The sequence below is a fragment of the Acinetobacter sp. ANC 4973 genome (genome assembly GCF_002135275.1).
In the GTDB taxonomy this organism is placed as follows: domain Bacteria; phylum Pseudomonadota; class Gammaproteobacteria; order Pseudomonadales; family Moraxellaceae; genus Acinetobacter; species Acinetobacter kyonggiensis.
The window spans coordinates 57672-115342 of record NZ_NEGM01000001.1; the positions used below are offsets into that span (position 1 = coordinate 57672).

Here is a 57671-nt window from a genome sequence, read left to right on the forward strand (position 1 = left end):
CTCTAAAATTTAACCCGTCAAATTATGAAATACTCTTTTTCCACTTAAGGATAGGCAACAAACACATCAGCGCCAACAAGGTTATAAAGGCTAAATAATCGGCATAACCCCATAGATCACCGAATATACCACTCAGGCTATACAGTCCCCCACTCACCGTTGCAAGCAGTGCCACCTGAAAAGTAAAATCTGTGCCGGCCAAATGTTTACGGCTATATTGCATCACTAAAGTCAGCATAATGACCAATAACATGGCTGAAATCATATCTTCGAAGGCATTAATCAAATAAATGATCCACGTCTCGATTTGACGTTTTGCTTCATACTGAAAAGCTAACCATGTGTAGGCAGCCAAACTCAAAATTTTTAGTACAGAAAAACTCAAGAGCGCATTTGCACGAGACATATATTTCAGGCTAATACCTGCAATACCTGCCCCAATGAGTGCAGCCAATGCGCCCAGCATGGTCACATAAATGCCAATTTGTGAAAATGTCAGCCCCAGATCAATCATTAACGGTTTCAGTAAAGGGCCAGACAAACCATCGGCTATTTTAAAGGTCATCAGTACCATCAGCCATAAAAAAAGATGACGGGTTTGATGAAAATAAGACACATAATCTTTAACTTTGCTCCAGCTAAATAGCGCTTGATCGGTCACAGGCTGAGAAGTTTTGAAGCGCGTCGGTTCTTTAAAACATAGAATGGGCAAAGTATTTAACAGCACAAGTCCTGCCAAAACTAAAAAAGTATTTTGCCAATCCAACCCATCCAACGCCCATAAAATAGCACCACCACCGACAATAAAACCTAAGCGTGAACCCACCACTTGAAAGGTATTGCCCCAATGTTGCTGTTCATTTTTAAGCAGATTCACCGCTAAGCCATCGGTGGCAATATCTTGTGTTGCACCCACCACATTCATACTGAGCAAAGCCACAAAAAAAGCCAACAAATACGCGGGTTGATTTAAAGCCTGTATGGGTAAAAAGGATAAAGCGATCAGCACGATCACACTCAAAAGCTGAGTCGGAATAATCCAGCTCCGATAATGTCCAAAGGCTGAATAGCCAAAATGATCGACCAATGGTGCCCAAAAAATTTTAATTGACCACGGCAACATCAACAGTCCAAAACCACCAATATGTGCCAATGACACGCCTTGCGCACGTAAAATGACAGGTAAAGCATGCGTCATAAAACCGACAGGTAAGCCTTGTGCCCAATATAAAGAGAACAACAACAAATAAATGTGACGTGTAGTTGGCATAGTCTGGCCTTATGATCAAACCGAGATGATGATTGTTATCAAGCCAGCAGAAGTATGCTTTACATTTTGACAATGAATCTTATTTTACAAAAGCTTAACATATTTAAAATGCGATACAGTTTTGTCAAGAAGAAGAAAAAGACTATGGACAAATATTTTCCAACCTTACCCGATCAGGTTCCTGCTCGCGGTAACTGCTTAAGCCGAAATATTTTTAAAAACCTATTTCTTGCCCAAGGCTGGAATTTTAAAGGTGAATTTCCAAATCTGCCTAAAGCAGTCGCCATTATTTCTCCGCATACCTCAAATATTGATGCGTGGTATGGGTTTACCGCATTGCTCGGACTGGGCATTAAAATTACCATTTTTGGCAAGCATACTTTATTTAAAACACCTTTGAAGCCATTACTCAACTGGATTGGCGTTATTCCTGTACAACGCAATGCACAGCAAGGCTTAACCCAGCAAATTATTGACTTCATCAATACTCAAGCGCAAATTTGGGTTGGCATGGCACCTGAAGGAACACGTAAACGGGCGGAGACCATTAAAAGTGGCTTTTATCGTATTGCTGTCGGTGCGCAGATTCCCATTGTGATGTTTTCTTTTGATTATGCGCACAAGACCATTCATTGCTTAGGTGTGTTTCAACCCACTGGTGATTATGAATCCGATTTAGAACAGATCTTAAATCTGTATATTGGTAAATTTTCCCCAAAAAACCCGAATTGGTTAGCCAGACCGTTACAAAATCGTATAAAAAAATAGCTAGTTAAAATGATCATTATCTGATCTCATACGCGCAACTTTTTGTCTATTTGATATCCAATCCCAACTATGAAATTTGTGTCCTATGCTTTAATTGGTCTACTTGGACTCAGCCTGATGGGCTGCGATAAAGCTGTAAAAACCCAACCACAAACGACCAGCTTAAAAGCACGTGAACCTGTGATTGCTATTGCGCTGGGTGGCGGTGGTGCCAAGGGTTTTGCCCATATTGGGGTACTGAAAGTTTTAGAGTCACATGGCATTAAACCTAAAATTGTCACAGGTACTAGTGCGGGTAGTTTTGTCGGCAGTATTTATGCCAGTGGTAAAACACCGTTCCAGTTACAACAAATTGCCCTGAACTTAAAAGAAGCCGATATTCGTGATTTAACCTTAAACAGCCAAGGCATTGTACAAGGTCAAAAGTTGCAAAACTATGTCAACAAGCACATTGCCAACAAACCAATTGAACAATTCCCCATTCGCTTTGCAGCGGTGGCAACCCGTTTAGACAATGGGCGTAAAGCTGAGTTTATTAAAGGCAATGCTGGTCAAGCCGTTCGTGCATCATGCAGTATCCCGAATGTATTCGTCCCTGCCACGATTGGTGGAACCAAATATGTGGATGGCGGTTTGGTCAGCCCAATTCCAGTCAAAACGGCGAAAGCAATGGGCGCTGATATTGTCATTGCAGTCGATATTTCTGCACGTCCCGTTGGGGATAAGCCACTGAATATGTGGGGCTTACTGGATCAAACCATTAATATTATGGGTCAACAAAGCATTAATGAAGAGCTGAGTCAGGCCAATATTGTCATTCAACCGAAAGTGGGACATTTAGGCACTTTGGACTTAAAAGCCAGCAATCAGTCCATCCTTGAAGGTGAAAAAGCAGCACAACTGAAAATTCGTGCCATTGAAAAGGCAATTACTGACTTCAAAAAATCTCCAGCCGCATTCAAACCTGCACCAAAAGCTAAAATATAAAAAAGATCCTTTTTTAATATTCAAAGACTTATTCATCTGCTAAATTGATATAGACACTTAAGTTATCTATATCAATTTTTACAATACACGAGTAGATGTATGGAATTTGCTTTCGAACCTTGGCATTGGTTTGTATTGGGTGTTGCACTGATGCTCTCTGAATTGGTACTGCCCGCTTTTGCTGCACTATGGTTTGGCATTGCAGCCATCATGGTGGGTGTTTTATTCTGGATGTTCCCGATGATGGGCTTCACCACCCAACTCGTCACTTGGATTATCTTATCCATCCTTTGCACTTTACTTTGGTTTAAATTTATTAAGCCCCTTTCAACCGATAAAACCAAAGCCGGTTTATCGCGTGAAGCGACCATCGGTCAAGTCGGCATGGTCATTCAAACCCATATGGAACACGATTTAATTACGGTACGTTTCCCCATGCCTGTTTTAGGCTCTGACGAATGGAACTGCCGTGCTTTAGCACCCGTTCAGGTGGGTGATCGTGTACGCGTGGTCGATATTCTCGGCAATGATCTCGTGGTTAAACCACACAATTCACACAATGAAAATATATAAAGTGAGGAAATAACATGTCTGGTGGATCTATTATTGTTTTAGCCATCTTGGTTTTTGCAGGTGTCACCATTTTTAAAGGTGTGCGCATTGTTCCCCAAGGTTATAAATGGATTGTACAACGTCTAGGTAAATACCATACTACCCTGACGCCGGGTCTCAATTTTGTCATTCCTTATGTGGATGAAGTGGCTTATAAAGTCACCACCAAAGACATCGTGATGGATATTCCCTCTCAAGAAGTGATCACCCGTGATAACGCCGTTTTACTGATGAATGCCATGGCATATATCAATATTACCACACCAGAAAAAGCGGTTTACGGCATTGAAAATTATACTTGGGCCATTCAAAACCTAGTACAAACTTCACTGCGTTCTATTGTCGGTGAAATGGATTTAGATGATGCTTTGTCATCCCGTGATCATATTAAAGCAAAATTAAAAGCGGCTATTTCTGATGACATTTCAGATTGGGGCATTACACTCAAAACCGTTGAAATTCAAGATATTCAACCATCAAGCACCATGCAATCCGCGATGGAAGCGCAAGCTGCGGCTGAACGTCAGCGCCGTGCCACGGTAACCAAAGCAGATGGTGAAAAACAAGCGGCAATTTTAGAAGCCGATGGTCGTTTAGAGGCTTCACGTCGTGATGCAGAAGCGCAAGTGGTCTTGGCTGAGTCATCGCAACGTGCTATTGAAATGATCACTTCAGCGGTCGGTGATAAAGAAGTTCCCGTTGCTTACTTGCTCGGTGAACAATATGTGAAAGCCATGCAAGAAATGGCCAAATCCAACAATGCTAAAACGGTGGTATTGCCTGCCGATATCATGAATACCATTCGTGGTGTGATGGGGCGTAATCCATAATACTTCCCAATTTTTCTAACCAATAGACAGCATCCGCTGTCTATTTTTATTTCAGTTGCGAAAAACTCTGCAATCATTGTGAAATTATGATTAAATTTCGCGTTATTTTTTTGAAATTATTTGTGCTTTTTATTTAAAAGCCTGTATTTCGATCTGCTGTCCACCGTGTAAATGGATACCGTATGAGCTCCCTAAATCCGACCTTAATTACCTTTCTTTTTTATATTGTCGCCATGATTGTGATTGGCCTCATGGCTTATCGCGCGACAAGCAACTTCTCTGATTACATTTTGGGGGGTCGACGTTTAGGTAGTTTCGTCACAGCGCTCTCTGCGGGTGCTTCAGATATGAGTGGTTGGTTACTCATGGGACTGCCGGGTGCAATTTATCTTTCAGGTTTATCTGAAATATGGATTGCCATTGGCTTAATTATTGGTGCATGGCTGAACTGGCTACTGGTTGCTGGACGTTTGCGTGTTCATACCGAAGTGCAACACAATGCCTTGACCTTGCCCGATTATTTTTCCAATCGTTTTAACGATCAAAAGAAAATTTTACGTATTGCTTCTGCTTTCATTATTTTGATTTTCTTTGCAATTTACTGTGCTTCAGGCATGGTTGCAGGCGCACGTTTATTTGAAAGCATGTTTGATCTTTCTTACAGTACGGCACTGTGGATTAGTGCCATTGCCACCATCAGTTATGTATTTATTGGCGGTTTCTTGGCGGTCAGTTGGACGGATACCATTCAAGCTGGCCTAATGATTTTTGCTTTGTTGCTCACCCCTGTCGTTGTGGTGTTAAGCTTTGCCGATATCAATCAAATGACTTTGGCACTTGAAGCCGCACGCCCACAAGCCATGAATGTCATGGGTGATTTAAGCTTTGTGGCCATTATTTCATTATTGGCTTGGGGTTTAGGCTACTTTGGTCAACCGCATATTCTGGTGCGTTTTATGGCGGCAGATTCGGTCAAATCGATTCCGAATGCACGCCGTATTGGTATGACGTGGATGATCCTTTGTTTGGGCGGCGCGGTTGCTGCGGGCTTCTTTGGGATCGCTTACTTCCAACAACACCCTGAACTTGCAGGTGCAGTAACAGCAAATCCAGAAACCGTATTTATGGAACTGACCAAAATCCTGTTTAATCCATGGATTGCAGGCATTGTATTGGCCGCGATTTTAGCTGCGGTGATGAGTACCCTCAGTTGCCAGTTATTGGTCTGTTCAAGTACATTAACCGAAGATTTTTACAAATCATTTTTACGCAAAAATGCCTCACAAAAAGAACTGGTCTGGATTGGTCGATTAATGGTGTTACTGATTGCACTACTGGCAATTTGGATGGCAGGAAACCCTGAATCTAAAGTTTTAGGCTTGGTTTCTTATGCTTGGGCTGGTTTTGGCGCTGCATTTGGCCCACTGATTATTCTTTCCTTATTCTGGCGTCGCATGACTTTAAATGGTGCACTGACAGGCATGCTGGTCGGTGCTGTTGTGGTTATTTTATGGAAGAATATGTTCAGTGACACAGGTCTTTATGAAATTATTCCAGGCTTTATTTGCTCAATTATTACGATTGTCGTGGTGAGCTTATTGGGTAAAGCACCATCTGAAGAAATCACGACGCGTTTCGACCAAGGTGAGCGCTTATACAAAGATGCTCAATAGTTTGACCTCAAAATAAGCCCATAAAAAAGAGGACTTGATGTCCTCTTTTTTTATTCATTAGTTTTATACTTACATGCTTTTTTAGCTTTTGCGTGACAATAAAAATTGTGAAATTTGATTCAGTTCTACTGCATTGTCACCAAAAATAGCCAAAGCATTCAATGCCTGATCATGCAACTCTTTGGCATAGGCTTGTGCATTGTCTAAACCCATTAATGCAGGATAAGTCGATTTATCAACTTGTTGATCTTTGCCTGCGGTTTTACCCAGTACGGCTGTATCGGAAATAATATCCAAAATGTCATCTTGTACTTGGAAGGCCAATCCAATCGCTTGAGCATATTCACGTAACTTAGGAATGGCTTGATCTGTTCCCTCAAATACAGTGACAGCAGCCATCATCACCGCAGCAGAAATAAGTGCGCCAGTTTTATTACGATGAATATTTTCCAGAGCCTGTTGATTGACATGCTGCCCTTCAGCTTGTAAATCAAGCACCTGACCACAGACCATTTTCGAACTGGCCGTTGCCAAAATTTGCATCTGTTTTAACACAATTGCAGAATTAACTGCCGGCCCTTGATCAAACAAACGACTGCCCAATATTTCAAATGCCATCGACTGTAAAATATCGCCAGCAAGTAAAGCCGTATCTTCACCAAAAGCCACATGACAGGTCGGTTGACCACGACGCAGTAAATCATTATCCATGCAGGGTAAATCATCGTGTGCCAGTGAATAGCAATGGATCATTTCAATGGCAACTGCCGCACGACGCACCGCAGCAGAATGAGCATTTGGCTTGATGGCAGCCGTTGCATAACAAAGCGCTGGGCGTATGCGTTTACCACCGAGCATCACGGTATGATGCACCGCGCCTTTGAGTGGTTCTGGAATAGAAAATGCGTCTAATGCCGTCAATAAATCTTGTTGAATACGTTGCTGTGCTTGGGTTAGTACATGTGCATGTACGTCAGTTAAAGATGACACATTCGCCTCGAATACTTTGCTTTGGTGAGTAAATCTAAACCAACAGAAATACTGCTAGATCTAGCTTAAGCTAATATACAGCGCTCTTGTCATCACGAACAGAGAACTTGCGATTGATCATACACAAGAGAACTGACTTGTCATTGTATTAAGCACCTCGTTTGGCAGCTCAATTTCACAATCACAAAGCGTCATCATACTGCTTTATCGCAAGATTCTCTATCTTGTTTACGACTTCAAACTATCTTCTGGAATACGAACCCAACCTTCCATCAACACTCGTGCACTACGGCTCATCACCGCCTTTTTCACCACCCATTGTCCAGATTCCTGAACGGCGTGTGCGCCAACACGCAATGTGCCCGAAGGATGACCAAAACGTACCGCTTCACGTGCCCCACCACCGGCAGCTAAATTCACCAAAGTACCGGGAATGGCCGCAGCCGTACCAATGGCAACCGCAGCAGTTCCCATCATGGCATGGTGTAATTTCCCCATCGACAAGGCACGTACCAGTAAATCGACATCTCCCGTTTGAATGTCTTTACCACTCGATGAGGTATAAGCTTTGGGTTGAGAGACAAAAGCAATTTTAGGCGTATGTTGACGTTTTTCAGCTTCGGAAACGTCTTGGATTAAACCCATCTGTTTTGCGCCATAAGCACGGATGGTTTCAAAACGTGCCAGTGCTTGAGCATCTGCATTAATCGCTTCTTGTAATTCGGTTCCTTCATAACCAATATCTTCTGCATTTAAGAAAATGGTTGGAATACCAGCATTAATAAAAGTGGCTTGGAAAGTCCCGATATTGGGTACTTCAAAAGTATCGACCACATTTCCTGTCGGAAACATTGCGCTGCCATCTTCACCATCATCGGCAGGGTCTAAAAATTCAATCTGTACTTCTGCTGCGGGGAATGTCACACCATCGAGTTCAAAATCACCGGTTTCTTGAACTTTCCCATGGGTAATCGGCACATGCGCAATAATGGTTTTTTCAATATTGACTTGCCAAATACGCACCGTACAGATGCCATTTTCAGGAATACGCTCTGCACTGACCAAGCCATTGGAAATGGCAAATGAACCGACCGCAGCAGTTAAATTGCCACAATTGCCACTCCAATCCACAAAAGGTTGATCAATAGCCACCTGACCAAACAAATAATCCACATCATGATCGGGTTGTGAACTTTTCGCCAAGATCACAGTTTTACTGGTACTTGAACTTGCTCCCCCCATACCATCAATTTGCTTGCCATATGGATCTGGACTACCAATCACACGTAACAATAATTGATCACGGATGTGTCCAGCTTTCTGCGCAGCTTCGGGTAAGTCATCGACTTTAAAGAAAACACCTTTACTGGTACCACCACGCATATAAGTTGCTGGAATTTTTATTTGAGGAGCAAAACTCATTTTTATTGAATCCTTCATATTTATCATTGTGTTAAGTCAAACAGTCTGATTTAACTAAGGCTCATCATACCTTTTTTCTATATCTATACGTGAAATACAGGACTTAAGTCTAAAAAAACACCATTTGTGAACGTCCAGTTTTCAAATAGAGCCTACAGTTCGATAATTTAAATAAAATTAATATATTGATTCATATATTTTTTATTTGTTATTTTGTAAACATTATTTTTTATACAAATAATAACTTTTTTTCATGAATCTTGAGCTACTATGCGATTTCTTCCCGATCTATTACAATCGGAAACACTTATCCATTGTCGGGCTGAAATAACTTGAATAAAGAGTCGTCTCAACTTCAGCGTGGCTTAAAGAACCGTCACATCCAACTCATCGCCATGGGCGGAGCTATTGGTACAGGCTTATTCTTAGGTTCCGCACAGGTGATTCAATCTGCAGGTCCTTCCATCATTTTGGGTTATGCCATTGGTGGTTTGATTGCATTTTTAATCATGCGTCAACTGGGTGAAATGATCGTACATGAGCCTGTAGCAGGATCATTTAGCCATTTTGCCTTTAAATATTGGGGGAAATTCCCCGGCTTTCTAGCGGGTTGGAATTATTGGATCTTATATATTTTAGTCGCCATGACCGAACTGACGGCTGTTGCAAAATATATTAATTACTGGTGGCCTTTTATTCCTGCATGGGCTTCAGTACTGTTCTTTTTCATCGTCATTACTTTGGTCAATCTCGGCAATGTAAAATTTTATGGTGAATCAGAGTTTTGGCTTTCCATCATCAAGGTCACTGCAATTGTATCGATGATCATTTTCGGTTTGTATTTACTGCTCACCGCTGATGCTGGTTCAACCTCTTCATTTTCTAATCTTTGGACACATGGTGGATTTTTCCCGAATGGTTTTGAAGGTTTATTCTATATGCTTGCCTTCCTCATGTTCGCCTTTGGTGGTATTGAGCTGATTGGTATGGCGGCTGCGGAAGCTAAAGACCCTGAAAAAACCATTCCCAAAGCCATTAACCAAGTGGTTTTCCGTATTCTACTGTTCTACATTGGTTCACTAACGATCCTTTTAGCATTAGTGCCATGGGATCAGCTTGACTTAGGTGGTCTGGATAAAAGTCCATTTGTGATGATTTTCAGTCAACTGGGTATAGGCTGGGCAGCGCATTTATTGAATTTCATTATTTTAACTGCCGCACTTTCTGTTTATAACAGTGGGATGTATGCCAATAGTCGTATGCTTTATGGCTTAGCACAACAAGGCAATGCACCTAAAATCTTTAATCGTGTGAATAAACAAGGTGTACCTATTCCTGCTGTTTTATTCTCGGCTTTGTTAATTTTTGGCTGCGTATTGTTAAACTACTTTGTTCCAGAAGATGCCTTAAGTCACTTGATGTATGTTGTGGTTGGTGCATTAGTACTGAACTGGGCCATGATTACCTTGACTCACTTGAAATTTAGACAAGCGATTAAACAAGCATCCATTCAAACCAAGTTCCCTGCACTTTGGGCACCTATCAGTAATTATATAGTACTGATTTTTATTGCAACCGTACTTTATATTATGTGGATGCAAGGCTTTAAAGAATCCGTACTGATGATTCCGATCTGGATTGTGGTGATGTTCGGCTTATTTAAAGTAATGAAGCTGAATAAATCTTAAGCAAAACGATAAAGATCTGTCTTTTAAAAAGTTATTGTTTCGACAATAACTTTTTTTTTATGTCTATTTGCGCTAAATTAGCTGCGCATTGTGCCCTTAGCTTAACTGGATAGAGCAGTTGCCTCCTAAGTGACCGACGCGGGTTCGACTCCCGCAGGGCGCACCATTTTATGGTTTATATTTAACTTTTCCGATCCACACTACAAATAAATAATATTAAAATCAACAGATTAAAAACACATCCATTCTAAATAAGCCGATAAAGCCCCCCCCCCTGAGAAAGCTTAAAAATTTTCTGATGGTAAAAGCTTAGTTTTAATCACCTCTAAGACTGGTGATAAAAGCTGAAGATTTGATTACTCACGCCCTTATACCAGTGAACAAGCATATGGACATGATTTTCGTGCCTCAGCAGGTACAATTTTAGAAGATTTTTTGGAGTTTCCAATTGAGCTAATTAAGCAGCAGCTTGCTCATAAGATAAAAGATATGCATGGTCGTACTTACAACAGAACCAAGCATTTAGAGAAAAGAAAAGTGATGATGCAGAAATGGGCGGATTACTGTGATGGATTAAAGATCTGTTTCTAAAAATTATATAAATACTGATTACCCTCGCGAAATTTTCGAGCATATTCTTGTTGTTATATTTACTCTTTTAACCGTCCGAGCTTGCTTACTAGAAAGCTGGGAAAGAAGCGTTCGGTATCCGGTAAGTTCAGCACAGTCTTTAATAAAATTATTTATTAAGTCACCGCAATTTGTATTAGCTAATCTTAACTAAAAAAAAGACTATGCTAAAGCATGGTCTTTTTTAAGGAAATAAAACAAATCAGACATTTATTTTATTGAGTAATATTCAATAGTTAAGATATTTTTTAGCATTCGAGATCATCTTACAACTTAAATCAAGTAAAGCTAATTTAAAGAATCAGTTATATGTTATTTTTAGATACTTTAAAGACTACGTTGATTGACACGTTTTGAAAGTTCTTCGGCAGACTCTTTTCGCTCAGAATAACGATCTGTGAGGTACTGACTTTGCCCACGGGTCAGTAAGGTGAATTTATATAATTCTTCCATCACATCGACAATTCGATCGTAGAAAGCTGAAGGCTTCATCCTGCCATCTTCTTCAAACTCTAGAAATGCTTTTGGAATTGAGGATTGATTCGGGATGGTGATCATCCGCATCCAGCGACCTAAAATACGCATTTGATTCACGCTGTTAAAAGACTGTGATCCACCACTGACTTGCATCAGAGCCAATGTTTTCCCCTGAGTTGCACGAATCGCACCACCAGCCAGCGGAATCCAATCGATTTGAGATTTAAAAATAGAACTCATGGAGCCATGACGTTCAGGTGAGCACCAGACCATGCCCTCTGACCATGCCAATAACTCATGCAATTCTTTCACTTTAGGATGTTCAGTATCTGCATCTTCAGGTAAAGGCAGTCCTTTAGGATGAAAGATTTTTACTTCGGCACCAAAATACTCCAAGATACGGCCTGCTTCCATCACGGCTAAACGACTGTATGAACGCTCTCGATTTGATCCATACAGCAGCAAAATACGCGGTGAATGAGCAAGTTCTTTTGCTTGAACTTTTTCAAAGGTCGGTGGCTCAAGAAGATCTAGATCTACGTTTGGGAGATTCATAGCATTAGGCCTCTTTAAAGTATTTTTTTCTAAGCCAGAGTGAAATACTCACTAAGGCAATCAACACAGGAACTTCAACCAATGGACCAATGACCGTGGTAAAAGCAACAGGTGAAGCTAAACCAAAAGTTGCAATTGCAACAGCAAGTGCTAATTCAAAGTTGTTTCCAGCCGCAGTAAACGAGATTGCTGCTGTTTTAGGATAATCATTGCCCATCCATTTGCTCATAAAAAAGCTAATGAAGAACATCAAGACAAAGTAAATCGTTAAAGGAATCGCGATTCGTAAAACATCCATTGGTAGACTTACAACATCACCACCTTTTAGGCTAAACATGGCCAAAATCGTGAACAGCAATGCAATCAAACTCAGAGGACTGATTTTTGGAATGAACTTGGTTTGATACCATTCCACGCCTTTTTGTTTCACCAAAATTAATCGCGTTAAGAAACCCAATAAAAACGGAATACCGAGATAAACCAGAACAGCATGGGTAATGGTCCAAAAATCGACATTGATGACTTGCCCTGCAATCCCAAAGTAGGGTGGTAAGAAAGTCAAGAATAGCCAAGCATAAGTACTAAAGAATAAAATTTGAAAAATACTATTAAAAGCGACCAGCGCCGCAACGTATTGATTATCACCACAGGCCAACCCATTCCAAACCAGAACCATCGCAATGCATCGCGCTAAGCCAATCAGGATTACGCCCGTCATGTATTCTGGATAACTATGCAAAAATATGATTGCCAATACAAACATGAGCACGGGAGCGATCAGCCAGTTTTGTACTAAGGATAGAGTTAGTGTTTTCTTGTCCTTAAAGACTTGCGGCAACGTCGCATAGTCCACTTTTGCCAGTGGCGGATACATCATTAGAATAAGACCAATCGCAATTGGAATATTCACCGAATCAATACTTAATTTATTGAGTGCGTCAGAGGCTTGAGGGAAAAAGTTTCCTATTGCAATACCTAACGCCATGGCAATAAAAATCCATAGTGTCAGATTACGATCTAAAAAAGACAAGCGTTTTTCAGACATTTCACTTACTCAATATTCGAAATTTGATTAATTGCTGCAATCAATTCTGAGCGAGATAATTCATCTATATTTAGTTTAAATAAAGCAGCTAAACGACGATTGATATGCTCGACTGTAACTTGAAATGCTTTTAATTTTTCTTCTTTCGGCAAATCTAAATGTGAAGGATCAGCTAACCCCCAATGTGCCTTAATCGCACCCCCCAAATAAAGCGGACATGCCTCTTGAGCAGCCGAATCACATACGGTAATCACCACATCTGGTTGATATTGTTCGCAGTCATCGATGGTTTTACTCCACAAACCCTCAGTTGAAAGACCTAAGTTTTCTAGAGTTTCAATGGTGAGTGGATGCACTTGTCCAGATGGTTTACTGCCTGCACTATAAGCTTTCCAACCTTCAGGTGCGCGACTATTAAAAAGCACTTCTGATAAAATACTGCGACAGCTATTTCCAGTACATAAAAAAAGAAATTTCATATTGTTCTACTCGCAATAACTATTGATTTGCTGAAAAGGTATTTCAACATTTGGCTGTAATTCAGCATTCTTAAGGGTGTTGAGTACTTCTAGACACCAAGCAGGTAAATTTGGATTAATGCTGTAATAAACCCATTGTCCCTGACGTCGGTCTTGCAATAAGCCCAAAGTACGTAATAATGCTAAATGACGAGAAATTTTGGGCTGACTGAGCTGTAATTTTTCAGTTAAGTCACAGACACACTGCTCATTATTTCCAACAACCAACATGACAATGTTGAATCGAGTTTCATCAGCCAAACATTTAAAAAAATTGATTTGATCCATATTTTCACTCACTCAAACATATGGATATATTAATATTCACATATATCCATTAAATTTTTATTTCAATCGCTGCCCATTTGCATCAATCACCTGCTCACCATCTTCTTTGGTAAAAGCATTCTTTTGAGCTAATGGTAAAATATCTAAAACCACTTCTGATGGACGACTTAAGCGAGTGCCTAATTCAGTGACGACGAATGGACGATTAATTAAAATGGGATACAACTGCATAAAATCTAGAAGTTGTTCATCTGACCAACGTTCTTGATCAAGTTCAAGTTCCGAATATGGTGCAACGTTCTTACGAATCGCCTCTCTTACCATTAAACCTGCATCAGCAATCAGTTGAGTCAGTTCAGCTTTAGATGGAGGGTTAACTAAATATTCAATCACTTCAGGTTCAATATTGGCATTGCGGATTAAAGCAAGTGTATTACGTGATGTACCACAATCAGGATTGTGATACATCTTAACCTTAGAAGTAGCAGTCATTTGCTCAAACTCAACAAAATATTTATATATATTTATATACGAATAATCATATATATGCAAATCCATATTTCCTGATTTAATAAAATTTTATCTCGATAAAATAATTCTTAAGACTGAAAAGCCAATGATCAAAAAATACGACACGATGAATGGACTAAATTTGTCTAGGCGAGTGGTAACAGTCCAAGCTTCATATTGAAAAAATCATCGTACTCTTAGCCCGCGCCTTTTATTCAAAGACAGCAGGCTATAGCAATTCTGTTAAAATCTGCGCTGTGAATCCAAATGATCCAGCTTATTATACTGCTGTTGCATATCATTAAATGCGTCAGAAAAACCAATTAATGAAACTTCATTTACAACAGGTTTAGCCGTATTAAATGCATTAAACTCTGTTTTCACTTCGAAGCCTCGCTTGAACTGATCTATAATTGTTTGAGCATCGCGGTATAGACCCTCGCGCGTCTGCCAAATACTATTATTATCAACTTTAAGCAGTGTAATCGAGTTTTTTTCATGCTTCATGCCAACACTTAAGCTGTAATTATCATTCATACGCATTACCGTAATATGATTTTTACGCATTGTGCAAATTTTAGTACCTTCACTGCTTTTTACCCAGCATTGAATATTCCAACTTGCACGCCCTAATAATTGATTTTCAGATTTTTCAAGAGAATCATTTGTACGCTGATAATCTACCCGCTGTATTAAATAGCTCAACCGATCGTTATTCATGCTTGTAGTTGCAGCCCCCGCTACATTTGCAATCGTTAAACCTAAAATCACCCCAAAAAAAATATAAGTATTATTTAACATTAGTTTATATAAAAAGCCAAATTAAGCACACTATAACAAACTTTTAATTTTTCATACCTTATACAATGATTTTATTTACTAAACCCCAAATACATGATTCATTACTCTGTTGAATATAAAAAAGTGTCTTTCCTATAATGACTTTTTCATTGAAAACATAATTGAAGGTTCCTTCCCCTATTAACTGCTGGCTGTATAAATCAATAAAAGTATTTATTTACCATCATGAATTTTCCTCTAACCTTAAGAACGACATGGGTAAAGTTAAGTACTCAAGCCTGATTATATCTGCTACTCAGGATCAGGTTCGCTCAACTAAGAAAGCAACCGAGCTGTATAATCAAATTCTAAATACTCGTTTAGAAACAATAGAAAATATAGGTCATATAATTCCAATTGAATAACCTAGAGTATTAGCATCTCAAATTTTAAATTGCTTGGAAGATCAAAATTTACAATAAAAAATAGGAAATTAAATAAATGGGAACTACATATATTTTTACTTAATTTGCATCTGAATTTAACATCACCAAAAATAAGCAATAAAAAAACCCCGACATCCTGTCGGGGTTTTTCGTATTAGGTGCTTTGGTATGACTCCTGTCTTACCTACATTCCTTGTCGCTTATTTTTTTATTGTTATTTGGAGCATCCTGCTCTCTATGTCCCCATGATAGTAAATTGAGTTGAAGTCGCATAGCCGCAAAAGACCTGAATTTGTGTGCGCTTAGGCGTACACAAATGCTTAAATCCCCCCCCAAGATTTATCCACATAAATTTGGGGATGGTTTGGGCAATCGATGGATAATGCACAACAGAGTGTTATATTGATTATTTATTGGTAAAAGATATCAAATTGGGATAAAAAAAGCCGACTTGTTTCCAAGCCAGCTTTTTTCTATTTTTGAGGTCGATCTAAATTTTTAACAAAATAAAAAACAAAGCTATTTTAGGTCGCGTTTCATATAGCACCATTATATTCAATGGGTAAAATTAATACTGAAAATAAAGTTCGATTTTTATGCAAAGACTTAGAAATCAGGTTTGTTTTTTCCGAACCAGTTATACATAGCAGTCCCCCAAACCAACCCCATAATAATACTAATAAAAACCAATCCCCCTCCTGATCCAAAAGGAATAGTTTCTTCTTTAATATGGACTTGCCATATATAAGAAATTAGGGCAAAACTTAGCCAAAAACAGAGTCCACCTTTAACTAGAATCCATTTAAGCTTTTCATTCATTTTAGATTTCTCAACTTTAAAACAAGATATCTCTGCCAAAAAAGTAAAGCCCCAGCAAAAATACATATATATGTTTTGTTTTCAATTGATAGGGCTAGAAATGTAAAAGCCACAGCAAATAAGAAAGAAAGGATCAAATGAGTTGTCTTACTAAATTTAGAAACTATTGCCAATTCGAGTTCAAGTAACTTATCTAATATTTTCATCATAAAAAGTATAAATAATTATTATTATCAATTATATCAGAAATGAATTTTCAAAATTATCTAAAATTAACATAATAAAACTTATACGAAATGCTTAAACTTTCCTTTAGCATCATCACTTTAGCTTAAGCCGTGACAGTAATGATTGTATTGTCATGGTTTTTATCTGACTTTTACTGTTCCACACCTAATATTGAAAAGCTACTTTAAAGCACTTTGTTTAAATCAGTGCTATTGATAATAGTTTTGTTTAACTTATAGATAGACAACATTTAAATAAATTAAATCTTATTTTGAATAAAAAATATTTAACCACAAACAGTCAATAACTCTCAGAAATCATAAATTTATGTGAAATTTACACGGTTATCAATCCCTTTTTGATCTGTAAAGGTTTTACGTTCACCATACATATATTCAACACCTAAATTAATCGGTTTCACTGGGTTATAGAACATATTAATCCAACCTTCTTTTAACTCTTTATTTTAAGTTAAAAGAAGGTTCGATTAAATCAGCAAAATGATTGCCAGTATTTGCTCGCATCGGTTGTAAAGTTCTGAATCCCTGAAGTCGTTACGGTTTCAGCTTTAGAGTCTTCTAAGCTAAAAACCAGATTCATATTTTTATCCACAGCATAACTATATTTAACTTGTGGAACACGTGTTAAAGCCCCCCTCTAAAAAGTGATGCATCTACCGTTTCAGGGAAATATTCAACTGCATTAAAGTTTGACCATGTTTGCCCAACTAACCATTGGTCATAGGTTAAATATGCATGACGAATACGGAATGTGTCACGACCAGCACCACCCAAAAAGTCCATTTCAACTTTACCGCCAACGCTGTGATCACCATTTTTTGGAGTTTTAAAATTGAAACCAAATCACGTTGCATTCAAGGTACTTTGAAATTTATCAGAATTATTTCCTTCATTTACAATACCTTCTAAAGGTACAGCACTAATATAGTTATACATGGTGCTTGGCCCTTTAAATTGATAGCTCGCATCTGTACGCATATTTTCGTATAGCTCAATTCAGCACCGCCTTTCGTCACTAGCTGCTTGAGATCAGTTTTTAGCGCTGATTTTTCTTTCAATATTGGCAGCTCTACAGGAATTTTTTCACTGGTCTATTTTTGCTGTTGCATTAAACTCTGCAACTCCTGAACTTGCTGCTGTAAATGTGTGACTTGTTGCTCTAAAGTCATTACTGCATCGCTTGCAGATGGTGTCAGTTAAAGCATTGAAATGATAAATTTATGGCTAATTATTAAAAAATTAATTTTCTGACTGCTCGCTAATGATTTTAAAAATATTTGTGTAGGCAAAATCTTGTTCTATCCCTAGCCCAATTTAAATTTCAGCGGTCGCTGAACGCGATCCGCTGGAATGAAGGATGATGTCATTTGGTAATATATCAGACCGTACCAAATCATGACTGCGACTCGATCAGCCATAAATAGGCTCTGGGTGTTCTCACCATTGAATCAGGTGAAGATCCCCCATATCAATGTCACTTGACCGGAATCATTAAGTGTTGGTAAGGCGTTCCTGGCCACATCACGTAAGGGATAGCAGTGTCTGGCTGAGCACTCTTTGGGTACATGTCGTAGAAGCTGGATTCTGCACCAACTATCATGACATGAGGGCCTGTCTTGATCCAATGGTTACCAGCAGTGGGGTTCTTGGCATAAGGATCCATATTACTGGCATCGGTGCCACCTGCCAGCATATACATAAAACCAACCTTACCCACCGTCGGTGTTTTATGGCCAATCCAAGCTTCAGCCCACTCCAGAGCGGCCTTGTCCATGCACATCGGATCGGGGCCAGGAGTAGCCGGGTTATCGGGCATACAGGTAAAGGCATTATTGCCTTTTCGCAAGGTGCGCATCTGTCCATCGGCACCCATAGCCACAACGGTGGCCGCTGCGCCCACTTTTTTCGGTGCTGCACTTATTGCACTAGCGATGGCTTGCTTATCAGCCCCACCTTTGACCCTCATTTGATCGGCGGCGAAAGCTGTGGATGTAGACAGTGCAATCCATCCAGCCACCATCAACACTTTAGGGAAATTCATAGCACGTTCTCCTTGCATCATGAGTGAAAATACCTAGAAGACGGCTGGATTAGACCCACCAATCGAGCGAGCAACACGCTTTTGCTCTATATGGTTGTCAGCACAGAACGATAAAAAGCTGGCATATACTAGAGGTCAGCGTAGCATCACTGTCATGCAATACCCGTGTGAAGCACATGTCCTTCACGACAAAATCAGATCTGACGTTTCAATTATGTACTGCAATGGCTGTATGCTCACCTAGAACTGTTGTTACTAAACAGGAAATAGGTACAGGAATGCCTTAAACCCAGCAACAAGAATAGCTAAACTAAATACTATAAGGACGCGTGCTGTAGCATTTACACAGGTTGTTCGAAACAAAAAATCACGTTTGTGAGATCTAATTAAAGTTAAACAACACATTTCTCATCTACTTAAAACTAAAATGAAGCATAACCATTCTTGTGTAGATTAATTTTTAATCATATTTAATTGTTACGTCAACATGATGTACCACAATGCACAGATTCCATAACAAATAAGATCATTACAACAAAATAGCTTACAAAGCGAGTAAAGCTGCATCGTTAAAAATTTAAATGATATTTAACTGAATATGCTCATAATTTAGTATATCGACCACACAAAAATAGTCACTTAACGCATTCATTGCAATTGAGATGCAATCAATACAACCTTCTTTACTAAAAGTTTAGATACCCATCAAACTGTGTAATTTGTATGTATTTTAATCATACTACATTTCATTTTTTACATCTAACTTAGAGTTTGAACCGTTATTACTTCTTGAGACTCATATGTTAAAAAGTAACCCGAAGATCTTATTGCCCAATAGATTTATCATTCGAATGCAATTGAAGCGATGACCTTAACGCTCTAACTCAAAAGGTGATACGACGATAAGGTCTATACGTCGGTTTCCAGTATTGGATTTCTTCGTATACCTTTAAGGCATTACGAACCTCTTGCACTTTTTTGAGCGAAGCAATAAAGACCACTCCCATCAAGTTCACGATACTCTTTTATATCTGCTTTAAGATTGGCAATTACAATATCAGACAAAGGACGGCATTTTATTTCTGATCTTTTCATTTAACCGTGTATCCCTTCTTGAGTTCAATTTTTATTAAAGGATACATAGAAAGCAACACTATATGCTTTTATGTTTGGTTATGATTAGGCATAAAAAAAGGCTTAACCCCTTTAGGATTAAGCCTTTCAGTTCCAAAACTTGGCATATTTTGCCATGTTTGGGAAGGTATTTGGTGGGGTGGCGTCAATTGAACTCAAATCCCAACCCATTCATTCCAAAGCTATTTTATTGAATAAAAAACTTCATTGACCCAATTTTGACCCACATCAGATTTAGTGTATTGAATCACTTAGAAATCTTGTTCAAATCCGAATTCAGGATTTGAAATGGTGTACGGCATTATAGCAGAAAATTATACTCAAAATAATTGTAATATTATAACATTACAACAAACTCATTATGATATTAATAATCACCTTAACCTAATTATAGTTCAATTTTTTAATTTGTACTTTTGTTTAGGACTCTTAGGATTATCAGGAAAGGTGCGTTCAATCACACCTGCTTCTATTGCATCTAAAATCATCTGCAAAATAAACTCAATAAAAGGTGCAGAATCTGAACGATCTGTGCTCGCTTACAATGCATCGTAATAAGCTTTTTGATTTTGATAAATCAAGCTTTTTACAGGGATATTGAGAAAAATTTGATTCCACTGGTTTAAGATTAAAGTTTGCCATAAACGCCCCATACGCCCATTGCCATCAGCAAATGGGTGTATAAACTCAAACTCATAATGAAATACCAAACTTCGAACGAATTAGCGAATGCTCTGAGCCTTCAGCTAATCACTGCAACAACTCACCCATTAAATAATAGACTTGATTTGTTCTGTACTGAGTGGACTACCACCACTATCCTATTTCTAAAACTATAAACACTTTTTTTGACTGTTTAAATTATCGAATATATTTTTTCATTGCTGCATCTTTAGAAAGGGCAAAATTAATAATTACCTCTGACTGAAACTCTTTTTTTATATATTTCAGACTTAATGGATTACAATGTAGTGCATATTTCAAAATTTTCTCTGAATATTCTTTTAAAAACTGGATCACATAAGCTCGCTGCTCTACTGCTTTCATCCATAAGTCTTCATAGTACACATCAATATATTGAATTGCATAAGGTCGAAGCTTTACAGCATACTCACATAAATCCTTACTTGGATTATCAATAAATTGAATAGACATAGGATTATTTTCAATAGCCATCAGGCACATTGAAGAAGTGGGATTTAGAATATCCCGAATTGCCATGCCATCCTTACGCAATGCCATACAGCAAAGAGCTTCCGTTTGTTTCTTCACATATTTAATTGCTTGAGGATGGGATTGAACCGCAACTTGACAAATTTGTTCTGTTTGCTGCCGGACATATCTAAGTGCAAATCCATTTTGAATGACTGCTGCTAAACATATTTCTACATTTTGAAATAATACATATTGCAGTGCCAGCCCTTCATTCCTGACAGCTGTCAAAATGATTTTATGGTTTAGCTCATGAATAAGCTGTAAAGCATCACCATTTTTCTGGACAGAGATTAAACATAAATCTTCAGTCTGGTTTTTGACATACTGAATTGCTCGTGAATTTTGCTTAATTGCCTCATAACACAAGCTGTGATCTTGTTTTTCTATATATTTTAAATATAAACCATTCTCTTTTACTGCATTTAAGTCAGCATCATAACTTGGGTAATACATTGTTTTATATTGAATCATTTCAACAACTTCTTCAATCAAGTGGAATGATGTAGCTCCTCACATACATCATTCCTGCAATGTTCTAAGCTTGTTGTTGCTTAAGCATATTCAGCGCGACATCAATGATCATATCTTCCTGACCACCTACCATTCGGCGATTGCCTAGCTCCACAAGAATATCGAATGCAGACAATCCATATTTTTCAGCCGCAGTTTCAGTATGGCGCAAGAAGCTGGAATATACGCCTGCATAACTCCTTTACCACAGTACTACTGGACGGGTCGTACCCAAATGGCCTGTATGACAGAGTGTTTTAGAAATACCTTTGAACATACATATGCACACCATATTCAGCGACTGATGGTTACGGGTAATTTTGCCTTGTTAAGTGGGGTTCAGCCTCAACAAATCAGTAAATGGTATCTTGCGATGTATGCCGATGCCTATGAATGGATCGAATTGCCGAATACCTTATGTATGGTGATGCATGCAGATAGAGGCTTACTCGCGAGTAAGCCTCACGCGGCTTCAGAAAATTACATCAATAAAATGTCTGATTACTGCAAACACTGCTATTACAATATTAAAACGAAAACCGAACCAGACAGTTGTCCATTCAACAGTCTGTACTGGTATTTTATGATCAAGAATGAAAAGTTTTTTCGTTCCAATATGCGTATGCGAATGACTTATCAAAGCTTGGATAAAATGCAAAATAAAGAGCAAATCGTAGCGCATGCTGAAGACTTACTCAGCCGACTAAATGAATTATAAGTTGATGAAAAAACAGCATCTACCAGAAAAAACCTGTGCCTACTGTCTGCGTCCCTTTACGTGGCGAAAGAAATGGCAACGCTGCTGGAATGAGGTCAAATACTGCTCTGAAAGATGCAAACGCCAGTCGCCGCTCAGAAAATCAGCCCAATAAAATGGAAATAAAACATCTTTATTTCAGTCGAATAACTCATATTTCATGGCAGGTTTTGATCAACTTTAAATTAAATATTCCTTGTAGATAAAAGGACTAATTTTAAAAACCTAAATCCCTAAGACTTCAACAAGTTCAAGTAGGATGGTGGAATAAAAGACTCAACCATCCTGCCACATTTTATAGTTAATGATGCTTATACTGGCGTGTACAATAACCACGGATTACTTCTGACGAACGTAACTGCAAATGCTTGGTTTTACGCCCTGCTACACGTTCACGCCACAACTTAAAACTACCCAACTTTAAATTTTGCCGCATTAACCGAATCACAGCAGATTCATTCAGTCCAAACTCACGCTCTATAGCTTCAAAAGGTGTTCTATCCTCCCATGCCATTTCAATAATTCGTGATAGATCTGCACCCATATATTCGATAGTATTATCCACAGCATCGCCCTTATTTTGTTGAAAATATAAATATCAAAATTATGAAGATGAAAAAAATAACCAACGGTCTATATCGTATAAGCTATCTTTTCTAATCTTTAAAAAATATTGTTTATCTTTCAATTTTAAAAGATGCAAGATGAAGAATTTGTGATTTTTTATCTCTAAATAACTTGAATCGTGGATAAGAAATTGACTTGAAAGGTTAGTCATCTAACTGGACTTATTTTATTAATTTTTAATTGAATTAGTATGAGCTATTGTTGGTATAGTGATCCGTTACTCGAATACTCCTAATATGAACGATACTTATAAATATCTATATACCCACATTAGTATATTTGGATCTTTACCAACGCATAAAGTGTTTATAAGTCATACTAGCAATAAGTCAAAATTAATTTTTGCTGATAATACTTTTATGTATGGTTTAGTTTCTAATTGGGCTTTGAAAAATTCAGATTTTGCTAGTGATAAAGTCACTTGGATAGAAGAGCCTAAATCCTATTTGGAAAATGAAAAAAAGAAGTTGGTTTTATATAAGTCCTCTCACCCTCTATTTATAACTGAGTCATAAATTCGATAGATTTAGTTGAATTATCTCGCTATTTAGTGGATTTTTGGAGACTTAAATGTTTATTTAAAATAAAGATTGTATTAAGTCTTAATAACACGTATAACGTCACTTCGTTGATGCGGGATGGAGCAGTCTGGTAGCTCGTCGGGCTCATAACCCGAAGGTCGTTGGTTCAAATCCAGCTCCCGCTACCAACGAGAAAGATTTAAAGTTTATACCCTAATTTGCTTCATGCTTATTAGGGTTTTTTTATATCTATATTTTAGATAGCTAGATTCTGATAGTAAAAACTTGGCAATTAATCAGAAGTTATACATTTGGCGCTACAGTAGGTCAGTTGATTATTACTGAGTAACTAAATTAAATATTTGTATCAGTGGTGATTTAGATGGTCAAGTTGTTGACCTAAAAAAGCATAATTACCATTCAAAATACGATTGGTTTGAGAAAATGCTTGAATCACCCCCTGTCAGGAACACATTCACCATAAGTAGAGTATCAATTTATTTATTTTTTACATGCCAAGCAATATCACGGTAATACGCATAAAACTGATCATCTAAATTAAAGTTAGTGTTAACTTTTTTATTGTATTGCATCATCGCTATATTACTCGGCCTATTAATTTCCTTTAAAAAATATTTGGTAGTGCTCAGATCCAACGTGTTTTATTTTAGAATACAACTGAAACCACACAAGCTGTAAATACTGACAATGATCATAGAAACTACAACCTACCTATGCACCCGCTGCCAATCAGCGAATATCTATAAGAATGGACACAATAAAAGTGGAAATGCACAGTTCAGATGTAAAGATTGTGGTCGTTCAAGTGTGCTCAAACCTAAAATTAAATATACAGAAGCGCAGAAAGAACTCATCATCAATACTTATCTTGAACGAGGTAGTTTAAGAGGCATGCAGCGCTTATTCGGTGTGGCACCTGAAACACTGATGGGCTGGATAAAAAAAAGTAAACAACAGGAAACTGAGTGATGAATTACTTGATGCTGATCCAACAGATGTTCTAGAACTGGATGAACTGTGGAGTTTCGTAAAAGCTCGTCGTCATAAGGTTTGGACTTGGATTGCACTCTGCCGTCGTACACGTCAAGTTATTGCTTATGTATGTGGTCAACGTAATGATAAAATATGTACAGATTTGCGTTGCCGTATTCCTGCTCCCTATTTTAATTTAGCAACCTACAGTGATTATTGGTCAAGTTATGCTGAAGTGTTTGATCCAGAAACACACCGTTCTGTAGGTAAAGATACAGGGTTAACTAACCATGTTGAGCGCTTTAATGCCACACTGAGAAATCGCTTAGGACGTTTTACACGAAAAACTTTGAGCTTTTCAAAGAAGAAAGAGAATCACGAGGCTGTCTTACATCTATTTTTGTTGAAATATAATCAGGATATGAAAAATAGGTGGATAACACGTTAAATTTAAACACTACCTAAGAGTAGATCTATATTATATAAGAATGAATCACGATTGAATTTTTCAAATAAATCTAAGTTCATTCACGAATAAATACAGCCAAAAACACAGACCAATTTATGAAATAAAAATGTAAATCCACATCACGATCAAAAAATTAACGATTATATTGATTCATTAAGTAGGATTAATAAAATAAAAGTACACCACCATAACAGCCAAAATAAACATTGATAGCAATAAATACGTATTTACGGTATTAAAGCTTTTAATAAATTTCACAATTTCCACGATACTAATCCAAATCTACTATTAAAGTCATACATGCTATTTTATTAATATATGATTACATATATCCAAATAAATTAAAACTGATTCATTTCAAGTCTTTTATTCTATTGAGATAAATTCCGCTCAACATATTTAAAGACGAAACAAAATACTGGTCTAAAAAATATTGTGAGCCAACGCATGCTGACATTAATAATATCATTACCAAACAATCAGGTGATCGCTTTTAGGCTACAATACGTACGCTTTTCACCCATGTTGTTTAATAGATGATAAAAAAATGTTGTGATTTATTAGAGAGCAATCATTTAAAGATTGCCTTTATTGAAAGCGCAAGCTCAGGCTATCTTTCAAGCCAATTTTCGATTTATAAAAATAGTGGTGCAGAAATATTACTGGGTGGTTTAGTGAGCTACGACCCTTCCACAAAAGTCAATATCCTCAAAATTGAGCCAGCTTTCATTGAAAAATATACTGCTGAATCCGCTGAAGTCACTGAAGCAATGGCTATTCACGGGAAAATATTATTTACACAAGCAGATATAATCGTGGCTTGTACTGGGTTACTTAAACCCGGTGGTAGTGCAACAGAAATAAAACCTGAAGGTACATTTTTTATCTCAATTTTATATTTAAATGAGATCTATAATTTTCATTATTTTATTGATGGAACACCATCAGAAAGACTAGCCGTCTTAACCGAATATATTGCAAAAGACATCATAAAAATGATTGAGGAAATCTAGCTATGTTGAAACTCAAAACCAGTTTGCTCAGTTTAATATTTCTGCCCTGCACCAGTTTTGCAACGGTAAGTGGACCGCAAAATATAGAAATATTAGGCTATGATCATCAAGACCAAAAAGTCTACTTACTCAAACATTATGAAGATGGTCGTGGTCGTCTACCACAACTCTATTATTATCAATTTAAGAACAATCAACATCCTGAAAAGCTCATTCAAGTCAACTCACTCTACATCAACCCTAAAACCCAAAAAATTGATTATGATCAAGATAACCATTTGTTTAATCAAAAAATTAATAAAATTAAAAACCGCCTTCAACCACTTACAACTCTGTCTAAAAATACCATCAAAATTCAAGTATTAAATAAAACCACATCGAAAGAAAAGTCATGGTATGACCCAAATAAATACATCCCTAAATATACTTATACATATCAGTTAACAAATAAAAATTTAAAAAGCCAAATACATCAAGCGATAGATTATCGCCAAGGCTTGAGTATCTCTCAAGCGTATAAAATCCCTAATCAACAGAAAGTGATCGCCACTGTGAAATACTTAGGTCTTCCTTTTGAAACGGGTTATACCATAGAAGATCCTGTTTTATTGATGCCTAAAAAATAAAGCCTCCGAAGAGGCTTTATTAAAACTTTGAGCAACTTACGCAGCACTACGCTCTTCAATTGGCACAACTTTACGCAGTTCAGGACCTGTATAATCCGCACTTGGACGAATAATACGGTTATCAGCACGCTGCTCCATCACATGTGCTGCCCAACCTGTAACGCGGCTCATCACAAAAATTGGCGTAAACAGTTTAGTTGCTATATCCATAAAGTGATAAGCCGAAGCATGGAAAAAGTCAGCATTACAGAATAATTTTTTCTCACGCCACATTACTTCTTCACAACGCACAGATACTGGATAAAGTACCGTATCGCCCACATCTTTCGCCAAGCGTTCTGCCCATATTTTGATAATGCCATTGCGTGGATCATTATCTTTATAAATGGCATGACCAAAGCCCATGATCTTTTCTTTACGCTCAAGTTTACCTAACATTTCACGTTCAGCTTCGTCGGCAGAGCTCCAGTTTTCAATCATTTCCATGGCAGCTTCATTAGCACCACCGTGCAATGGACCACGCAGCGAACCAATCGCACCCGTAATACATGAATGCATATCCGATAATGTTGACGCACATACACGTGCAGTAAATGTAGATGCATTAAATTCATGTTCTGCATACAGAATAAGTGATACATTCATCACCTGTTCATGTAATTCATTCGGTTTTTCGCCACGCAGCAAATGCAGGAATTGCGCACCGATTGAATCATCATCGGTATTTTCTTCAATACGCACGCCATCATGGCTAAAACGATACCAATAACAAATAATGGCAGGTAAAGTTGCTAAAATACGATCTGCAACATCTTGCTGTTCAGCAAATGATTTTTCAGTTTCCAAGTTACCCAGCATTGAAACACCAGTACGCATCACATCCATTGGATGCGAATCCGCAGGAATACGCTCTAATACCTCTTTTAATGCTTGTGGCAATTGACGCAGCGATTTTAATTTCGCTTTATAGGTTGCAAGTTGTTCCGCAGTTGGTAACTCACCAAAGAAAATAAGATATGCAACTTCTTCAAATTGGCAATTTTCAGCCAAGTCTTGCACATCGTATCCACGATAGGTTAAACCAGCACCACTTTTACCTACAGTCGACAGCGCTGTTTTACCTGCAACTTGTCCACGCAATCCTGCGCCTGAGAGTATTTTCCCTTCAGCCATTTTTTTAATTCTCCATGTTGAATATTTTATTTAAACAATTTATCTAAAGTGTTTTCAAAGGTATGATAATCAAGGAATTCATACAGTTCTTTACGCTGTTGCATAATATCCAATACATTTACTTGCGTACCGGTTTCACGGATAGAACGCATCACTTCTAATGCTGCTTTTTGCATTGCACGCGTTGCAGACAAAGGATAAAGCACCATTGAAATGCCTTGTTCACCCAGTTCTTCAGTGGTGTAATAAGGAGTATCACCAAATTCAGTGATATTCGCCAAAACAGGTACACCGACTGCATCACAGACTGTTTTATACATGGTAATATCAGTCATTGCTTCTGCAAAAATAGCATCCGCACCCGCTTCCACACATGCACAAGCACGATCAATCACTGCTTGCAAACCTTCTTTTTGTAGTGCATCGGTACGTGCCATGACCACAAAGTTCGAATCAGTTTTCGCATCGACAGCCGCTTTAATACGGTCTACCATTTCTTGTTGCGTCACAATTTCTTTATTTGGACGATGACCACAACGTTTTTGTGCAACCTGATCTTCAATATGAACCGCAGCAGCGCCCGCAGCAATCATTTGCTTTACAGTACGTGCAATATTAAAAGCACCGCCCCATCCTGTATCAATATCAACCAATAGTGGTGTATCTACCCGTTCAGTAATACGACGAACATCTTCAAGCACATTGTCTAAACTGGTCATTCCCAAATCAGGTAAACCATAAGAATAATTGGCAACACCTGCACCCGATACATAAATGGCTTTATAGCCCACTTCTTTCGCCATCATGGCTGCATAAGCATTCACTGTACCTATGATTTGTAAGGGTTTTTCCACTTCCAGTGCTTGTCTAAATCTTAAGCCTGCAGACATTTGTTGTGTCATATTCCTTTCCACAGTTTCACTTTATTTATTGAATTTCGAGTATATCCATAAACATATTTAGATCTATGACTTTTTAGAACATCTACTCTAAAACTTTAGTCAAATATTCACCAAACCTATAGTGTTATTTCCATTTTGCATGGTTGTGACCAAAACAAGACAACCGCTTTATTTTAAGAAATGTGCGCATATTTTTGCTATAATTGCAAATGTTTTCATTTTTTTAATTATTGACTCTATACGCCATATGCAAGAATTAGCTCAACCAGAACCCTTAGGTCGCGACACGCCACAAACAAAACGTGGTCATGAACGATGCCTATCGCTTTTACTTAGCGCAAATGAGTTATTTCTAGAACGTGGTTATGATGCAGTATCTCTAGACGATATCGTTCACCATGCAGGTGGTTCTAAAGCCTCAATTTATAAATTTTTTGGTAATAAAGAAGGCTTATTTACGGCTATTTGTGATTATCGCCGTGAACAATTTTTTAAAGATATCTGTGTGCCTTTTGAACAAGGTAAAGATGATCTACACTCCTATTTAGTTCAAACCCTGATGAATTTTAAGCACCATCTTGTGCTTCCAGAAAATGCGGCTTTCCTTCGTTTAATTCTTGAACGGACTCAGCGCAGTCCAGAACTGGCACTGTATATTCATGAACAGGGGCCAAAGCATATTCAAATGGCAATAGCCTGTGCTTTAACCAAAGCCGACGAACTTGGCATAATTAAATGTAAACAGCCCATTTATTCTGCTCAACTGTATTTTGGGATTATCCGTGATATTGAATGGCGCGTACTTATGGGTATCCCAGTTCAGGAAAACGATCAAGAAACCATCAAATACATCAATTATTGCGTAGATCGCTTCTTAGAAGGCCATCAAAAAGTCTAGTTTTTTTGCAATTCTGTCTACGTATAGTATATTAATCGATTCTTTTTCACTTAACCAACCAACAACTAATTGTTGTTTTGTTTTTTTATTCAGCAATTATTGTGGAGTAACCATGGCTCTACGTCATTTTCTGACCTTACGTGATTTATCGACTTTAGAACTTAACCAGATTTTGCAGCGCGCGATTGAACTTAAACGCAAGCAACATAGTAATGAAGTGTTCCAACCTTTTGTCGGTAAAGTTATGGGCATGATTTTTGAAAAATCGAGTACCCGAACACGTGTTTCGTTTGAAGCAGGTATGAGTCAATTCGGTGGTAGTGCGATTTTCTTATCTTCTCGTGACACACAGCTTGGTCGCGGTGAACCGATTGAGGATTCTGCACGTGTGATCTCAAGCATGCTTGATATTATTATGATCCGTACTTTTGGTCATGACATCGTAGAACGCTTTGCTTCTTATTCAAAAGTACCTATCATCAATGCCTTAACTGATGATCATCACCCTTGCCAACTTCTTGCTGATATGCAAACTTTCCTTGAACATCGTGGTTCTATCGAAGGTAAAACAGTTGCATGGATTGGTGACGGCAACAATATGTGTAATTCATATATTGAAGCAGCACACATGTGGGGCTTTAAATTAAAAATTGCCACACCTAAAGGTTATGAGCCACAAGCGAAATTCTTGTCAGAATTTGCCCACTGCGTAGAACTTGTTGATTCAGCAGAAGATGCAGCGGTCAATGCAGACCTGATTGTAACGGATGTTTGGGCAAGCATGGGGCAAGAGGAAGAGCAAAAAATTCGTGAGAAAGCATTTGCTGATTTCCAAGTCAATGAAAAACTCATGGATTTAGCACATTCAAATTGTTTATTTATGCACTGCTTACCTGCGCACCGTGGTGAAGAAATTTCTGAAAATTTACTCGACCATAAAAATGCAGTGGTTTGGGATGAAGCAGAAAACCGTTTACATGCACAAAAAGCTTTGGTTGAATTTTTACTCAATGAAAATTTAAAGAAAGACTAATTCAGTGATAAATTCTTAAAAAATTGAGCACCTTCGGGTGCTTTTTTTATATTCAAATCGCTATAATTAAATCCATAATTTTTATAATTGATTTTAACCATGTCTTTTAAAAAAATCGTTTTATGCTTAAGTACTTTCTTTTTAATCCATACAGCACAAGCCAAAGGCACGGAACTGGATCAATATTTTGTCAAAAATCAAATCATAGACTCATCGTATAAAATAAAAGACAGCAAAAAGCTCAATGAAATTTTAACTGTTATGAGTGATGAAGACTCACGCACTATGCCCTATCAAGCTGATCAAAATACAGTGATTGAACAATTACGATTATATGCAGATCACAGTGATATCCAAGGCATTATCACCACGCCAGATTTCACACAATTCGCTGAAGATATTGGCGATAAAGAAGTGAAACAACTCATCACACAAAACTTAATCAACAATTGCCATTTATTTTTTGAGCATGAATTCCAACGCGTAAATCCTTATTATATTGAAGTCAAATTGAGTGCGCCTCATAAAACCTATGATCTAAAAATTAAAAACAGTGAGTGTCAATTTTAAAATTATAATTTGATACGTTAGCCATCTAACGTATCAAACCTTGAGGTTGCAAAATAATCATCATCGCACCCAAGATAACCACCAGACCACCCAACATATCCCAACGGGTTAACACCACCTGATCGACATAACGCAACCACATTAAAGCGGTAAATATATAAATCCCACCATAAGCCGCATAAATTCTACCTGATGCAGCAGGATGTAACGTTAGCAACCACACAAATACAGCCAAACTTAATGCTGTCGGCAGCCAGAACCAGTGTGACTTGCCTTGGTTTAAAATTAAATAGGGGAAATAACAACCTAAAATTTCTGCAATCGCCGTGACAAAAAAAAGGCAAAAGGTCGTAATCACCTTGGTAATTTGAATATCCATAACTTTCTATATAGACCAGTTTCTCCTTCTCCCTTTGGGAAAAGGTCAGGATGAGGGTGAGTAGAAACAAAATAACCCGTGCGAACACGGGTTATTTCATCAACTCTGGTGTTTATGCAGGTTCAGCCGTTTGATCTTCAAATACTTCGAGTTTCAAGCCTACTGCTTTGCCATTTTCTTTCTTCACAGAAACGGCAACATTACCACCATGTTCAGCAAGCTCACCGAATAAAATCATTTCAGCAAGTGGTTTTTTCAAATGCTCTTGAATGAGTCGTTGCATTGGACGAGCACCCATTAAACGGTCATAACCATGTTCAGCCATCCATTCACGGGCACTTTGATCGACATCAAGAATTACTTTCTTATCATCAAGTTGAGCTTGTAATTCAGTTAAGAATTTATCCACTACATTTTCAATGACCGTCGTCGGCAATGCATTAAATTGAATGATTCCATCCAAACGATTTCGGAATTCTGGTGAGAATGCCTTCTTCATTGCGTCTTTATTGTCATTACTATTGTCTTGTTCCATGAAACCGATACTGGCGCGAGAAATACTGTCTGCCCCAATATTCGTGGTTAAAACAAGAATCACATTACGAAAATCAGACTTACGACCATTATTATCGGTCAATGAGCCATGATCCATAATTTGCAGTAATAAATTAAAGACATCTGGATGTGCTTTTTCAATTTCGTCCAGCAGCAAGACACAATGTGGACTTTTATGAATGGCATCGGTCAATAAACCACCTTGATCAAAACCGACATAACCCGGAGGTGCACCAATTAAACGTGAAACCGCATGACGCTCCATATATTCAGACATATCGAAACGAACCAATTCCACACCTAACAGTTTAGCCAACTGTTTGGTTACCTCAGTTTTCCCCACACCTGTAGGGCCTGCAAATACAAAGCTACCGACAGGTTTATCTGGTGATTTCAGACCTGCACGTGATAATTTAATCGCAGAACCTAGTGCTTCAATTGCCGTATCTTGCCCAAAGACCACACGTTTCAAATCACGTTCAAGATTAATTAATACAGTCTTATCATCTTTCGATACAGTTTTCGGTGGAATACGCGCAATTTTAGAGATGATATCTTCGATATTTTCTACCGTAATTAAACTATCATCTTGCTCAGCTTTCAAACGACGTTGTGCACCTGCTTCATCAATTACATCAATCGCTTTGTCTGGTAAGAAGCGATCATTAATAAATTTCGCGGACAATTCCACAGCTGCAACCAATGCTCTATCGTCATATTGAACATGATGAAAATCTTCAAATCTAGATTTTAAACCACGTAAAATATCAATTGTTTCAGAAATAGATGGCTCATTGACATCAATTTTTTGGAAACGGCGTGATAAAGCATGATCTTTTTCAAAGACCTGACGATACTCTTGGAAAGTCGTTGAACCAATACAACGTAATGAACCATTCGACAACGCTGGCTTAATTAAATTTGATGCATCCATCGTGCTGCCCATACTTGAGCCTGCACCAATAATCATGTGAATTTCATCAATAAATAAAATAGCTTCTGGTTTCTTCTTCAAAGCATTTAAAAGTTGTTTTAACCGTTTTTCAAAATCACCACGGTATTTTGTACCTGCAACCAATGCCCCAATATCCAAACTGAAGACTTCAGCATTTTCAAGTGGTTTTGGTGCTTTACCATTAACAATCAGCCAAGCTAGACCTTCAGCAATCGATGTCTTACCAACACCTGGATCACCCACCAACAACGGATTATTTTTACGGCGGCGGCATAAAATTTGTGCTGCACGTTCAATTTCTTTTTCACGACCAATTAAAGGATCTGTTTTGCCTTTTTGCGCTTCCACATTCAAATTCGTGGTATATAAATCGAGTGGTCCTGCATTTGCAGAAGCAGATGTTTCACCATCCAACTCTTCAACTTCCTCTTCGGCTTGCACTTCTTCTTTGCGCGTACCGTGAGATAAATATTGAGTTAAAGTTAAACGATTAATTTGATGGCGTTTAAGTAAATAAACAGCAAATGAATCGCGTTCAGAATACATCGCAACAAGAATATCCGCACCTTCAACTGTACGATCACCACCGCTAGATTGCACATGGAAAATCGCACGTTGCAAAATACGATCAAAACTTTCAGTCGGATGTGGTGCCTGATCGCTATGTTCGCTTAATTTAGGGGTATGTTGTTCAACGTATTCTTCTAATTCTTTGCGAAGAACAATAATGTCTGCACCACACGCTTTAAGCGCATTTACAGCAGAGTCATTATCAAGTAACGCCAACAATAAATGTTCAACCGTCAGAAACTCATGTCTCTTTTGACGAGCCATGCTAACAGCCAAACGTAAAGATACTTCCAATTGACGACTGAGCATGTAATCCCCTTAATCTTTTGGCTCAATCTGACAAAGCAAAGGATAACCTTGTGACCGAGCATAATTATTTACTTGGTTCGCTTTTGTTTCCGCAATGTCTCTCGGATAAACGCCTGCGATACCTTTCCCTTCATAATGTACAGTTAGCATTACTTGAGTGGCTTGGTCAAGATTCAAAGCGAAGTATTGTTGTAAAATTTCAATTACAAAGTCCATTGGTGTGTAATCGTCGTTCATTAAAACAACACAATACATGGGTGGACGCTTTAATTCAGGTTTCGCAGCTTGTACTGCAATATCACCCTCTGCTTCCTCATGCGTTTCATTGCTTAAGCGTGGACTAATATGCCAATCGACATACCCAGATTGATGAAAAGAATTTTTGATGTCATTTAAACAATTTTGACGTTTATTCATTCGCATAGGATTTAAAATTCACATTTATTGTGCATTGGCTTCTGCTTGAGGAATATCAGAGATAAATGCTGATTGACTTTCTATCGGTTTTCCACGACCCCAACTGAACCGCTTAATTACAGGCGTACTGGTTCCAGTTAAACGAACTTCAATAAATTCTGGTGCAAAACCTTTAGGCATTGTCCAACGTCCAGTTAAACGCTCTGAATCTTGAAAATTGAAATTTTTGTCTTCCATCGGTACAAGTAAAACTTCCGTACCTTGAATTAAATGTAATTCAACACTACCAGATGCACTGCGTTTATTGGGACTCACTTGTACCAAATCCAGCTCATATTCATAAGCGTTATCAGGTAATGGTTTAATCCCTATATTCTGTATGGTTAGACTTAAACCACCACGTTGACGCAATACTTCACGATAAATTGCACCCAAACCTTCAGATTGAACTTTATCTACACGTGCTTGATTCAGCTCAGCAAATAAATCATTTGAATTACTGACCGCAACATCACGCTCTTGTACTGCTAAATTCAAGCCTTTATTCAGTGTTTCTAAGCTACTCTTTTGCTTTTGTACAACTTCAACCAGTTGTTCTGCATCCGCCTCAAAACCGACCACGGTTAGACCTTGCCGATGCCCAATTGAATAGCCAAGAAAACCACTACCCACAACCAAAATTGCAGCGCCCATCGCCAAAGGTAAATTACCCTTTAAAAAAGGCTTTTTACTTAATGGAGCCTGTTGTGATGGAGTATTTAATTCAGTATCCAGCATCGTCATCTCTTATTTTGATTCATTCAAAACACACATTTAAATCCAAATCTAAATGTGTGTGAAGTTGAAAAACGTTTTTTATGGTAATAAACCAATCCCTTCTAAACCTGCATTTTCGGCAAAACCGAACATTAGGTTCATATTTTGTACCGCTTGCCCAGCTGCACCTTTCACCAAATTATCTTGTACAGATAAAACAATCAGTTTTTTCGGCTGTGGTTTATACAAAGCAATACGAAGTTGGTTTGCACCACGAACAGAACGTGTTTCAGGTGAACTATTTGCAGGCATCACATCAACAAAAGCTTCATTGGCATAGAATTTTTCATATAAGCTTTGTAAATCTGTCTGATCACCAGCATCAGTTAAATCAATATAAATCGTGCTAAGCATGCCACGGATCATTGGAACTAAATGGGGTACAAAAACGATGTGATTGAACACACCTTTTTGACCTGAAATATTTTCCAATGCTTCCACAATTTCAGGATGATGACGATGACCGCCAACCGCATAAGCTTTGAAGTTATCGGCATTTTCCGAATAAATCATATCTAAGCTTGCTTTACGTCCTGCACCTGAAACACCTGATTTTGCATCAATAATAATACTTTCAGGTTTCACCAATGTGTCGCTATGTTTAAATAATGGCGCTAAACCCAGTTGCACGGTTGTTGGATAACAACCCGGATTACCAACCACATTGGCTTGTTTAATTTTGTCACGGTTCAGCTCTGACAAACCATAAACCGAATCTTTTAAAAGATCTGGACAATCATGTTCCAGACCATACCATTTTTCAAACTGTTCTAAATCTTGCAAGCGAAAATCTGCCGCTAAATCGACAATTTTAGTCTTTGCTGCAACCAGTTCCGCTGCATGCTTCATTGCTACACCATGCGGGGTTGCAAAGAAAACAACATCACATTGTTTAAGTTCGTCGATATTTAAATCTGAATAGCAAAGATCGGTATGACCACGCAGGCTTGGAAACATGTCATCGACACGACGACCATTTTCAGTACGTGATGTCAGTACATTAACCTGTACATTTGGGTGTCGTAGTAAAAGACGCAACAATTCAACGCCTGTATAACCTGTACCGCCGACAATACCAACACTAATCACGATCACGACCTCAAATCAAAGTATCTATTTCTTAGCAAGACAGTATGACAGGAAGTTTAGGTTTTCTGAACTATTTTGCTTGGTTTTAGTGATATTTTCTCATCATTGCTAAGCGCTTTATTATTCGTACTTTCATGCATTTCCAAAAAAACACAATTTCGCCCTGCGCGTTTTGCGCGATACAATAATTTATCCGCAACATCAATTGTATTGGTTAGATTCTTATTTTTCACATGAGCAAGACCAAAACTTGCCGTTACAGATATTCTTTGCTTTGAAAATAATTCAGTCTCAATGGCCATACGAATACGCTCAGCAATTTGATACGCAACAGAGGCCTGTTCTATTTGTAATAAAATAATAAATTCCTCCCCACCAAAACGCCCAACCAAATCATTTTCATGCACGTTTTGGCTAATAATCCGTCCCACTTGTTGCAAAATTTGATCGCCAACTAAATGCCCATAGCTATCATTAATTTTTTTAAAATGGTCAATATCACACATCAGCAAAAAATATTTTTTCACGGGTCTTTGCGCTAAATTTACTTTTGCAGCGTCGTAAAAACCACGTCGATTGAGCAAATAGGTTAATGAATCTCGTGAACGCTCTTCACTGAGTTTAAAGACAATATCTCGCACCATAGTGCCCAATAAAACTATAGCAAACCACATGCTCAATAAAATACTGGCAGCTAACATCATCAACCACCAAACCGAAGTCGAAAGCATGCTGGCATCAATATTTTTTAAAAACAGAAAAATAATCAAGCTACGAACAAAGGTATAAAACACAATAAACAGATAGGAAAGATCAACGATTTTATTTAACCGATCATTGTGTTTAAAATGGGAAAACATTGAGATAAGAACCAAGGCCTGAATCGTAGCAACACCTAAATTCAAAATCAGCATGCGTATCCAGAGTTGCTCATCTACAAAGGCATAATAAGCAAGCAAGGCGGCAATCATCACAATCAATACCCATGCAAATTTAGAATGTGCCTGTGCATTTTTCCTTAAAGCCATCGCATAAGCACTGGCCCAAGCACCAAACAAATACATGATCCCTAGTATGGGGGAAGACATCGTCATGTGTTGATTCGACATTAAACTTTGTGCTGCCAAAGCACATGCTGGAACAATATATCCCATGCCCAACCACAACAAATAATGTGGTGCTTTGAAGAAAAAATGACAAATTAAGAACAGACTACCCATCAAGATGAGACAGCTCGGGACGATTAATACGAAATAATGAATATCTGTAAAATTCACATCTGAGTTCTTTTATTACGATATGGGAGAAAGGTTCAACGCATGAATTTTAAATCAGTTTTTATACGATTCAATCTACACTTAAAAATAAAAAATTAAAACATCAATCCATTTAGTGGTTACTAAAAAACCACCAACAATGTAACTGTTTTGTTTTTAACATTTTCTGATGCTGCTGAAAGTTATGGTCATGTAGCTGTACTTGCGCCCAAAACTGTGGGCTATGATCAAAATATCGGGTATGTGCTAATTCATGTACACATACATATCTAACAGCCTCTTGAGGAAACAACACTAAAGCACTATTCAACATAATGTCATGTTTAGATGTACAACTCCCCCAACGTGTTTTTGGCTGCCGAATTGCACATTGAGCAAAACTCAAACCCGTTTCAGTACTCACTTGCGTTAAAAAAATCGGAAGATGATGCTTTGCATACGCGATTACAAACGCTTTTAAGTATTGTTCAGGCTGACGATCACTGACACTGAGTTTCAAACGCTCATGATCAAACACAAAATTTCTCTGCTGCGCTTGATAAGTAATCTGTATAAATTGTTCTAAATTAAAGAGTTTAAGTTCTGTCGGGAACAGCCTATTTTGCAGCTGTATTTCTTGTTTCTGCTGCTGTTCTTGCCAAGTTTTGACTAACCACTGTTCTGATTGATCAATAAAATTTTGAATCTGTTTTTTGCTACAAAATAATGGTGCAGTTAAACGAATTTGTGTTGGCTCGACCCGCAAGCGCAATCGTATCGCTCGTGCATGATAGACAATTTTAATTTCAGGCAGATCTGTTAGATTCATTTTTATATTTTTAATCCTCCCCTTGCGAAACAGTGTTTCTCATCCTTTTTCAAAGGATGAGAAAACTAATTAGGAATAATTTTACTAAATGAGTTTTCTTGCACAAATTTTAAAGCAGTGCTTTAAAATTTGCTCAGAGTTTGGGGAAATTATTTAGTTAAACCGCAGTACGTTCTTCAATACCGTTATTGGTTGCCACAATGGCAATATCCGCTTTTTGAATGGCAAAAATACCATTGGTCACAACACCCGGAATATTATTGAGTGTTTTTTCAAGTTCAAGTGCATTTAAGATGTTGAAGTTATGCACATCTAAAATCACATTACCATTATCGGTAACGACACCTTCACGGTATACAGGATCACCACCCAGACTCACAATTTTACGTGCCACAGCAGAACGTGCCATTGGAATCACTTCAACTGGAAGTGGGAAGTCATGACCCAATTGTTCAACCCATTTTGAATCATCAACAATACATACAAATTTCTTCGCAATCGACGCGACAATTTTTTCACGGGTCAATGCAGCGCCACCACCTTTAATCATGTGCATATGACGGTCAATTTCATCCGCACCATCGACATAAGCATCTAAACCACCAACGTGATTCATATCAACCACTTCAATACCTAACTTTTTAAGGCGTTGTGCAGTCGCTTCAGAACTTGCAACTGCTGCTTCTAATTGCAGTTCTGGTAATAATTCAATGAGGAAGTTTACAGTACTTCCTGTACCTACACCCAAAATACCGCCCTTTGGCAAATGCTTTAAAGCAGCTTTCGCGGCAGCTTGTTTCTTTTCATCTTGGGTCGCATACAGACTCATAACTTGGCTCAACTATTTTTTGACATTTGTTGCTGATTTTACAGCCCAAATGTACAGGGGTTTGTTACAATAAAAATCTATTTTAAACTGTTAGATGGAAAATTAACATGCTGTCTCGTTTGGTTCGACAAATATTACAAGCAACTGTGTACGACGTTGCTATCGAAACTCCACTCGAAGCAGCGCCACGAATTAGTGAGAAACTAAACAATAATATTCGCTTCAAACGCGAAGACTTACAACCTGTCTTTTCTTTCAAACTACGCGGTGCTTACAACCGTATTAGTCAATTGCCGAAATCTCAGTTAGAACGTGGCGTTATTACAGCTTCAGCAGGCAACCATGCGCAAGGTGTGGCTCTATCTGGTCAAAAACTGGGAATTCGCGCCATTATTGTGATGCCAAAAACCACACCTGACATTAAGGTACAAGCAGTGAAACGCTTAGGTGGTGATGTGGTTTTACATGGTGACTCATTTGATGTTGCCAATAAATACGCCATTCAATGTGCAAAAGATGAAGGCATGACCTTTATTCCACCATACGATGATGAATTGGTCATGGCGGGTCAAGGCACCATTGCCAATGAAATTCTACGCCAATGGCGCGATGTCGACTATGTCTTTGTTGCAGTGGGCGGTGGTGGTTTAATTGCGGGCGTTGCGGCTTACTTGGGTGATGTTGCACCCCATGTCAAAGTCATTCCTGTGGAATACGATGAATCGGCATGCCTCAAAGCAGCATTTGAAGCTGGCGAGCGTGTAATTCTGCCACAAGTCGGCTTATTTGCCGATGGCACGGCGGTGGCACAAATTGGTGAAAAACCTTTTCAAGTGATCCAACTACAAAAATCGGATAATTCAGGGCCAATTGTTGAACGTGATGTCATTCTGGTCAATACAGATGAAATTTGTGCTGCCATTAAAGACACCTATGATGAATGTCGTAGCATTGTTGAACCTTCTGGTGCAATGGCACTGGCTGGAATTAAAAAATATGTTGAACAACATGGTCTAGAACATAAGAACATGGTTTCGATTGTGTGCGGTGCCAACATGAATTTTGACCGCCTACGTTATATCGCAGAACGAACAGAACTTGGTGAACGTAAAGAAGCTATTTTTGCCGTGACTATTCCTGAAGAAAAAGGTTCCTTCCTTAACTTCTGCCGTGCTTTACAAGGTCGTAATATCACTGAGTTTAACTACCGTGCCAGCACTTCGAGCGCCGCTCAAGTCTTTGTCGGAATCAGTCTAAAAGGTGGTGAAAAAGAGCGTCATGATATCCATGAACTCTTACAAGCTCACTATGATGTCGATGACTTATCTGATGACGAAGTGGCAAAATTGCATATTCGTTATTTGGTTGGTGGGCATGCGGATATCGAAAATGAGCGTTTATTCCGCGTAGAGTTCCCAGAACGTCCGGGTGCGTTATTAACCTTCTTAGAACGTCTTGGGCCAACGCATAACATCACCCTATTCCACTATCGTAATCATGGTGCTGCTGAAGGTCGTGTACTGGTGGGCCTTGAAGCAAGCGACGAGAAACAAAACCCAGATGGTTTAATTGAAACATTGGAAAATATTACTTATCCATATGCTGAAATTACCAATAACTTAGGTTATCAACGTTTCTTGAAATAAGCTTTGAATATTTTTTAAAACCGCCTTCTGGCGGTTTTTTTACTATAAAAAACAATGATAAATAAATGAAATTTAATTATGAAAACACAGTGACAAAACAATTTTAAACTTATAAAATGCCTAAAAATAAAACAATCCAATTTTTATGAAATTAAGCCTTATTCTTATTTTTATCATCACTACACTTGGCATTTATTTCTATGGCTATCCTGCTTATCAATTGAGTCAGGAAGAACAACGTATTCGAAACAGTATGCGTAATATTCCAAACAATGCGATCGCGACCAACTTACAAAATATCGCGGGTTTTAGTGCCAAAGCTGAAATGCTAAATCAATATCCTAAGTTTTTAGTGTATATCATGCTCGACGACTATGAGAAAACACAACTTGACCCCGATGTCGCAATATTTGTACGTGATTTTTCATGCTATGGTTTAAACCGTTTAACTCAATATCCTGAACTTGAGCGTAAAGCCACGCTTAATATCATGAAAGAAGACCAGCATCAATTTGAATATACGGTAAAAAACATTTTTGGTGATGTACTGTTTCAACATACGCAACGTATGTCTGAATGCCCAAATTTTGCCAATATTGAAAGCTATACAACGCCAAAAAATAATGAATGAGAAGCCGAATTCAAAGAGTGCCAAATCAGCCATGATGATTAAACATTGACTATTCAGCATGAATACAAATAGATAAAAGTATATTGCTGTTTCTTATTATCTATGGAGTACTTTATTTAAAATCAGTGTAAAGCTATTTTCAGGACAAGATAAATTTTCAAGTCGATCTTAAACAATCTAATTGTGTATAGTGCTCTATACACACACCTTCATCCTTAAATTGCTTGGTGAAAGATTTACAAAATTTATGGATTTTAACATCATCATTAGGAACAGCCATCCAGTAAGTTCTATCTGCATAAATCAATAACAATTCCAAATTCTGGGACTTTAATAGCGTAAAAATTTCTTCAAAAACAAGATCAAAAACCTGATCATTTACATTGTAATATTTCCCAATAACTTCTTTATGTTGCTCATAATGTGCATATAAAGGCGTGGTTTTTTTACGAATAGCCTGCTGTACCAAACCAATATCAATGTTTTTATGCTGCAAATGAGCACACTTTTCCAATCCATTTTCATAAGGATTTTCAGAATCTACCGACATTAAATAAGCATGAAAATCCTTACCTAATTTTTCAGCTGAAATCCACGCCAAAAATTGCTCAAAATTACATCGGTATTTCTTCTTGGGAATTTCCCGAAGTTCCAATACCGAAAACCATCGCTGTAATATCTTAAAAATCTTTTTATCGTCCATTTTTAATTCTTCTATGCTCAGTTTCTTTAAATTCACTATAAAAATAGAAAATTATATATACAAAATTATAGCGAGAGTTTTTGAAGGTTTTATGACGCTATTCAATTTGCAAAGGCTTATATGCTATCTATTCATTTTATTTTTCTACAATGCTCCATCTTAAAAATAAGCTTTTGTTATATATAATTTTGTAAGCCTGATAGATGCATAAACCATAACCTTATAAAATGAACATAGATTTTCAGATACACGTTATGAATCTAAATCACATAAAATGGATAAGGAATGCTTGAATGGCTCAGTTTGCAGTAATTGGATTAGGAAGTTTTGGAGCCACTATAGCCACGCAACTGGTGAGTTTAAATCATGATGTGATTGGTATCGACAGCAATAAAAAATTTGTAGAAAGTATTTCAGATCAAATTACACATGCAGTGATTGCCGATGCAACCGATGAACATGTACTTAACGAACTTAACATTCAAAATTGTGAAGCGGTTGTGGTCGCCATTGGTGAAGATATTGAAGCCAGTATTTTATGCGTACTGCATCTTAAAAATTTGGGTATTAAAAAGATCTGGGCCAAGGCTAAATCCAAAGCTCATCACATGATTTTGACTCATCTTGGGGTCAATAAAATCATTCATCCTGAAGAAGATATGGGCGTTCGCGTTGCGCAATCCCTCAGTTACCCTATGGTCAGTCGATATATGGGGTTAGAAGACAATCATTTCATTGTCAAAATTGAAATTAAAGATAGCCTCAAAGGTGAACGATTCAATCACCTAATGGAACATACACCCGAGATTAAAACCCTTTTACATAAACGTGGTAAGGACGTTCTATTTAGTATTGATCCAAATTTAATCTTACAAGTTGGGGATATTCTGGTGGTTGAAGGAGAACTTGAACCATTACGAAAACTTTCTGCACGGTTTAAATAAAATATGAATCGATTACATAATAAAAAGCACAATACCATTAATCTGAGCCCACCTAGCTTGCTAGCACTGGGTTTCTTAAGTTTTATTGTGATCGGTACTTTATTACTCAAACTACCGATTGCTCATTATGGTGAATTATCTTGGATTAACGCCCTATTTACCGCGACCTCTGCTGTCACTATTACTGGTCTTTCAGTGGTGAATGTCGGTGAAGCCTACACCACTTTTGGTAAGGTGATTATTATGTTGTTGCTACAATGTGGTGGTTTGGGCTTTATGACCTTTGCCATTCTTGCAGCACTGAGCCTATCATCTAATATCGGCTTAAAACAGCAAGTGATGGCACAAGAGACTATTGGTCAAACCAGCCTATCTAAAGTGTCTTTTACCATTAAAGGTGTCCTTTTATACTCATTATTTTTTGAAGCGCTTGGCACTGTCATTTTAACCATTGCTTGGATGCAAGAATACGATTTTGCTCATGCCTTTTTCTATGCCGCTTTTTATAGTGTTTCCGCATTTAATAACGGTGGTTTTTCCCTTTTCCCAAATAGTCTAATGAGCTTTTCCGAGCATTATTTCATTACTTTTACCATTAGCATGCTCTACATTATTGGCGGAATCGGCTTTGTTGTCCTGATGGATATTAAACGCGCGCATCGTTGGAAAAAACTGAGTCCAAACAGTAAATTAATACTTTCAACAATTGTGGGATTAAACCTTGCCGCCTTTATTGTCATTTGGGCGTTAGAAGCGAGTAATCCCCTAACGCTTGCGGGTATGAGTCTGGGTGATCAAGCGGTGAACGCTTGGTTTCATGCGACTGTCCCACGCTCCTCTGGTTTTAACAGCTTAGATATGGCGAGTATGAGTGATGCTTCAACCTTAGTGACCATGGTATTGATGTTTATTGGTGGAGGTTCTCTCAGTACTGCGGGTGGAATTAAAGTCGGCACTTTTATTATTGTTATTCTCAGTGTGATTACTTTTTTACGTCGCTCTGAAGAACTCCGTGTGTTTAACCATTCAGTGTCAAAAGTGACGTCATTTAAAGCCTTCGCTGTTGTTTCAATTACAGGAATACTCATCTTTTTAGGGTTATTTACTCTGCTTATTTTAGAGCCAAATAAAGAATTCTTAGATTTATTATTTGAAGCCGTTTCTGCTGCTTGTACCGTAGGTTTATCGCGCGGCATCACCAGTGAACTTCAACCTGCGAGTTTAATCGCATTAATCTTACTCATGTTTGCTGGTCGTTTAGGACCACTGACGTTGGCTTATCTTATTGCTACGCCCAAAAAGAGTCGTTTAAAGCACCCACCCACCGATATTCAAATTGGTTAGATCACATTTACTTTAAGCCAAAAAACCACTCTATTGAGTGGTTTTTAAGGCATTGATAAAGTTTAGAACCAATTCATTAATGATACACCTAGACCGACATAAGTCGCACGATGGTTATAATCAATCAAACTTTCCCCATAACCATCAAACAATTGTACATAGCCACGCAATTTACCACTAATGGGAAATGCCCAATCAAATTGCGCTGCTCCATGTGCATCCTCACCACCTTTTAAGGAGTGACGCAGCATCAATGAAAAATCATGATCATTCCAACGATAGAATGCAGTTAAATCACCACGACCAATATAGTTTTTAATATCTGGATTGTTATCATCTTTCGCATCTTCTTCAATACGATACCAAGGACGTAGCATTAAGGCAAAATTATCCCGTTCAAAACCAACATTGAACATGATGCGGTTCCAACTACGTGATAATGGATCTGCTCGACCATTCGATTGATGATTAAAGGTTAAACCCAATAAACGCGCATTTAAACCCAATATTTCATAATTGGTTCGAAAGACTAAGCTTGCTTCAGGCTCATAGTTGGTTTCACGAAAAGGACGTGATTCATCACCATTATAAACCTGCCAACGCGATGATTGTGTATAACCCAGCCAAACATCCCCATTATCACCAAATAAATTTTCAAGCGCTTTGGTTTTTAACGACAACTGAAACTTGGCTTCCATAGAGGTTAAATTGAGTTCCTCACCAGCTGGCACCGTATTGTTTTCATTCGGACTCGATGGACGTTCATTTTTATCAGAAGTCCAAAATCCTGGCATCAGATAAACGGGCTGATGCGCACGAATATTCCATGTTCCAAGTTTACTGGCAGTTGACAACTCCCAACGCTTATCTAGCAAAGATGTATTCGGGTTAATTGCTGGACCTTCAGCAGCAAAGACATTACTCACACCATGACTAATTTTTTCTTTTAGTGTTTCTGGTTGGGTCGGTTCAGGAGCCAGCTCATTTGCGGCTTGACGTTCAGAAAGAAGTGCTGTTTTTTTTGCCTCAGGCACTTTAAACAAAGTATCGTAACAAACCAAACGATCTGCATTAGACTCTAATGCTACGCATGCTTCTGGGCTTGCTGGCGCAATCAAAGACTCTGGATTTACAGCATGTACATTCGCCACATACAATGAACTGAGCATAATCATGCTCAGTTGCAAAGTAGTGCGTTCAATTGTTTTGAACGCCATATTAACCTACCCTATTATTTTTAATTTACTTGTTTAATGTCAAAACCCAACTCTAATAAAGTATCACGTTTAGCCACGGGTGCAACAACTGCTCTTGTTGGTATTTGCTGAACAAGATAGTGCTGCGCCACGCGTTTCAAATCATCCAAACTAACTGCAAGCAAACGTGCACGTAATTGCTTTCTCACTGCTGGTGTACGTGCATGCAATAAAGCATAACAAGCACTAATCGCCTCACCCGCAGGAGAACCGGGCTTATCCATACTCGCAATTAAGCCTAAAATCGCTTCTTCAAGTTGATGCGGTTGATGTTCGGTATTCAACAACCAAACAATACTTGCTTCAAAGTCTTTAAATGTTTCTGCCAAACGCGGATCACGATAACTATAAAAACGGAATGAACATGCATTGCCATCATAGCTCGCACCACCACCGTAAGCACCACCTTTTTCACGAATAGCACTATGCAAGAAACCATTGCGTAAGTAAGCAGCCAACACCATTAAAGGCGCTGCATCAGGATGAGAAACTTCGACAGCAGGATAAGCTAAAGCACAAAATTGAACATTGGCTTGAATTAACCAAGCCTCATCTTTCGTACTATTTTCCGTGCTAATTGCTGACAATTCTACAGGGGTTTTATCTACAACTAACTTATCCCAAACAACTTGAATTTCTTCAACTAAAGCATCAGATTGATGTTCTTCAGAGACCAATAAAAATTGTTTTGGTGCTTGTAAAAGTAAACGGTGAATTGCTTTTAGTTCCACAATTAAAGCATCATAAGCCGCTTCATCATTTTCAATTTTAGCAACCAAGTCACCCAACCAATTCAGCGCGCCCAAGCCCGTATTTTGATAATCACGTTGTGCTAAAGCACCACAGTTACGTGATGCGATCTGCATTGCATAACTATGACCTGAACCTGACAAACGCGACTGCCAACGGGTTTTACGCTGTTGTAATAATTCAATAATACGGTCTTTTTCATCAAAACGGAGTTGTTCAAATGCCAACTTCAACAAACGAATAGCTTCAAAATTATTCACCAACGATTTCGTCGTAAGCGTTAACCATGCACTAATTTTGTTTTTGTCATTCACTTTTGAACGTAAAGATGCCCCCATCCCCACACCACCACTGACCGCAGTTTGCAGTTGTTGTAACTCGAGATAATCATATTCTCCAGCACCTACTTCACCCAACAAAACCGACAATAAATTGAAATATGGTGACTGTACAACCTCATCAGGAATTTTAACCGTCACTTGTTGGTAGTAAATACCATTGGTTCCCGCATGGTACAAATTCAGTGGCGTATCTAAACCGTTACTGATAATTTCGCGCAATTGACCTTGTACGATATGTAAATCAGCAGGTACATCTTCTAAACCAACTTTTGGCAATAAGTTGAGGTCATCTGGTGTATCTTGACGAACTTTTAATGCTTCCGTCTGCGCAATAATTTCTGCTTTTTGTTCTTCAGTCAGTTTGGCACCAATTTCAGCCAAACGTGCTTTTTCTGCTTCTGCTTCAGCGGCTGACTTGTTGGCATCTGGCACCAAAGTCATTTGTACACGATGTGTATTATCAATCAAATAGGTTTTAATCAGATTCGACAACCACATTGGATCTTTGAGTTCTTCTTTGACTTGCTCCATCGCACTGTCAACATCCCAAACATGAATGGGGTCACTGTGATGAATCACACTGCTTAAACCATTTAAGATCAGGCTTAAACCATACGGCATACCATCGCCATTGATTTCACGTTGATGCAATTCAATTTGATGTAAAATTGCATCCACCATATCGGTGTCGACAGGTTTTGATGCAACATCTTCAAGAATCTTAAACACACCGTTTTTAAATTCTTCAGCATGTTCTGGATTTGAACCTTGCACACCACAGAAAAACGTCATTTCAAAGTTTGAATCATCTACGCCCATAATTGGACCAGTAGATTGTGCATAACCACACGTTTCTAAATAATGACGTAATGGTGAAGCCGAATCTTCCAGTAAAATACCTTCAACCAAACGCATCCCTAAACGTAATTTAATATCACTGGCTTCAGGCAATAACCATGAAATAATGTGATAGGTTTTATCGGTTAAATCTTCAGCATCAACTGCATAGGTTTCTGTCACTTCAACCGGAGCAGCTAAACGTGTTTCAGGTGTTGAATACAGTGTTTGACCTTGTTTAAATTTAGACAGGGCTAAAGTTTCAAACTGTTCTTGTAAGTGGTAGGCAGATTCATCACCAAAGGTCATAAATACAGCATTACTTGGATGATAATGCGACTTATAGAAATCTACCAATTCTGAATAGGTTAAATCTGGAATATCTTTAGGATCACCACCTGAGTTGTAATGATACGTAGTTTTAGGGAATAAATGATGTGCCAATTGATGATAAAGCTGATCTGAAGGAGAACTCATTGCTCCTTTCATTTCATTAAAAACCACACCTTTATAAACAGGTTGACCTTCTTCTAACTCAATCCGAATACCTTCTTGAGCAAAATCAAGTTCATTTAAATTTGCAGCAAATGCAGCATCCAAATAAACTTCTAACAAGTTTTGAAAATCTTTTTTATTTTGTGTTGCAAATGGATAGGCTGTCCAATCGGCTGAAGTAAACGCATTCATAAAAGTATTTAGTGAACGACGAATCATCAAGAAAAATGGGTCACGCACTGGAAATTTTTCCGAACCACACAATGCAGTATGTTCCAAAATATGCGCTGCGCCTTTTGAATCCATAGGCTGGGTACGAAATGCGACTAAAAAGACATTTTCATCAAGGTCACTTGCCAAATGATAATGCGTTGCGCCCGTCACTTTGTGTTTATATTCAGAAATAAAAACGTCTAAGGCTTCAACATGGTGTTGACGTATCAACTGAAACGCAGGATGAACAGTTTGAGTAATGGTTTCAGTAACATCTACAGTCATGTGATCTCCAAATCAGATACAATTTTATAAGTTATTCCGATTATACCTGAATCTTTCATGACTATGGATTGGTGCAAACACTAATTTCCGTGTATTTCAGTATAGATTTTTTATTCTTCTAAGTTCGTTATCAACATTTTTAATTTTTGGTTAAAAAATAATGCAATATGCCATAAAGATTAAATATTTTTCATCGTTGGTCGATAAGCACAATAAATACATATCACGATAGCAATCAAAATTGCCGCAGAGACACCAAAGCGACTTAAATCCAAACCACCAGAAGCCAGCGGTTTATCCAAAAAATCGCCAACAACTGCACCTAAAGGTCGAGTTAAAACAAAAGCACTCCAAAACAACACTGTTCGAGAAATTCGACTCAAAAAATACAATCCAGCAATCAATGCAATGAGACCGACATACAAAACAATACCACCGCTATAACCCAAACCCGCGGTATCTGCCGACCAATCTCCCAAAGCCGTTCCCAGTGTTTGTGAAAAGGTAATGGTCAACCAATAGGAAATTTCTGCACGAGGGTAATTCACACTATGCGGGGAAATACTGCCTTCCGATTTATACCAAACTAAAAAGAGAAAGGAGCACCAAACTTAGTAACAACGTACTGCCACCGATATAACCAATCCCTAAAGAGCGATCAACAAAATCGGCCATGGTTGTACCCACTGTGGTACTGGCAATAATGGTGAACCAATATAAATAAGGTCGATATGCTTTTGCACTTACCTGAAAATAGAGCAGTAAAATGAATAGCACAGCAAAAATTGCCGTGCTCATTAAATCCCCCCCAATTCAGCGACATAGATACAGCGTCACCCGCTGTTTCACCAAAAGTTGTAGCAAATATTTTCGTGACCCAAAAGAGCGCTGTTATTTCCGGCACCTTGGATAAGGAAGTGGCAAGACTTTGTGTTTGGTTCATCAGCTAAACTCAATAACAATCTTTACTGATATGTTCAAGCCAAGCACTTAATTCAATATTAAAATTGGTATAATTTCCGATATGATTTTTTGCGTCATTTAAGCTTTCAAATCAAAGGTATTACCCATAAAAACCACTTAAATGATTTGAACCACGCTTATTTTTTCACAAAATAAAAAATTAAATTTTTTAAATACTGGTTTTTTTATTTTTATCAATTTAAAAAAGATATTGCGTTAATTAAAATTTCAAAAAAAATCAACAACAGCCATTACTATGATGCTACCCAGTATAAAAACCAAGCTAAGCAGCATCATAATCTAAAGCCATCTAATACTAGAGTAAATATTTGAAATAACTATAATTCGGGTGATTTTCCACAAAAACATAATTTTGCTTCTGGTAAAAATGAGCCGCAGATTTAGTATCTGTATTTAAGCAAAGTGCTGAAAAATTTTCCCGAGCATTTTTTTCCAAATGTTGTAACAACTGCTTACCTACACCATGCTTACGGTATTTGGGCAATACATAAAAACGACGTACGCGACCAATTCTGTTATCAATTTCGTTTTCATTCCACTGCTGATTTAACCCCCCACAGGCAATCAGCTTTTCATCGTCATAAACAAAAAGAAGAAATTCCCCTGGTTGATTGAACCTATTTTTTCCACTTTCATACTCTTCAATCAAGCGATCAACAAACTGAAATCCTTCTTTCTGTGCTTGCTTCGCCAATTCCTGAATTTGTGTTGGTAATTGTTCAGCTTTATCAATCGTGATATTCATCTAACCTTCCTCATCCTTTCCTATATTGCATTTTGACCGAATAAATGCGCCACATCTTGAATTTTATTCATCAATCTACAGCTATCATGAGCATTGGTGTAAACTTAGCGCTTTAATTTAAAGTGTGAATGAAAAACATGGCAACTGTTGATCTTTTTGCAATTGGTAATGCATTAATTGACCAAGAATTTAAAGTCTCTGATGACTTCCTTATTCAACAAAATTTGCAAAAAGGCACTATGCAGTTGACTGATGGTGAAACACAAGCAAATTTATATAATAATTTAAAAGAAACACAAATTTATAAAGGTCAAGCATCTGGTGGTTCTGCTGCAAATACAACCGTTGCGTTTAGTGCATTAGGCAGCAAAGCATTTTACGGATGCCGTGTAGGTAATGATGAATTAGGTCGTATTTACTTAAAAGGTCTAAATGAAGCTGGCATCCAAACCACAGAACATTCTGTGAGTGAGGGTGAAACAGGAACTTGCATGGTATTGGTCAGCCCAGATTCTGAACGCACAATGCATACTTACCTTGGTATTACTGCGGAACTCAGTGCAGATCAGATTAACTTTGAACCGTTAAAAACAGCAAAATGGCTTTATATTGAAGGTTATTTATCGACCAGCAGCTCTGCCTGCCTTGCGGTAAAACAAGCTCGTCAAATTGCCAAAGCACATGGGGTTAAAATTGCCTTAACCCTATCTGATCCTGCGATGGTGCAATATGCACGTCAAGGCTTAGATGAGCTATTAGATGATGGTGTAGATTTAATTTTCTGCAATCAACAAGAAGCGATGATGTATACAGAAACTGATTCTGTAGAGGCAGCACTTGCTCAATTGCAATTAAAAAGCAAATACACTGTCATTACATTATCCGCAGAAGGTGCTTTAATTTCTGATTCAGAACAAACACTTAAAGTTCCTGGTCGTACTGTAACCGCTGTCGATGCAAATGGTGCTGGTGATGCGTTTGCTGGCGCATTCCTTTATGCATTAAATGCAGGTTTAAGTCTTCAAATGGCTGCTGAATTGGCGATTCTAATTTCAAGTGAAGTGGTTTCACAGTTCGGCCCACGCCTTAGTGTTGAAAGCTATGCGGAATTATTAAACAACTTCCAAAAGGAATGTGCATAATGATGAGAATTGCCATGACGGAAGAAATCCCTGAACGCGAAGCACGTGCTTTTGACACAGACGATGGTAGAACCATTTTTATCACTCAACGTGATGGGGCTTACTATGCTTACAATAATCTTTGCCCTCACCTACAAACTGAATTGGAATTTTTAGAAAATCAGTTTTTAGATCAAGACGGTGAATATATTCAATGCTCAACCCATGGTGCACTTTTTTTGGTTGAAACAGGTGAATGTATTTCTGGCCCTTGCTTAGGTCAATCACTTGAAAAAGTAACAATCAACGTGCATTCTGATGGTGGAATTTACCTCACGGAAGAATAAAATCAATGGAATTTGACCATGCTTGAATTTTTGCAGAACTATAACTTAATCCCCTTTCATTTAAGTTTATTGGCTTTAATTTTACTCAGCATGGTCGAAACCATCGGCTATTACTTTAATATTCGTCCCACTCAATATCTAAAAAGTCTGTCCCCAAAGAAACTCTCTGAATCACCGCTTCTCAATGTTAAGTTCTCTAAAACACTAATTGTGGTGTTCTTATTAATGAACTTTAGCTTTTCAGGCTATTTCCTTCAACTTTGTGTTTATGCTCAGCAACAAAAATTTCTCCCTGCTTATTACTTAATTATTCCAGCACTGATTATTGCAATTTTCTTTACAGTTTTTATGATCCATTGCCTAGATCAAGTGATTAAACCAGTAGAAACAAAACAACAAGTCAGTTTACTCGGACGACTCGCAACGATTTCCAGTGGCAATGCACGCCCAGGCTTCTCAGCACAAGCACGTGTTCGTGATGAATTTGGTCAACTACATTATGTACAAGTTGAGCCAGAATTTGGTGAGCTCGAATTTCAATCTCAGATCATTTTAATTCGTTTAAAAAAATCACACTATATTGCTAAGAAAACATCTAAACCCAATAGCCTATTTACCACAGGAAATCACCATTAAGATTTCCACCAAAAGCATGCTGAGTACTTAAATTGATCATCGTATTGTCCTGAACAGAAGTACAATAAAGCAATACAATACTTTCAAACCAATCAATAAAAACAAAGTGTTAAAACTTACAATCATAAAAACCGTATAGATAAATCACTTACCAACGGAATTTATTCCAATTTTCAGGGTTAGCCCAAAACTTCGAATTAAACCAATCGGGTACATGCTTATACGTCAGGATATTAAATTGCCATAAAGCAAAATCACGATCATGTAGGGTTTTATCAATCAGCTGAGTAAACCCTAAAGAACGCAATAGTTTTTCATCTTGTAACTGGCTGACCACAACAATTCGTTTTGCCATCAAATCTCGCAATTTTACAAGTAATTGTGATTTTTGAATATTTGAAATAGCCAATAACTCTTGAGAATCAAGCAACACAAAACCCACGTCATATCGCTGGGTAAAAGGCAGATTTAAAAATTCAGTTACGCTAAAATGGTGCCATTGAATTAATTGATTATTGTCGTATTGCTCAAGATTTTGACCAATGCACAATGCAGTTTGAATCGGCTGTTCTTTGAATAAATCGTCTAGCATTGAAGTGATGACATTTTGTTCAGCCATAACTGCATCCTTATTATTAAGAGAGTTTTCCATGGAACTACAAGGCATTTGCCATAAAATGCATGCAGGTTTAAAGAACCTTAGTGTAACTGATCAACAGACGCGTAAGGCAAATGTAGAGTATAAATTCGTTCTGGATCGCTCAGAAGTTAACCTTCCATTTCGTTTAGGTCAAGAAATTGAAATTGAATGGACAGGTAATATCTACTGTGTTTCTTGCGGAAGTAAAACACCAAAATCATATTCACAAGGTCACTGTTTCAAATGTTTTAAAACCAAAGCTTCATGCGATATGTGCATCATGAAGCCAGAGACTTGTCACTATCATTTAGGTACTTGTCGTGAAGATAGTTTTGCCCATGAAGTCTGTTTCCAACCGCATATTGTATACCTTGCCAACTCCAGTGCACTCAAAGTAGGCATCACACGACTTGGACAAATGCCAACACGCTGGTTGGATCAGGGTGCAACACAAGCCTTGCCTATTATGAAAGTAGGTTCACGTCGCTTATCTGGTCAACTTGAAATTATGTTTGGAACACAAGTGGCTGATAAAACTGATTGGCGCAAATTACTCAAAGGTGAAGCTGAACCCTTAAATTTACTTGAAGTTCGCGAGCAACTAGTAGCCGAATTTGCACCAAAAATTCAAACGATTCGTGATGAATTTAGTCAAAACCTTGAATTCAATGAAACCGTTGAACTGATGGAAAATGAACTTCCGCATGAGTTTATCTATCCCGTAGAACAATATCCTGAAAAAGTAAAATCTCATAATCTAGACAAAACACCGATTATTCGCGGTATCTTGCAAGGCATTAAAGGTCAATATCTAATTTTAGATACAGGAGTGATTAATATTCGCAAATACTCAGGTTATCAACTTAAGCTGCGTGCTGAATAAAACTTTATCTCATCCATTAAAAAACCTGCGTAAACGCAGGTTTTTTATTTCAGCAAAAATTATTTAATTTTTGCTTTTGATTTTAAATATTGAGTGTAATCATCCAATTCTTGTTGACCACGAAGTTGTTGGTACAACTTAGACAATTCATTTAATTGTTCATCCGTTAACGCACTTGATGTGGTCTTATTCACATCAGAGACAGCCACAACAACCAACTCATTTGGCAATGATGCCGTTGCTACTGACCACATACCTGCTTTGGGTGCCGGCACACTAAATGCTGCACGTTCAACTTCACGTTTCAAGCCTTGTGAACGTGTAAACACGCCCGCACTTTCAAATGCAATTTTACTTTGTGCTACAACAGTTGCCGCAGGTTGTGATTTAAAACTATTCAATGACGCTTGGATTTTTGCTTTCGCAGCATCAGTTGCTTTTTGTTCAATTAATTTAGCTTTGATACGTGGAGTCGCTTCAGCCAAACTTTGTACACCAGCAGCATGATAATTGCGTACTTTCACCCAAACAGTATCACCGTTACCTAACTGAATACTGCTTGAAGCATTACGATCACCATTTTTCACATCATCATTAAACAATTTAACTTTTACATTGGCATCGCTCAGTACTGCATGTTGTGTAGATAATGTCATACCCTTCACAGATTGAACCGTCACACCTTTAACTTCTTGTGCAACAACATCGAGTGCATCACTTCCCACCACCAATTCATTCAGACTATTTACCGTATCTGCAAAAACATTGGCAGATTTGTTCTTTTGCAACTCAGCCATCAAACGTGGTTTTTCAGCTTCAAAAGAAGGAAGCTTAACCATAGCTGCTTGTGTTTCAATTAAATGATAACCATATTGGGTTTTAATTGGTGCTGATACTTGAGCTGATTTTAAAGCAGCGACTGCTTGATCAAACGCATCACCAAATACCCCTTTTTCATATGCTTCAACCACACCACCCTTAGCTTTAGACTCAGTATCATCTGAATATTGCGCAGCTGCTTGAGCAAAAGTCATCCCTGCTTTAATTTTCGCAGCCACTTCATTTGCCAGTTTCTTCGCTTCAGCATCTGAACGAGTGTCTGCAGCAATTAAGATATGCTTTACCACAGGTTTAATATTTTTCTTTTGCGCATCTACAAATGTGGCATAGGCTTGCTGCAATTCAGCATCTGTGACTTGGGTATTCGCTGGTGCAACATTTGCAGGTGTCAATACAACATAATCCACATCTACACTGGCAACTTGCTTAAATGAATCTTTATGTTTGTCGTAATAAGTCGCTATTTCTTGAGGGGTAACTTTTATATTTTTCTTATATTCATCAAGCTTAATACTGGCCAAATGCAAAGTACGTTGTTCAGTTTGCAAATTCGCAATTTGTTGAATATCAAGTTTACTCACCAACGCATAATCCATAAATGTTGAAGTCAACATTTTTAAAGCATGGTCTTGACGTAAATTCACAATTAAAGCTTGACTGGTCATACCGACTGAACGCAAATAATTTGAATACAAGGTTTCAGAAAATTTACCATTTTCTTGAAAGCTCGGTTGTTGAGCAACCATTTGTTCAATCTGCGCATCACTTAATGAAATACCCAATTTTTCTGCTTGTTGTAATAACAAGGTACGAGCAACAAGGCTATCCATTGCTTTATTTTGAATATAGGATTGATTCAATAAAGTTTCGTCGCCCTTAGCATAAGCCAAGTACTGTTCTTTAAATGTTTTGGTCAGTGCTTCTAACTCTTTCTTAGAAATTTCTTGGCCATTGACTAATTTTGCTGAGTCTTCTGACTTCCCACCACTAAAATATCCTTCAATACCTACAAGTGCTAAAGGGGTCAAAAACAAAATGAGCAGAACTTTGCCCAACCAACCCTTAATAACTTTACGAAAAGATTCCATAAGTATTCCAATATTTTATTTGTCAGGGATTTTACCCGAAAACCCACAACGAATGAATGAGTTCAAACTGTAAATCGGCATTATTAATAAAAAAACGCGCCTTATTCGGCGCGTTTATCGGCTTTAGAAAAGATTAAGCTACAGAATCTTTCAAACCTTTACCAGCTTTAAAGCTAGGCACTTTACTTGCTTTAATTTCTAAAGCTGCACCCGTTTGTGGGTTACGACCAGTACGCGCTGCACGTTCTTTAACGTTGAATGTACCAAAACCAACAAGTGTAACAGTATCACCAGATTTAAGCGCTTCAGTAATAGAAGCAATTGTCGCATCTAAGGCTTTACCTGCATCAGTCTTAGACAATCCCCCTTTCTCTGCAATTGCATCGATTAATTCTGATTTATTCATGAAGATTACGTCCTCTTAATATCGTTTATTTAAGGTCTAAGGATTCCATGACATCTTTATAGCAATGCTTTGGGGCAAAAGGCAATACTATCGATCTGCATTTCTGCAAAATAAATGTGAAAAAAATTGTTGAAAAATGAAGAAAAAGTAAAATTGTTTCATTTTTTTACAATTTGCTCTTTTAAAAGTTTATTTTCTTCAACCAAAAAATCAACCTTACTATGTAACTGTAATATGAGACTTTCTAAGTACTGAATATCTTTTACTGTGACTAAACCAATTCGGTTTAGTGAATGATTAACACTTTGATCAAGTAATTTTTCGACTTTATCTTTGGTATCGGTAACCGAGTCTTTTGCTTTCTCCGACACTTTTTCAACCGTTTGATCAGCAATTTCCGTCGTTTTCGATTCTAACTCTTCACCGACCTTGACTAAGGAGTCAAATAATTTATTTCCCTCTTCCTCAGCACGTGAAAAAGCACCCAATCCAGCAAGCCAAATTTGCTGAGTATATTTACGAAAATCCAGACTCGACTTGCGACCTGAACGTAGCTTATTCTTTGTTTTATCGGAATTTTCCTGTTTTTCTTGATCAACATTTTGATCTTTTATTTGTTTATCCATTTTCCCCATTCTCCCGATTATTTTTTATACCGCTTAATATATTTACCCATAAAATAGCCTCATAATAGCAAATTAAATACTTGATCGATTTGCTAAACTGTTCTACAAAGCAAGATTATTATGTATTTGATTAAAGTCCTGAAGTATTTTTACAAGCTAGGATGCTCTATTTCAGGGAAGGATTAAGTTTTATGAGTGAATCGCAACAAAGTCAAAATCAACCACATTTGTTGCTTACAATGACGATGATTGTTTTGGAAACAATTTTTACCTTCATTTTGAAACATGATCGTGTGGTCGGTTTACAAGCTAAAAAGTTTATAGAGCAAAAAGTTTCCATCAAAATTAATAGCTATTTACCTTATTTTGATTTTTATGTTCAATTTACTGAACATGGCATTTTGTTTGACACCAAAGCGCCAGAGCAAGTTGTAGATCTTGATATCCGTACCACGCTGATGGACTTAATTAAAGTTTTTGTTTTGGCGAATCGCCGCAGTATTAAAAAAATGCGGATTGATGGTGATATCACTTTAAAAGATGAATTTCGCGATTTAGCTTTATTGTTTAGTTTGCCAAAAGTTTTATCTGACTGGAAACAATGGTTAACCGAACCAACCGATGAACAAGATATCATTTCCTCAAAAAAACGTATTGCACCCCTGTTAGAAAAAATTGACCAACAACGCTCAACCATTAATAGTTTACATGTGGAAGTAAAACAATATAAGAACCGTATTCGTCGTCTGGAGCAAAAACAGAAAAGAACTAACATTGCATTTATTGTAACCACCGCCCTTTTAATTGCATTATTAGTGTATAATTTATGGCTTGCATAAATATATAATTTTTCTTATAAAATAAAACA

Annotated in this window: 57 protein-coding genes, 2 tRNA genes and 7 pseudogenes; 28 read left to right on the forward strand and 38 right to left on the reverse strand. The window is 37.8% G+C overall.

Going from position 1 to position 57671, the window contains the following annotated elements; all coding sequences use genetic code 11:
* Nucleotides 1-22: 22 nt before the first annotated feature.
* Nucleotides 23-1270, reverse strand: coding sequence for an MFS transporter (locus B9T30_RS00290; RefSeq protein WP_086183276.1), 1248 nt, complete (start codon nt 1268-1270; stop codon nt 23-25).
* Between the two features lie 144 nt (nt 1271-1414).
* Here B9T30_RS00290 and B9T30_RS00295 point away from each other — a divergent pair, with 144 nt between their 5' ends.
* The 5 genes from B9T30_RS00295 (at nt 1415) to putP (ending at nt 6140) form a co-directional block, all read left to right on the forward strand.
* Nucleotides 1415-2038, forward strand: a complete 624-nt coding sequence (locus B9T30_RS00295; protein WP_086183277.1) for a lysophospholipid acyltransferase family protein — start codon at nt 1415-1417, stop codon at nt 2036-2038.
* A 69-nt stretch (nt 2039-2107) separates the two neighbouring features.
* Nucleotides 2108-3025 (forward strand): patatin-like phospholipase family protein, encoded by a 918-nt coding sequence (locus B9T30_RS00300; RefSeq protein WP_086183278.1) that lies wholly within the window; start codon nt 2108-2110, stop codon nt 3023-3025.
* A gap of 99 nt (nt 3026-3124) precedes the next feature.
* Nucleotides 3125-3598 carry an NfeD family protein gene (locus tag B9T30_RS00305; RefSeq protein ID WP_086164381.1) on the forward strand — a complete coding sequence of 158 codons (474 nt, stop codon included), beginning with the start codon at nt 3125-3127 and terminating at the stop codon, nt 3596-3598.
* A 14-nt stretch (nt 3599-3612) separates the two neighbouring features.
* The gene (locus B9T30_RS00310; protein WP_067723944.1) at nt 3613-4467 is read left to right on the forward strand and encodes an SPFH domain-containing protein; all 855 of its coding nucleotides are present in this window, start codon (nt 3613-3615) and stop codon (nt 4465-4467) included.
* Nucleotides 4468-4649: 182 nt separating this feature from the next.
* Nucleotides 4650-6140, forward strand: a complete 1491-nt coding sequence (gene putP / locus B9T30_RS00315) for a sodium/proline symporter PutP (protein WP_086183279.1) — start codon at nt 4650-4652, stop codon at nt 6138-6140.
* 81 nt (nt 6141-6221) lie between these two features.
* On the opposite strand, the gene B9T30_RS00320 is transcribed toward putP, so the two are convergent.
* Both B9T30_RS00320 and prpF read right to left on the reverse strand, forming a co-directional pair.
* The gene (locus B9T30_RS00320) at nt 6222-7130 is read right to left on the reverse strand and encodes a polyprenyl synthetase family protein (RefSeq protein ID WP_086183280.1); all 909 of its coding nucleotides are present in this window, start codon (nt 7128-7130) and stop codon (nt 6222-6224) included.
* Nucleotides 7131-7358: 228 nt separating this feature from the next.
* Nucleotides 7359-8552, reverse strand: coding sequence for a 2-methylaconitate cis-trans isomerase PrpF (gene prpF / locus B9T30_RS00325; protein WP_086183281.1), 1194 nt, complete (start codon nt 8550-8552; stop codon nt 7359-7361).
* Nucleotides 8553-8884: 332 nt separating this feature from the next.
* Here prpF and B9T30_RS00330 point away from each other — a divergent pair, with 332 nt between their 5' ends.
* The 4 genes and pseudogenes from B9T30_RS00330 to B9T30_RS16590 all read left to right on the forward strand — a co-directional run.
* Nucleotides 8885-10240, forward strand: a complete 1356-nt coding sequence (locus tag B9T30_RS00330; protein WP_086183282.1) for an amino acid permease — start codon at nt 8885-8887, stop codon at nt 10238-10240.
* A gap of 90 nt (nt 10241-10330) precedes the next feature.
* Nucleotides 10331-10406, forward strand: a tRNA-Arg gene (locus B9T30_RS00335).
* Nucleotides 10407-10609: 203 nt separating this feature from the next.
* Nucleotides 10610-10831 (forward strand): annotated as a pseudogene (locus B9T30_RS16585) (integrase); the annotation flags it as partial.
* A gap of 82 nt (nt 10832-10913) precedes the next feature.
* Nucleotides 10914-11024 (forward strand): annotated as a pseudogene (locus tag B9T30_RS16590) (transcriptional regulator); the annotation flags it as partial.
* Nucleotides 11025-11197: 173 nt separating this feature from the next.
* On the opposite strand, the gene arsH reads toward B9T30_RS16590, so the two are convergent.
* The 15 genes and pseudogenes from arsH to B9T30_RS00410 all read right to left on the reverse strand — a co-directional run.
* Entirely contained in the window at nt 11198-11902 is a 705-nt protein-coding gene (gene arsH, locus B9T30_RS00350) for an arsenical resistance protein ArsH (protein ID WP_086183283.1), read from the reverse strand.
* Nucleotides 11903-11906: 4 nt separating this feature from the next.
* The gene (gene arsB, locus B9T30_RS00355) at nt 11907-12947 is read right to left on the reverse strand and encodes an ACR3 family arsenite efflux transporter (RefSeq protein WP_086183284.1); all 1041 of its coding nucleotides are present in this window, start codon (nt 12945-12947) and stop codon (nt 11907-11909) included.
* A 5-nt stretch (nt 12948-12952) separates the two neighbouring features.
* The gene (locus B9T30_RS00360) at nt 12953-13426 is read right to left on the reverse strand and encodes an arsenate reductase ArsC (RefSeq protein WP_086183285.1); all 474 of its coding nucleotides are present in this window, start codon (nt 13424-13426) and stop codon (nt 12953-12955) included.
* Nucleotides 13427-13432: 6 nt separating this feature from the next.
* Nucleotides 13433-13753, reverse strand: a complete 321-nt coding sequence (locus B9T30_RS00365; protein WP_086164393.1) for a metalloregulator ArsR/SmtB family transcription factor — start codon at nt 13751-13753, stop codon at nt 13433-13435.
* A 57-nt stretch (nt 13754-13810) separates the two neighbouring features.
* Complete coding sequence (gene arsC, locus B9T30_RS00370; protein ID WP_086183286.1) at nt 13811-14245, reverse strand: arsenate reductase (glutaredoxin); 435 nt, start codon at nt 14243-14245, stop codon at nt 13811-13813.
* Nucleotides 14246-14506: 261 nt separating this feature from the next.
* Nucleotides 14507-15064 (reverse strand): hypothetical protein, encoded by a 558-nt coding sequence (locus B9T30_RS00375; RefSeq protein ID WP_086183287.1) that lies wholly within the window; start codon nt 15062-15064, stop codon nt 14507-14509.
* A 1031-nt stretch (nt 15065-16095) separates the two neighbouring features.
* A complete protein-coding gene (locus tag B9T30_RS00380; protein WP_086183288.1) occupies nt 16096-16308 on the reverse strand; it encodes a hypothetical protein in 213 nt (70 codons plus the stop codon).
* Nucleotides 16309-16861: 553 nt separating this feature from the next.
* Nucleotides 16862-16990: pseudogene (locus tag B9T30_RS16595) on the reverse strand (DcaP family trimeric outer membrane transporter); the annotation flags it as partial.
* A gap of 190 nt (nt 16991-17180) precedes the next feature.
* A complete protein-coding gene (locus B9T30_RS16825; protein ID WP_244516288.1) occupies nt 17181-17339 on the reverse strand; it encodes a hypothetical protein in 159 nt (52 codons plus the stop codon).
* A gap of 60 nt (nt 17340-17399) precedes the next feature.
* Nucleotides 17400-17534, reverse strand: coding sequence for a hypothetical protein (locus B9T30_RS16830; RefSeq protein WP_413772543.1), 135 nt, complete (start codon nt 17532-17534; stop codon nt 17400-17402).
* A gap of 496 nt (nt 17535-18030) precedes the next feature.
* Entirely contained in the window at nt 18031-18597 is a 567-nt protein-coding gene (locus B9T30_RS00395; protein WP_086183290.1) for a hypothetical protein, read from the reverse strand.
* Nucleotides 18598-19481: 884 nt separating this feature from the next.
* Nucleotides 19482-19613 (reverse strand): hypothetical protein, encoded by a 132-nt coding sequence (locus B9T30_RS16780; RefSeq protein ID WP_264754372.1) that lies wholly within the window; start codon nt 19611-19613, stop codon nt 19482-19484.
* 513 nt (nt 19614-20126) lie between these two features.
* A pseudogene (locus B9T30_RS00400) lies at nt 20127-20450 on the reverse strand (Fic family protein); the annotation flags it as partial.
* A gap of 142 nt (nt 20451-20592) precedes the next feature.
* Entirely contained in the window at nt 20593-21438 is an 846-nt protein-coding gene (locus tag B9T30_RS00405) for a DUF4116 domain-containing protein (protein ID WP_086183291.1), read from the reverse strand.
* Between the two features lie 43 nt (nt 21439-21481).
* Nucleotides 21482-21652: pseudogene (locus B9T30_RS00410) on the reverse strand (4-hydroxy-2-oxovalerate aldolase); the annotation flags it as partial.
* On the opposite strand from B9T30_RS00410, the pseudogene B9T30_RS00415 reads away from it, so the two are divergent.
* Both B9T30_RS00415 and B9T30_RS00420 read left to right on the forward strand, forming a co-directional pair.
* Nucleotides 21653-22174, forward strand: a pseudogene (locus tag B9T30_RS00415) (hypothetical protein); the annotation flags it as partial. It lies immediately after the preceding pseudogene.
* A 4-nt stretch (nt 22175-22178) separates the two neighbouring features.
* Entirely contained in the window at nt 22179-22328 is a 150-nt protein-coding gene (locus B9T30_RS00420; RefSeq protein ID WP_086183696.1) for a DUF2256 domain-containing protein, read from the forward strand.
* A 186-nt stretch (nt 22329-22514) separates the two neighbouring features.
* On the opposite strand, the gene B9T30_RS00425 is transcribed toward B9T30_RS00420, so the two are convergent.
* Nucleotides 22515-22757 (reverse strand): TIGR03643 family protein, encoded by a 243-nt coding sequence (locus tag B9T30_RS00425; protein WP_143223188.1) that lies wholly within the window; start codon nt 22755-22757, stop codon nt 22515-22517.
* Nucleotides 22758-23472: 715 nt separating this feature from the next.
* Here B9T30_RS00425 and B9T30_RS00435 point away from each other — a divergent pair.
* The 5 genes from B9T30_RS00435 to B9T30_RS00455 all read left to right on the forward strand — a co-directional run bounded on the left by B9T30_RS00435 (nt 23473) and on the right by B9T30_RS00455 (nt 26462).
* Nucleotides 23473-23549, forward strand: a tRNA-Met gene (locus B9T30_RS00435).
* A gap of 520 nt (nt 23550-24069) precedes the next feature.
* Nucleotides 24070-24351, forward strand: coding sequence for an IS1 family transposase (locus B9T30_RS00440; RefSeq protein WP_086183294.1), 282 nt, complete (start codon nt 24070-24072; stop codon nt 24349-24351).
* 37 nt (nt 24352-24388) lie between these two features.
* The gene (locus tag B9T30_RS16835; protein WP_413772548.1) at nt 24389-24802 is read left to right on the forward strand and encodes an IS1 family transposase; all 414 of its coding nucleotides are present in this window, start codon (nt 24389-24391) and stop codon (nt 24800-24802) included.
* 557 nt (nt 24803-25359) lie between these two features.
* The gene (locus B9T30_RS00450) at nt 25360-25836 is read left to right on the forward strand and encodes a CinA family protein (RefSeq protein WP_086183296.1); all 477 of its coding nucleotides are present in this window, start codon (nt 25360-25362) and stop codon (nt 25834-25836) included.
* Between the two features lie 2 nt (nt 25837-25838).
* Nucleotides 25839-26462: an aminotransferase gene (locus B9T30_RS00455; RefSeq protein ID WP_086183297.1), complete on the forward strand. Its 624-nt coding sequence runs from the start codon at nt 25839-25841 to the stop codon at nt 26460-26462.
* A gap of 36 nt (nt 26463-26498) precedes the next feature.
* On the opposite strand, the gene prpC is transcribed toward B9T30_RS00455, so the two are convergent.
* Both prpC and prpB read right to left on the reverse strand, forming a co-directional pair.
* Nucleotides 26499-27635 (reverse strand): 2-methylcitrate synthase, encoded by a 1137-nt coding sequence (prpC, locus tag B9T30_RS00460; protein ID WP_086183298.1) that lies wholly within the window; start codon nt 27633-27635, stop codon nt 26499-26501.
* Between the two features lie 26 nt (nt 27636-27661).
* Complete coding sequence (gene prpB / locus B9T30_RS00465) at nt 27662-28537, reverse strand: methylisocitrate lyase (protein ID WP_004651820.1); 876 nt, start codon at nt 28535-28537, stop codon at nt 27662-27664.
* 247 nt (nt 28538-28784) lie between these two features.
* On the opposite strand from prpB, the gene B9T30_RS00470 reads away from it, so the two are divergent.
* From B9T30_RS00470 to B9T30_RS00480, 3 genes are all read left to right on the forward strand, one after another.
* A complete protein-coding gene (locus B9T30_RS00470; protein WP_086183697.1) occupies nt 28785-29435 on the forward strand; it encodes a TetR/AcrR family transcriptional regulator in 651 nt (216 codons plus the stop codon).
* Nucleotides 29436-29547: 112 nt separating this feature from the next.
* Complete coding sequence (gene argF / locus B9T30_RS00475; protein WP_074944792.1) at nt 29548-30468, forward strand: ornithine carbamoyltransferase; 921 nt, start codon at nt 29548-29550, stop codon at nt 30466-30468.
* Nucleotides 30469-30567: 99 nt separating this feature from the next.
* Nucleotides 30568-31038, forward strand: a complete 471-nt coding sequence (locus B9T30_RS00480; RefSeq protein ID WP_086183299.1) for a hypothetical protein — start codon at nt 30568-30570, stop codon at nt 31036-31038.
* 25 nt (nt 31039-31063) lie between these two features.
* On the opposite strand, the gene B9T30_RS00485 is transcribed toward B9T30_RS00480, so the two are convergent.
* The 8 genes from B9T30_RS00485 to rpiA form a co-directional block, all read right to left on the reverse strand.
* A complete protein-coding gene (locus tag B9T30_RS00485) occupies nt 31064-31417 on the reverse strand; it encodes a YnfA family protein (protein WP_086183300.1) in 354 nt (117 codons plus the stop codon).
* A gap of 112 nt (nt 31418-31529) precedes the next feature.
* The gene (gene clpA, locus B9T30_RS00490) at nt 31530-33806 is read right to left on the reverse strand and encodes an ATP-dependent Clp protease ATP-binding subunit ClpA (protein ID WP_086183301.1); all 2277 of its coding nucleotides are present in this window, start codon (nt 33804-33806) and stop codon (nt 31530-31532) included.
* A 9-nt stretch (nt 33807-33815) separates the two neighbouring features.
* Nucleotides 33816-34229: an ATP-dependent Clp protease adapter ClpS gene (gene clpS, locus B9T30_RS00495; RefSeq protein WP_004651813.1), complete on the reverse strand. Its 414-nt coding sequence runs from the start codon at nt 34227-34229 to the stop codon at nt 33816-33818.
* Between the two features lie 18 nt (nt 34230-34247).
* Nucleotides 34248-35000 carry a DUF6776 family protein gene (locus B9T30_RS00500; RefSeq protein WP_086163973.1) on the reverse strand — a complete coding sequence of 251 codons (753 nt, stop codon included), beginning with the start codon at nt 34998-35000 and terminating at the stop codon, nt 34248-34250.
* A 78-nt stretch (nt 35001-35078) separates the two neighbouring features.
* Nucleotides 35079-36134 (reverse strand): N-acetyl-gamma-glutamyl-phosphate reductase, encoded by a 1056-nt coding sequence (gene argC, locus B9T30_RS00505; RefSeq protein WP_171264095.1) that lies wholly within the window; start codon nt 36132-36134, stop codon nt 35079-35081.
* Between the two features lie 50 nt (nt 36135-36184).
* Entirely contained in the window at nt 36185-37348 is a 1164-nt protein-coding gene (locus B9T30_RS00510) for a sensor domain-containing diguanylate cyclase (protein ID WP_086183303.1), read from the reverse strand.
* Nucleotides 37349-37517: 169 nt separating this feature from the next.
* Complete coding sequence (locus tag B9T30_RS00515) at nt 37518-38213, reverse strand: M48 family metallopeptidase (RefSeq protein ID WP_086183304.1); 696 nt, start codon at nt 38211-38213, stop codon at nt 37518-37520.
* Between the two features lie 157 nt (nt 38214-38370).
* On the reverse strand, nt 38371-39042 hold the full coding sequence (gene rpiA / locus B9T30_RS00520; RefSeq protein WP_086183305.1) for a ribose-5-phosphate isomerase RpiA: 672 nt from the start codon (nt 39040-39042) through the stop codon (nt 38371-38373).
* 107 nt (nt 39043-39149) lie between these two features.
* Between rpiA and ilvA the strand changes: the two genes are divergently transcribed.
* Nucleotides 39150-40688, forward strand: a complete 1539-nt coding sequence (gene ilvA, locus B9T30_RS00525) for a threonine ammonia-lyase, biosynthetic (RefSeq protein ID WP_086183306.1) — start codon at nt 39150-39152, stop codon at nt 40686-40688.
* Nucleotides 40689-40833: 145 nt separating this feature from the next.
* Nucleotides 40834-41319 carry a hypothetical protein gene (locus B9T30_RS00530; RefSeq protein WP_086183307.1) on the forward strand — a complete coding sequence of 162 codons (486 nt, stop codon included), beginning with the start codon at nt 40834-40836 and terminating at the stop codon, nt 41317-41319.
* A gap of 157 nt (nt 41320-41476) precedes the next feature.
* On the opposite strand, the gene B9T30_RS00535 is transcribed toward B9T30_RS00530, so the two are convergent.
* On the reverse strand, nt 41477-42058 hold the full coding sequence (locus tag B9T30_RS00535; protein WP_227518930.1) for a hypothetical protein: 582 nt from the start codon (nt 42056-42058) through the stop codon (nt 41477-41479).
* Between the two features lie 257 nt (nt 42059-42315).
* Between B9T30_RS00535 and B9T30_RS00540 the strand changes: the two genes are divergently transcribed.
* Entirely contained in the window at nt 42316-42966 is a 651-nt protein-coding gene (locus B9T30_RS00540) for a potassium channel family protein (protein ID WP_086183309.1), read from the forward strand.
* 3 nt (nt 42967-42969) lie between these two features.
* Nucleotides 42970-44310: a TrkH family potassium uptake protein gene (locus B9T30_RS00545; RefSeq protein WP_086183310.1), complete on the forward strand. Its 1341-nt coding sequence runs from the start codon at nt 42970-42972 to the stop codon at nt 44308-44310.
* Nucleotides 44311-44372: 62 nt separating this feature from the next.
* On the opposite strand, the gene B9T30_RS00550 is transcribed toward B9T30_RS00545, so the two are convergent.
* From B9T30_RS00550 to B9T30_RS00565, 4 genes and pseudogenes are all read right to left on the reverse strand, one after another.
* Nucleotides 44373-45527, reverse strand: a complete 1155-nt coding sequence (locus B9T30_RS00550; protein ID WP_086183311.1) for a phospholipase A — start codon at nt 45525-45527, stop codon at nt 44373-44375.
* A gap of 20 nt (nt 45528-45547) precedes the next feature.
* On the reverse strand, nt 45548-48487 hold the full coding sequence (locus B9T30_RS00555) for an insulinase family protein (RefSeq protein WP_086183312.1): 2940 nt from the start codon (nt 48485-48487) through the stop codon (nt 45548-45550).
* A 179-nt stretch (nt 48488-48666) separates the two neighbouring features.
* Nucleotides 48667-49430, reverse strand: a pseudogene (locus B9T30_RS00560) (hypothetical protein).
* A gap of 336 nt (nt 49431-49766) precedes the next feature.
* On the reverse strand, nt 49767-50216 hold the full coding sequence (locus tag B9T30_RS00565; RefSeq protein ID WP_086163984.1) for a GNAT family N-acetyltransferase: 450 nt from the start codon (nt 50214-50216) through the stop codon (nt 49767-49769).
* A 137-nt stretch (nt 50217-50353) separates the two neighbouring features.
* Between B9T30_RS00565 and B9T30_RS00570 the strand changes: the two genes are divergently transcribed.
* The 3 genes from B9T30_RS00570 to B9T30_RS00580 are packed head-to-tail and all read left to right on the forward strand — an operon-like array spanning nt 50354 to nt 52320.
* On the forward strand, nt 50354-51358 hold the full coding sequence (locus B9T30_RS00570; RefSeq protein WP_086183313.1) for an adenosine kinase: 1005 nt from the start codon (nt 50354-50356) through the stop codon (nt 51356-51358).
* A gap of 14 nt (nt 51359-51372) precedes the next feature.
* On the forward strand, nt 51373-51684 hold the full coding sequence (locus tag B9T30_RS00575) for a Rieske (2Fe-2S) protein (protein ID WP_167356295.1): 312 nt from the start codon (nt 51373-51375) through the stop codon (nt 51682-51684).
* A gap of 18 nt (nt 51685-51702) precedes the next feature.
* On the forward strand, nt 51703-52320 hold the full coding sequence (locus B9T30_RS00580; protein WP_086183314.1) for an OB-fold-containig protein: 618 nt from the start codon (nt 51703-51705) through the stop codon (nt 52318-52320).
* A gap of 148 nt (nt 52321-52468) precedes the next feature.
* Here B9T30_RS00580 and B9T30_RS00585 read toward each other — a convergent pair whose 3' ends face one another.
* Nucleotides 52469-52939, reverse strand: coding sequence for a DUF6231 family protein (locus tag B9T30_RS00585; RefSeq protein WP_086183315.1), 471 nt, complete (start codon nt 52937-52939; stop codon nt 52469-52471).
* 31 nt (nt 52940-52970) lie between these two features.
* On the opposite strand from B9T30_RS00585, the gene B9T30_RS00590 reads away from it, so the two are divergent.
* A complete protein-coding gene (locus tag B9T30_RS00590) occupies nt 52971-53843 on the forward strand; it encodes a DUF2797 domain-containing protein (RefSeq protein WP_086183316.1) in 873 nt (290 codons plus the stop codon).
* Between the two features lie 59 nt (nt 53844-53902).
* Here the strand turns inward: B9T30_RS00590 and B9T30_RS00595 are convergent, their stop codons facing one another.
* From B9T30_RS00595 to B9T30_RS00605, 3 genes are all read right to left on the reverse strand, one after another.
* Nucleotides 53903-55771 carry a SurA N-terminal domain-containing protein gene (locus B9T30_RS00595; RefSeq protein WP_086183317.1) on the reverse strand — a complete coding sequence of 623 codons (1869 nt, stop codon included), beginning with the start codon at nt 55769-55771 and terminating at the stop codon, nt 53903-53905.
* Between the two features lie 133 nt (nt 55772-55904).
* Nucleotides 55905-56177, reverse strand: coding sequence for an HU family DNA-binding protein (locus B9T30_RS00600; protein ID WP_004651791.1), 273 nt, complete (start codon nt 56175-56177; stop codon nt 55905-55907).
* A 158-nt stretch (nt 56178-56335) separates the two neighbouring features.
* Nucleotides 56336-56803 carry a phasin family protein gene (locus B9T30_RS00605; protein ID WP_413772544.1) on the reverse strand — a complete coding sequence of 156 codons (468 nt, stop codon included), beginning with the start codon at nt 56801-56803 and terminating at the stop codon, nt 56336-56338.
* Nucleotides 56804-56994: 191 nt separating this feature from the next.
* Here B9T30_RS00605 and B9T30_RS00610 point away from each other — a divergent pair, with 191 nt between their 5' ends.
* Entirely contained in the window at nt 56995-57642 is a 648-nt protein-coding gene (locus tag B9T30_RS00610; protein ID WP_086183318.1) for a hypothetical protein, read from the forward strand.
* Nucleotides 57643-57671: the final 29 nt, after the last annotated feature.

Bases quoted from the DNA above. Each gene is read 5' to 3' on its own strand.
- B9T30_RS00510 (WP_086183303.1), bottom strand. From the start codon at position 37,348: ATGGGTAGTCTGTTCTTAATTTGTCATTTTTTCTTCAAAGCACCACAT.
- B9T30_RS00310 (WP_067723944.1), top strand. From the start codon at position 3,613: ATGTCTGGTGGATCTATTATTGTTTTAGCCATCTTGGTTTTTGCAGGT.
- ilvA (WP_086183306.1), top strand. From the start codon at position 39,150: ATGCTGTCTCGTTTGGTTCGACAAATATTACAAGCAACTGTGTACGAC.
- B9T30_RS00395 (WP_086183290.1), bottom strand. From the start codon at position 18,597: ATGAATTTCCCTAAAGTGTTGATGGTGGCTGGATGGATTGCACTGTCT.
- B9T30_RS00550 (WP_086183311.1), bottom strand. From the start codon at position 45,527: ATGGCGTTCAAAACAATTGAACGCACTACTTTGCAACTGAGCATGATT.
- arsH (WP_086183283.1), bottom strand. From the start codon at position 11,902: ATGAATCTCCCAAACGTAGATCTAGATCTTCTTGAGCCACCGACCTTT.
- B9T30_RS00605 (WP_413772544.1), bottom strand. From the start codon at position 56,803: ATGGATAAACAAATAAAAGATCAAAATGTTGATCAAGAAAAACAGGAA.
- B9T30_RS00595 (WP_086183317.1), bottom strand. From the start codon at position 55,771: ATGGAATCTTTTCGTAAAGTTATTAAGGGTTGGTTGGGCAAAGTTCTG.
- argF (WP_074944792.1), top strand. From the start codon at position 29,548: ATGGCTCTACGTCATTTTCTGACCTTACGTGATTTATCGACTTTAGAA.
- B9T30_RS00440 (WP_086183294.1), top strand. From the start codon at position 24,070: ATGATCATAGAAACTACAACCTACCTATGCACCCGCTGCCAATCAGCG.
- B9T30_RS00295 (WP_086183277.1), top strand. From the start codon at position 1,415: ATGGACAAATATTTTCCAACCTTACCCGATCAGGTTCCTGCTCGCGGT.
- B9T30_RS16830 (WP_413772543.1), bottom strand. From the start codon at position 17,534: ATGCGTACAGATGCGAGCTATCAATTTAAAGGGCCAAGCACCATGTAT.
- B9T30_RS00515 (WP_086183304.1), bottom strand. From the start codon at position 38,213: ATGAATCTAACAGATCTGCCTGAAATTAAAATTGTCTATCATGCACGA.
- B9T30_RS00555 (WP_086183312.1), bottom strand. From the start codon at position 48,487: ATGACTGTAGATGTTACTGAAACCATTACTCAAACTGTTCATCCTGCG.
- B9T30_RS00575 (WP_167356295.1), top strand. From the start codon at position 51,373: ATGACGGAAGAAATCCCTGAACGCGAAGCACGTGCTTTTGACACAGAC.
- B9T30_RS00365 (WP_086164393.1), bottom strand. From the start codon at position 13,753: ATGGATCAAATCAATTTTTTTAAATGTTTGGCTGATGAAACTCGATTC.
- B9T30_RS00500 (WP_086163973.1), bottom strand. From the start codon at position 35,000: ATGCTGGATACTGAATTAAATACTCCATCACAACAGGCTCCATTAAGT.
- B9T30_RS00375 (WP_086183287.1), bottom strand. From the start codon at position 15,064: ATGTTAAATAATACTTATATTTTTTTTGGGGTGATTTTAGGTTTAACG.
- B9T30_RS00470 (WP_086183697.1), top strand. From the start codon at position 28,785: ATGCAAGAATTAGCTCAACCAGAACCCTTAGGTCGCGACACGCCACAA.
- B9T30_RS00530 (WP_086183307.1), top strand. From the start codon at position 40,834: ATGAAATTAAGCCTTATTCTTATTTTTATCATCACTACACTTGGCATT.
- putP (WP_086183279.1), top strand. From the start codon at position 4,650: ATGAGCTCCCTAAATCCGACCTTAATTACCTTTCTTTTTTATATTGTC.
- B9T30_RS00570 (WP_086183313.1), top strand. From the start codon at position 50,354: ATGGCAACTGTTGATCTTTTTGCAATTGGTAATGCATTAATTGACCAA.
- B9T30_RS00300 (WP_086183278.1), top strand. From the start codon at position 2,108: ATGAAATTTGTGTCCTATGCTTTAATTGGTCTACTTGGACTCAGCCTG.
- arsC (WP_086183286.1), bottom strand. From the start codon at position 14,245: ATGACTGCTACTTCTAAGGTTAAGATGTATCACAATCCTGATTGTGGT.
- B9T30_RS00590 (WP_086183316.1), top strand. From the start codon at position 52,971: ATGGAACTACAAGGCATTTGCCATAAAATGCATGCAGGTTTAAAGAAC.
- B9T30_RS00485 (WP_086183300.1), bottom strand. From the start codon at position 31,417: ATGGATATTCAAATTACCAAGGTGATTACGACCTTTTGCCTTTTTTTT.
- prpC (WP_086183298.1), bottom strand. From the start codon at position 27,635: ATGGCTGAAGGGAAAATACTCTCAGGCGCAGGATTGCGTGGACAAGTT.
- B9T30_RS00540 (WP_086183309.1), top strand. From the start codon at position 42,316: ATGGCTCAGTTTGCAGTAATTGGATTAGGAAGTTTTGGAGCCACTATA.
- B9T30_RS00380 (WP_086183288.1), bottom strand. From the start codon at position 16,308: ATGAATGAAAAGCTTAAATGGATTCTAGTTAAAGGTGGACTCTGTTTT.
- clpA (WP_086183301.1), bottom strand. From the start codon at position 33,806: ATGCTCAGTCGTCAATTGGAAGTATCTTTACGTTTGGCTGTTAGCATG.
- B9T30_RS00290 (WP_086183276.1), bottom strand. From the start codon at position 1,270: ATGCCAACTACACGTCACATTTATTTGTTGTTGTTCTCTTTATATTGG.
- arsB (WP_086183284.1), bottom strand. From the start codon at position 12,947: ATGTCTGAAAAACGCTTGTCTTTTTTAGATCGTAATCTGACACTATGG.
- B9T30_RS00480 (WP_086183299.1), top strand. From the start codon at position 30,568: ATGTCTTTTAAAAAAATCGTTTTATGCTTAAGTACTTTCTTTTTAATC.
- B9T30_RS00565 (WP_086163984.1), bottom strand. From the start codon at position 50,216: ATGAATATCACGATTGATAAAGCTGAACAATTACCAACACAAATTCAG.
- B9T30_RS00545 (WP_086183310.1), top strand. From the start codon at position 42,970: ATGAATCGATTACATAATAAAAAGCACAATACCATTAATCTGAGCCCA.
- B9T30_RS00580 (WP_086183314.1), top strand. From the start codon at position 51,703: ATGCTTGAATTTTTGCAGAACTATAACTTAATCCCCTTTCATTTAAGT.
- B9T30_RS00455 (WP_086183297.1), top strand. From the start codon at position 25,839: ATGTTGAAACTCAAAACCAGTTTGCTCAGTTTAATATTTCTGCCCTGC.
- B9T30_RS00360 (WP_086183285.1), bottom strand. From the start codon at position 13,426: ATGAAATTTCTTTTTTTATGTACTGGAAATAGCTGTCGCAGTATTTTA.
- clpS (WP_004651813.1), bottom strand. From the start codon at position 34,229: ATGCGAATGAATAAACGTCAAAATTGTTTAAATGACATCAAAAATTCT.
- B9T30_RS16825 (WP_244516288.1), bottom strand. From the start codon at position 17,339: ATGGACTTTTTGGGTGGTGCTGGTCGTGACACATTCCGTATTCGTCAT.
- B9T30_RS00305 (WP_086164381.1), top strand. From the start codon at position 3,125: ATGGAATTTGCTTTCGAACCTTGGCATTGGTTTGTATTGGGTGTTGCA.
- B9T30_RS00420 (WP_086183696.1), top strand. From the start codon at position 22,179: ATGAAAAAACAGCATCTACCAGAAAAAACCTGTGCCTACTGTCTGCGT.
- B9T30_RS00585 (WP_086183315.1), bottom strand. From the start codon at position 52,939: ATGGCTGAACAAAATGTCATCACTTCAATGCTAGACGATTTATTCAAA.
- B9T30_RS00450 (WP_086183296.1), top strand. From the start codon at position 25,360: ATGATAAAAAAATGTTGTGATTTATTAGAGAGCAATCATTTAAAGATT.
- rpiA (WP_086183305.1), bottom strand. From the start codon at position 39,042: ATGAGTCTGTATGCGACCCAAGATGAAAAGAAACAAGCTGCCGCGAAA.
- prpF (WP_086183281.1), bottom strand. From the start codon at position 8,552: ATGAGTTTTGCTCCTCAAATAAAAATTCCAGCAACTTATATGCGTGGT.
- B9T30_RS00600 (WP_004651791.1), bottom strand. From the start codon at position 56,177: ATGAATAAATCAGAATTAATCGATGCAATTGCAGAGAAAGGGGGATTG.
- B9T30_RS00610 (WP_086183318.1), top strand. From the start codon at position 56,995: ATGAGTGAATCGCAACAAAGTCAAAATCAACCACATTTGTTGCTTACA.
- prpB (WP_004651820.1), bottom strand. From the start codon at position 28,537: ATGACACAACAAATGTCTGCAGGCTTAAGATTTAGACAAGCACTGGAA.
- B9T30_RS00425 (WP_143223188.1), bottom strand. From the start codon at position 22,757: ATGGGTGCAGATCTATCACGAATTATTGAAATGGCATGGGAGGATAGA.